This is a genomic window from Kitasatospora saccharophila, assembly GCF_039529925.1.
GTDB classification, from domain to species: Bacteria; Actinomycetota; Actinomycetes; order Streptomycetales; family Streptomycetaceae; genus Kitasatospora; species Kitasatospora saccharophila.
In genome coordinates, this window is sequence record NZ_BAAANS010000008.1 from 57,672 (window position 1) to 115,342 (window position 57,671).

A 57,671-nucleotide genomic window follows, 5' to 3' on the forward strand; every position below is an offset into this window, starting at 1 on the left:
CGCACGTGGTCGGCGTCCACGACATGGTGGTCGACGGCAGCGACCTCGCCCTGGTGATGGACCTGGTCCGGGGCAGCGACCTGCGCACCCGGCTGGAGCACGACGGCGTGCTCAGCCCCGCCGTCGCCGCCTCGGTGATCGCCGACGTCGCCGACGGCCTGGCCGCCGCGCACGCCGCCGGCATCGTGCACCGCGACGTCAAGCCGGAGAACGTCCTGCTCGACCTCGCCGCCCCGCCCGGCCCGGCCGGCGCCCCGCGGGCCAGGCTCACCGACTTCGGCATCGCCCGCCTGGTCGACGCCCCCCGCCGCACCCGCGCCACCCGGATCATCGGCACCCCCGACTACCTCGCCCCCGAGATCATCGAGGGCCTGGAGCCGCGCGCCGCCGTCGACATCTACGCCACCGCCACCGTGCTCTACGAACTGCTCACCGGCACCACCCCGTTCGGCGGCGGCCACACCGGCGCGGTGCTGCGCCGGCACGTCACCGAGAACGTCCCCCCGGTCGAGGGCATGCCGGACGGCCTGTGGCGGATCATCTCCGAGTGCCTGGCCAAGGCCCCCGCCTCCCGGCTGCGCGCCGCCGAACTCGCCGTCCGGCTGCGCGAACTGCTCCCCGAACTGGCCGGGGTCGGCCCGCTCGCGGTGCCCGCCCAGCGCGGCGCCCCCGAGGAGGCGCCCACCCCCGGCGAGGCCGTCTACGCCGAGGCCGACGCCGCCACCGGCGGCACCCACCGCCGCCGCCGCGGCCCCGCCGTCCCGCTGGTGCCCGGCCCGCAGCCCGACTCCACCCGGGACACCCACACCAGCCTGCGCCGCCCCTCGGCCCGGGAGCTCGCCTCCTACGCCGAGGAGTCCCGGGCCCAGCGCGACCGGCCCGCGGCCCACCGCCGCACCCGGGCCCAGATGATCCGCCGCCGCCGCACCCTGGCCGTGCTGATCGCCGTCGTCCTGCTGCTCGCCGGGGCCGCCGCCGCGTGGACGGCGTTCGCCGCCGAGCCCCCCGCGGGGGCCGCCGCGGCCGTGCACGCCCCCTGGTACCCGAGGTTGTAGCCGAGCCCCCCCGCGGAACCATTACCCTTGAGGCGTGGCAGCCGTCGATCCTTCCGAAGAGCTCAAGAACCTCGACTCGACCATGTCGTCGATCGAGGCAGTCCTCGACCTGGACAAGATCCGGGCAGACATCGCGACCCTGGAGGAGGAGGCAGCCGCCCCCACCCTGTGGGACGACGTCGCGAACGCGCAGAAGGTCACCAGCCGGCTCTCCTTCCTCCAGGGCGAGCTGCGCAAGGTCGAGACCCTGCGCGGCCGGGTCGAGGACCTGGGCGTCCTGTTCGAACTCGCCGAGGCCGAGGACGACGCGGACACCCGCGTCGAGGCCGAGGCCGAGCTGGTCTCCGTGCAGAAGGCCGTCGAGGAGCTGGAGGTGCGCACCCTGCTCTCCGGCGAGTACGACGCCCGCGAGGCCCTGGTCAACATCCGGGCCGAGGCGGGCGGCGTCGACGCCGCCGACTTCGCCGAGCAGCTGATGCGCATGTACCTGCGCTGGGCCGAGCGGCACGGCTACCCGACCGAGGTCTACGACACCTCGTACGCCGAAGAGGCCGGCATCAAGTCCGCGACCTTCAGCGTCAAGGTCCCCTACGCCTACGGCACCCTCTCCGTCGAGCAGGGCACCCACCGCCTGGTGCGGATCTCCCCGTTCGACAACCAGGGCCGCCGGCAGACCTCCTTCGCGGGCGTCGAGGTGCTCCCCGTCGTCGAGACCTCCGACCACGTCGACATCGACGAGGGCGACCTGCGGATCGACGTCTACCGCGCCTCCGGCCCCGGCGGCCAGGGCGTCAACACCACCGACTCCGCGGTCCGCATCACCCACCTGCCGACCGGCATCGTGGTCTCCTGCCAGAACGAGCGCTCCCAGATCCAGAACAAGGCCTCGGCGATGAACGTCCTCCAGGCCAAGCTGCTGGAGCGCCGCCGCCAGGAGGAGCGCGCCGCGATGGACGCCCTCAAGGACGGCGGCTCGTCCTGGGGCAACCAGATGCGCTCCTACGTCCTGCACCCGTACCAGATGGTCAAGGACCTGCGCACCGAGCACGAGGTCGGCAACCCGCAGGGCGTGCTGGACGGGGACATCGACGGCTTCATCGAGGCCGGCATCCGGTGGCGCAAGCAGCGCGAGAGCTGATCCGCCCCGCGAACACGCACGGTGAAGGGCCCCTCCGCCAAGGCGGAGGGGCCCTTCGTGGTCTTTCGAGTCAGTGCAGCAGCAGGGCGAGCATCAGCACCGCGGCGAACAGCAGGGCCAGCAGCACCGCTGGGTTGAGCGTCGCGAACGGCCCGTGCTGCTCCTGCTGGAGCCGGGCGCGGTTGGCGCGGCAGACCGGGCAGCGGCCGTCGCTCACGCGGCCGTTGCAGTTGGCGCACACCAGTTGGTCGCAGGTCATGCGATCTCCTCCTTGCTGCATAGCCAACGCGCCGGAGGCGGATTCGGTTCCGACTTGCTACCACTCTGCCAGGTTCCGCACCCCGCGGCCCCCGGAGGGGAAGGGTTACCGATCTGTGACGTACCTCGCAATTTCCGGTCCGAACCGGAACAACACCTGACGAAACCACGGTCGGTAGGCGTCCGGCGACTGCGGGTGCCGTGGGGCATCGCGTAAGGTCACTGGCTCCGATCCACCTAGGATGGCCCCCGTGATGCAGCCGTGATCAGATTCGACAACGTCTCCAAGACCTATCCCAAGCAGAACCGTCCGGCCCTGGACAACGTCTCGCTGGAGATCGAGAAGGGCGAGTTCGTCTTCCTGGTCGGTTCGTCCGGTTCGGGCAAGTCGACGTTCCTGCGCCTGTGCCTGCGCGAGGAGCGCCCGTCCGTCGGTGCGGTGCACGTGCTGGGCAAGGACCTGGGCAAGCTCTCGAACTGGAAGGTGCCGCACATGCGGCGCCAACTGGGTACCGTCTTCCAGGACTTCCGCCTGCTGCCGAACAAGACCGTCGGGCAGAACGTGGCGTTCGCCCTGGAGGTGATCGGCAAGCCGAAGAGCACCATCAACAAGGTGGTGCCCGAGGTGCTCGACCTGGTCGGCCTCGGCGGCAAGGAGGGCCGGATGCCCGGCGAGCTGTCGGGCGGTGAGCAGCAGCGCGTGGCGATCGCCCGGGCGTTCGTGAACCGGCCGATGCTGCTGATCGCCGACGAGCCCACCGGCAACCTCGACCCGCAGAACTCGGTCGGCATCATGAAGCTGCTCGACCGCATCAACCGGACCGGCACCACCGTGCTGATGGCGACCCACGACCAGGCCATCGTCGACCAGATGCGCAAGCGCGTCATCGAACTCGACAAGGGCCTGCTGGTCCGCGACCAGGCCCGCGGCGTCTACGGATACCAGAGCTAGAAGAGAGAAGCATGCGCGCCCAGTTCGTTCTGTCGGAGATCGGCGTCGGTCTCCGCCGCAACCTGACCATGACCATCGCCGTCGTGGTCAGTGTCGCGCTGTCGCTCGCCCTCGCCGGTGCCTCGCTGTTGGTCCGCGACCAGGTCAACTCCATGAAGGACTACTGGTACGACAAGGTCGAAGTCAGCATCTACTTCTGCATCAAGGCGGACCACAACGTGCCGCAGTGCGCGGCGGGTGCGGCCACCGACGACCAGGTCGCCCAGGTGAAGGCCGACCTGGACAAGATGACGCCGCTGGTGCAGAGCTCGACGTACGAGTCCTCCCAGGAGGCGTACAAGCACTTCAAGGACAGCAACCCGGACAACCCGCTGCTGGCGGCGGTCGGCCCGGACGCGATGCCGCAGTCCTGGCGGGTCAAGCTGAACGACCCGACCAAGTTCGACGTGATCCAGAGCGCCTTCGCGGGCAAGCCCGGCGTCAAGTCGGTCGACGACCAGCGCAAGATCCTGGAGAACCTGTTCGGCCTGCTGCGCGGCCTGCAGACCGCGGCGTTCGTGATCATGGTGATGATGCTGTTCGTCGCGCTGCTGCTGATCGTCAACACCGTCCGGGTGTCCGCGTTCAGCCGCCGCCGCGAGACCGGCATCATGCGCCTGGTCGGCGCCTCCAACTTCTACGTGCAGATGCCGTTCATCGCGGAGGCCGCGTTCGCCGCGCTGCTCGGCTCGGCACTGGCCTCGGCGCTGCTGCTGGGCGGGCACTTCTTCGTCCAGCACTGGCTCGCCAAGAAGGTGCAGTTCATCACCTTCATCGGCCTGTCCTCGGTGCTGTCGGTCATCCCGTTGCTGGTGGTGGTCGGCATGGGGATGGCGGCGGTGGCCGCGTTCTTCACCCTCCGCAAGTACTTGAAGGTCTGACGCACCGTCGGTGCTACCGGACGGCGCGCCCGCCCGCCTAGACTCGCAGGCATGCCGACAGCACCGCGGGTACGCCAGGGGATGACGCTCGGCCTGGTGTTCGGCGCGGTGCTGTTCGCCGGAGCGGCCTCGGGGGCCTGGGGAGAGCCGGACGGCTCGACCCGGGCCCCTTCGTCGTCCGAGGCCCTCCCGCCCACCGCCGACCTCGCCGGAGCCGACCTGACCCCGCAGCAGGCCCGGCAGCTGGTCGGCGACAGCGGCGACCGGTGGGCCGCCTACCTGAGCCCGCAGCAGTACGCCGACCTCACCGGCGGCCGGTACGCGGGCGTCGGACTGAGCGTGGACCGGGAGGCCGGCGGGCCCACCCTGGTGGCCGAGGTGCTGCCCGGCTCGCCCGCCGCCCGGGCCGGGATCGAGGCCGGCGACCGGCTGGTCACCGTCGACGGGACGCCCGCCGAACAGCTCCCGGTCACCGAACTGGTCTCCCGGCTGCGCGGCGGACCGGCCGGCAGCGCGGTCGCCGTGGGCGTCCTGGACGGGACCGGCCCGGTGCGCCAACTCACCCTCACCCGGGCCGAACTGGCCGCCCGCGAGGTCGAGGCCGACCACCCGGCGCCCGGCGTGGCCCGGATCGCCGTGCACGCCTTCACCGAGGGCGTCGGCGACCAGGTGCGGGCCGCCGCGGCCGGCGCCGGGGGCGTGGTGCTCGACCTGCGCGGCAACTCCGGCGGCCTGGTCGAGGAGGCCGTCGACACCGCCTCGGTGTTCCTCGACGGCGGGCCGGTGGCCAGCTACCAGGCGAACGGCGAGCACCGCGAACTGACCGCCGCCGCGGGCCGCAGCACCGCCGTCCCGCTGGTGGTGCTGGTCGACGGCGGCACCATGAGCGCCGCCGAACTGCTGGCCGGCGCGCTCCAGGACCGCGGCCGGGCCGTCCTGGTCGGCAGCCGCACCTTCGGCAAGGGCACCGTCCAGCAGCCCAGCCGGCTCGCCGACGGCTCGGTGCTGGAACTCACCGTCGGCCACTACCGGACCCCGGCCGGCCGCTCCCCGGACGGCACCGGCTTCCAGCCCGACGTGCCCGCCGCCGGGGAGGACCCGGAGGCGCTCGCCCTCAGGGTGCTGGACGGGCTGAGCGGCTCCGGACCGACCGCGCCCGCCGCCGCCCCGACGCCCGCCACCGCGTCCACCGCCGCCCCCGGGGCCCCCGCCGGGCCCGCCGACCCGGCCGCGCCCGCCGCGTCCCCCGGCCCGGGGGCCTCCGCCGGGCCCGCCACGGCGCCCGCCGACCCCGCCGCGCCGTAAAGGGGCTGCCGAGCGCGCCGCCGAGGTGCGAGAATGGCCGGGCTATGGCAAAGGAAACGGGCAAGAAGCTGGTCGCGCAGAACAAGAAGGCGCGGCACGAGTACACCATTCTCGACACCTACGAGTGCGGCATGGTGCTCACCGGCACCGAGGTCAAGTCGCTGCGCGAGGGGCGGGCCAACCTGGTCGACGGCTACGCGTACGTCCAGGGCGGCGAGGCCTGGATCGACAACGTGTTCATCCCCGAGTACGCCCAGGGCACCTGGACCAACCACTCGGCGCGGCGCAAGCGCAAGCTGCTGCTGCACAAGATGGAGATCCGCAAGATCGAGTCCAAGGTGAAGGAGACCGGCCACACGCTGGTCCCGCTGTCCCTGTACTTCAAGGACGGCCGCGCCAAGCTCGAACTCGCCCTCGCCGTCGGCAAGAAGCTGTACGACAAGCGGCAGACCCTGCGCGAGCGCCAGGACCGCCGCGAGACCGACCGCGCGGTGGCGGCCGTCCGCCGCCGCACCGGCCAGGGCTGAACCGCCGCCCGCGGTTAATGCGCTGGACCCTTGACGGGCCGGTTGAGTACTATGGGCAGCGCATCACCCGGAGGGCGGTCCGCCTCCCGCCGGAGCTGTTTGTCAAAAAAACATGGGGATGATCGGTTTCGACAGTGACAGTCGAAACAGGAGAAGCGAGCCGAGGAACGCGGCAATGATCTCGTTAACCATCTGTCGCAAAAAAATAATCGCCAACTCTAAGCGCGATTCCCAGCAGTTCGCTCTCGCAGCCTGATCTGCGAAAGTGAATGGGTGTCAGCCCGGGGCGTTCCCGACCCGGATCCTGGCATAATCTAGGGAACTCAACCTTCCACCCCGGTCGCGGGGGTGGCGGGGAAACCAAACAGTGACTGGGCCTGTTGGCGGCTTGTCCGCGTGACCGCCAGGGCCGAGAAAATCACAGCGGACTGCGCTCGGAGAAGTCCTGAATCCACTTCACTGGACCCGGGTTCGATTCCCGGCATCTCCACCACCCCATGTGCATCGCAGAGCCGCCCTCCGCTCCGGAGGGCGGCTCTCGTGCGTTCCCGGACCCTCACACGGCGGGCCGGCGGCGGGTGAGAGGACGGTTCCGCACCCTTCACACCGCACAACGAACCCGAAATCGTGGGCTCCTAGCGTCAGAGGCACAGGGTCCAGAACACCCGCACTCGAAGGAGCGAGCCCATGGACGGCACCACCACGGACGGCAGGACCGGCGGCCGCTGGATCCAGCAGTGGGACCCGGAGGACACCGCTTTCTGGGAGTCCACCGGGCGCCGCACGGCCCGGCGCAACCTCGCCTTCTCGGTGCTCTCCGAACACATCGGCTTCTCGATCTGGAGCCTGTGGTCGGTGATGGTGCTCTTCATGGGCAAGGAGTACGGGATCGACCCGGCCGGCAAGTTCTTCCTGGTCGCCATGCCCACCCTGGTCGGCTCCTTCGTCCGGATCCCCTACACCGTCGCGGTCGCCCGCTTCGGCGGCCGGAACTGGACGGTCTTCTCCGCGCTGCTGCTGCTCCTGCCGACCCTCACCGCCGCGTACGTCATGCACCCCGGCACCTCGTACACCACCTTCATGCTGGTCGCGGCGCTCACCGGCTTCGGCGGCGGCAACTTCGCCTCCTCGATGACCAACATCAACGCCTTCTACCCGGCCCGGCACAAGGGCTGGGCGCTCGGCCTCAACGCGGGCGGCGGCAACATCGGGGTGCCGGTGATCCAGCTGGTCTCGCTCGCCGTGATCTCCTGGGCCGGCGCCGGGCACCCCCGCCTGGTGCTGGGCATCTACCTGCCGCTGATCGTGGTCGCCGCGCTGTGCGCCGCCCTGTTCATGGACAACCTCGCCCCGATGAAGGCCGACACCGGTTCGCTCGCCGCGATCGTCCGGGAGAAGCACACCTGGCTGATGTCGGTGCTGTACGTCGGCACCTTCGGCTCCTTCATCGGCTTCTCCTTCGCCTTCGGCCTGGTGCTGCAGAACCAGTTCGGCCGCACCCCGCTGCAGGCCGCCCAGCTCACCTTCCTCGGCCCGCTGCTGGGCTCGGTGATCCGCCCGCTCGGCGGGAAGCTCGCCGACCGGTTCGGCGGCGCCCGGATCACCCTGTGGAACTTCGCCGCGATGGCCGCCGCCGCGAGCGTCGTCACCTACGCCTCGTCGATCCGCTCGCTGCCGGTCTTCCTCACCGGCTTCGTCGCCCTGTTCGCGCTGGCCGGCCTCGGCAACGGCTCCACCTACAAGATGATCCCCGGCATCTTCGACGCCAAGGCCCAGGACCGGATCGCGGCCGGCGCCGCCCCGGAGGACGCCGCCGCCTGGTCCCGCAAGATGTCCGGCGCCGCGATCGGCGTGATCGGCGCCGTCGGCGCCCTCGGCGGGCTCTTCATCAACCTGGCCTTCCGCGAGTCCTTCCTGATCGCCAAGTCCGGCACCCCCGCCTTCGTCTCCTTCCTCGCCGCCTACGCCGTCTGCTCCGTCCTCACCTGGGCGGTCTACCTCCGCCGCCCGGCCGCCACCGCCGCCACCGCCGACGCCCCCGCCCTCGCACAGGTCTGAACCACCGTCACACCCCCGGGGCCGCCCTGACCGGCAGTGAAACACGCCGGTAATCGGTGCGACCCGGGGGTGACACCGCGACCGGCCACGATTGATCAACCACCCACCCGACCGACCGCCGCCCCTCCGTCCCCAGCCAGGACACCCGGGGGGTGGCGCACCCCAGAGGACGACACCGCATGGCCGACCCGACCCGACGCCTGCAGGACGAACCCGAGCCCGCCGACAGCGGCCCGCTCGCCGGCTGGACCATCGGCATCACCGCCGCCCGCCGCGCCGACGAACTCACCGCCCTGCTCCAGCGCCGCGGCGCGAACGTGCTGCGCGCCCCCGCCCTGCGGATCGTCCCGCTCGCCGACGACACCGAACTGCACACCGCCACCCGCGCCCTGATCGCCGACCCGCCCGACCTGGCCGTCGCCACCACCGGCATCGGCTTCCGCGGCTGGATGGAGGCCGCCGACGGCTGGGACCTCGGCGAGGACCTGCGCACCGCCCTCGGCCACGGCTCCGTGCTCGCCCGCGGCCCCAAGGCCAAGGGCGCGATCCGCGCCGCCGGACTGCGCGAGTCCTTCTCCGCCGCCACCGAGTCCTCCGCGGAGGTGCTCTCCCACCTCCTCGACCGGGGCGTCGACGGCAGCCGGATCGCCGTCCAGCTGCACGGCGCCCCGCTGCCCGGCTTCGTCGAGTCGCTGCGCGCCGCCGGGGCGGACGTCGTCGAGGTCCCGGTCTACCGCTGGCTCCCGCCCGCCGACCTCGGCCCGCTCGACCGCCTCCTCGACGCGACCTGCGCCGGCGCGCTGGACGCCGTCACCTTCACCTCCGCGCCCGCCGCGATCAGCCTGCTCGACCGGGCCGCGCAGCGCGGCCGCACCGAGGAGCTGCTGCACGCCCTGCGCCGCGACGTCCTCGCGGTCTGCGTCGGCCCGGTCACCTCCGCCCCGTTCGACGAGCTCGACGTGCCCACCGTCTGGCCGGAACGGATGCGGCTGGGCGCCATGGTCCAGACCCTCACCGCCGCCCTCCCCGAACGCGCCCGCCGGCTGCCCGTCGCCGGGCACACCCTCGAACTGCGCGGCCAGGCCGCCCTCGTCGACGGCCACCTGCGCCCCGTCCCGCCGGCCGGGATGGCCCTGCTGCGCACCCTCGCCCGCCACCCCGGCTGGGTCGTCCCGCGCGCCGACCTGCTCCGCGCCCTGCCCGGCAGCGGCGACGACGAGCACGCCGTCGAGACGGCGATGGCCCGCCTGCGCCAGGCGCTCGGCGCGCCGCGGCTGATCACCACCGTGGTCAAGCGCGGCTACCGGCTGACGCTGGACCACTAGACGGTCGATGAGGGAGCCCCGCCAGGGGCTCGGGGAACGGCGAGGCCCAGGCTGCTGGCGGTGCACTGCCGGTGCGTGCCGCCGCTTCTGGTTCTGTTCACTACACGCAGCAGCCCCGACCTTCGACGGGCTCCGGCCGTCAGCAGCACGGGCTCGCCGTTCCCCGAGCCCCTGATTTCGCTCCCGCCTGTCGGAGAGGTGTCCGGTTCCCTGTAAGATCTTCCGTCCGCCTTTTTCTCCGCACCTTTGGGGGCTCCTTGGGCGCGCACGGTTCCGCCGAGCACCGATCCGACACTGTCCGCGACCGCGAGATCGCGGGTGAGCAGCGCCACCTCGACACCGTCTACCAGCGGTTGGAGGAGAAGCTGGCCGAGGCGGAGTACATCCTGGAGGACGCCGCCAAGCGGGTGCAGGTCGGCACGCCCGGCGCGCTCGCCGAGCGGGACGCGCAGGTGTACCGGGCCGGGGCCCACCTGCAGCGGTTGAACAACGAGTTCGAGGACTTCCTCTTCGGGCGGATCGACCTCCAGCAGGCCGACGCGCCGGAGGAGCACGGGATCCCGTCCCAGACGCCGCTGGACCCGGCGGACCCGGCCGTCGCCGAGAGCCTGCACATCGGGCGCCTGGGCGTGCTGGACGCCGAGTTCGGCCCGCTGGTGATCGACTGGCGGGCCCCGGCGGCGGCGCCGTTCTACCGGGCGACGCCGCTGGAGCCGGGCCGGGTGATCCGGCGCCGGGTGATCCGGTCGAAGGGCCGGAAGGTGATGGGCGTCGAGGACGACCTGCTCCGTCCCGACCTGGCGCCGACGCTGGGCGGCGAGGAGCTGGCGGTGGTCGGCGACGGCGCGCTGATGGCGACGCTGGGCCGGGCCCGCGGCCACTCGATGCGCGACATCGTCTCGTCCATCCAGAAGGAGCAGGACGAGGTGATCAGGGCCGCCGCCGCGGGCGCGACCCTGGTGACCGGCGGCCCCGGCACCGGGAAGACCGCGGTGGCGCTGCACCGGGCCGCGTTCCTGCTGTACCAGGACCGCCGCCGGTACGCGGGCGGCATCCTGGTGGTCAGCCCGACCGCGCTGCTGGTGTCGTACACCGAGGGCGTGCTGCCGTCGCTGGGCGAGGAGGGCCAGGTGGCGATCCGCGCGGTCGGCAGCCTGGTGGACGGGATCGAGGCGTCCCGGTACGACAGCCCGGAGACCGCCCGGATCAAGGGCTCGGCGCGGATGGTGCAGCTGCTGCGCCGGGCCGCCCGGGCGGCCCTGGAGCTGGGCGCGCCGACCGAGCTGAAGGTGTTCGCCCGGGGCCGGGCGCTGCGGCTGGACGCGGGCCGGCTGAAGGCGGTGCGCGGCAACGTGGTGGGCGGCGGCGGCACGCCGCTGAACCTGCTGCGCCCGCGGGCCCGCCGCCTGCTGCTGGACGCGCTGTGGTCGGAGGCGGTGCGCGACCTGCCGAAGCCGGCCACGTACGCGGAGCGCGAGCAGCGCCAGGAGGAGCGCGAGTCCTTCGACGAGTACGTGTCCGACGAGGCCCCGTTCCTGGACTTCCTGGACGCCTGGTGGCCCGCGGTGACCCCGCGCCGGGTGCTGGCCACCCTGAAGCAGCACCGGCACACCAACCGGATCGCCCGCCGCGCGGTCACCCCGGAGGAGTCCCGGCTGCTCGCCGCGTCCTGGCGGCACCTGGACGAGCGCGGCGCGGGCGGCCTGTCCGCGCACGACGTGGCGCTGGTGGACGAGCTGCAGGTGCTGCTCGGCGAACCGGCCCGCCCGAAGGTGCGCGAGGTGGACGCGGTGGACCTGCTGACCGGCCTGGACGAGGTCACCACGTACGGCGAGCGGGCGTACCGCCAGCGCGAGCGCGACCGCGTCCCGGAGGAGCGGCGCGAGTACGCGCACGTGATCGTGGACGAGGCGCAGGACCTCACCCCGATGCAGTGGCGGATGATCGGGCGCCGCTCCCGGATGGCGACCTGGACGATCGTCGGCGACCCGGCGCAGTCCTCCTGGCCGTTCCCGCAGGAGGCGCAGGCGGCGATGGACGAGGTGCTGGCGGGCAAGCCGCGCCGCCGGCACACGCTGACCGTGAACTACCGCAACCCGGCGGAGATCGCCGAGGTGGCGGCGAAGGTGCTGGAGCTGGCCGCCCCGGGCACCCCCTCGCCGACCGCGGTGCGGGCCACCGGCGCGCACCCGCGGTTCGCGGCGGTCCGCGAGCCGTCGGCGGCGGCGTTCGGCGCGGCCGCCCGGGCGGAGCTGGAGCGGCTGCTGGGCGAGGTGGACGGCACCGTCGCGGTGGTGGTCCCGATGGACCGCCGGGCCGAGGCGGCGGGCTGGACCGCCGGGCTGGGCGACCGGGTGGTGGCGCTGGGCAGCCTGGAGGCGAAGGGCCTGGAGTACGACGCCACCGTGGTGGCCGACCCGACCGGCATCGCGGGGGAGTCGGAGGCGGGCCTGCGGGTGCTGTACGTGGCGCTGACCCGGGCCACCCAGCGGCTGACGGTGCTCTCCGGCCCGGACGACCTGCCGGACGCCGCGGGCGTCCCCGCGCTGCTGAAGTAGCGGCGGGAAGCACGGAGGCCCCCCACCCGCGGGTGGGGGGCCTCCGTCACGTTGAACACCGACCCGCCATGCTCGCCTCGCGGCAAGTGGTCCCTCGAAGGGACGAAGGTTGGGCCCGGGGGCTTGGATCGAGCCGGTGCCGTTCCAATGTAACGCATCTGCGCGGACGGGCAAGGAGAACGAGGTCCGGGCCGGTCGGTTTGTCGGATCCGCACACTCAACGCACGTTATTTCTGGCGGGCCCTTGGTCGGTGCGACCATCGAGGTCTAGCATGCCGAGCGGCATGAACTTCAACAATTTGTTGATTCAGGAAGAAGGAACGTCGATGGCGACGGTGCCCAGTGTCTCGAACTCGATCACTGTCCGGTTGGAGGTCCCGGCCACCGGCAACGCGGTGAGCTCGATCACCACCGCGGTGGAGTCCTCCGGCGGTTCGGTCACCGGTCTCGACGTCACGGCCTCCGGCCTCGAAGCGCTGCGGATCGACGTCACCGTGGCGGCGTCCTCGGTCGGGCACGGCCAGGAGATCGTCGAGAAGCTGCGCACCATCGACGGCGTGAGCATCGGCAAGGTCTCCGACCGCACCTTCCTGATGCACCTCGGCGGCAAGATCGAGATGTCCTCGAAGCTGCCGATCCGCAACCGCGACGACCTGAGCATGATCTACACCCCCGGCGTGGCCCGGGTCTGCATGGCGATCGCCGAGAACCCGGAGGACGCCCGCCGGCTGACCATCAAGCGCAACAGCGTCGCGGTGGTCACCGACGGCTCCGCGGTGCTGGGCCTGGGCAACATCGGCCCGAAGGCCGCGCTGCCGGTGATGGAGGGCAAGGCGGCGCTGTTCAAGCGGTTCGCGGGCATCGACGCCTGGCCGCTGTGCCTGGACACCCAGGACGCCGACGAGATCGTGGCGATCGTCAAGGCGATCGCCCCGGGCTTCGCGGGCATCAACCTGGAGGACATCTCGGCGCCGCGCTGCTTCGAGATCGAGGCCCGGCTGCGCGAGGCGCTGGACATCCCGGTCTTCCACGACGACCAGCACGGCACCGCGATCGTGGTGCTGGCCGCGCTGACCAACGCGCTGAAGGTGGTCGGCAAGGAGATCGGCGAGATCCGGGTGGTGATGAGCGGCGCCGGCGCCGCGGGCACCGCGATCCTCAAGCTGCTGATGGCGGCCGGCGTCGCGCACGCCACCGTGGCGGACGTCCGCGGCGTGGTCCACGAGGGCCGCGACGACCTGGACGGCAGCCTGCGCTGGATCGCCGAGAACACCAACCGCTCCGGCCGCACCGGCACCCTCAAGGACGCGGTGGCCGACGCCGACGTGTTCATCGGCGTCTCCGCCCCGAACGTGCTGGACGGCGACGACCTGGCCACCATGGCCAAGGACGCGGTCGTCTTCGCGCTGGCCAACCCCGACCCGGAGGTCGACCCGGCGGTGGCCCGGCAGACCGCCGCGGTGGTCGCCACCGGCCGCAGCGACTTCCCCAACCAGATCAACAACGTGCTGGTCTTCCCGGGCGTCTTCCGCGGCCTGCTGGACGCGCAGAGCGCCAGCGTGGACACCGAGATGATGCTGGCCGCCGCCCGGGCGCTGGCCACCACCGTCACCGACGACGAGCTGAACCCGAACTACATCATCCCCAGCGTCTTCCACCCCGGCGTGGCCAAGACCGTCGCCGCCGCCGTCCGGGACGCCGCGCTGGCGGCCCGCGGCGACGCCGAGGCGGCCCCGGAGCGGCCCACCCCGGGCATCGTCGGGACGCTCGACACCGGTGCTTTCCCGGCCGTTCGGCTCTGAGCTCGGCGGCTCCGGCGCCCCCGCCGCGCGCGGGGGCGCCGGAGCCCTTGCGACACAAGGGCAAGGGGCGTGTTTGGGCTTGTCGGTGCCAGGGCGTACGGTAGCCCTGCGGCGGGGAGGCGTGTCCGACAAGTACGGTACGTCCCCGGTCGCGACACGGCGTGTCACCCCGACCGCCGCCCGCTCCGGCCGCTGCCGGAGCCGACGGAGCGTCACACCTCCGTCCGGCGGGCGCTGTTCGGGTCAACCACGCCGGTTCCCGATTGGCTTTCTCAGTGCCGGTCGGGGCAGGATTCGTACCCAGGCGGGCAGTTTGCGGCGCTTCGCGGTGCGAGCCCGGCCCCTGACCACCCCTCGCCTGAACGAGCACCGTCGCGCGGACCGGCCATGCCTCCGCGCACGGCAGAGCAACAGACCACAGGAGTACACATGAACCGCAGTGAGCTGGTGGCCGCGCTGGCCGAGCGTGCCGAGGTGACCCGCAAGGACGCCGACGCCGTGCTGGCCGCCTTCGCCGAGATCACCGGCGAGGTCGTCGCCAAGGGCGACGAGAAGGTCACCATCCCCGGTTTCCTGACCTTCGAGCGCACCCTGCGCGCCGCCCGCACCGCCCGCAACCCGCAGACCGGCGAGCCCATCCAGATCGCCGAGGGCTTCAGCGTCAAGGTGAGCGCCGGCTCGAAGCTGAAGGAAGCCGCGAAGGGCAAGTGACCCCCCGCAGCTGAACGCACCGGTGGCCCGGACCCCCTCGGGGGTCCGGGCCCCCGGCTTCTCCCGGGCCGCTCAGGCGGTCAGCTGGACCCCGGCCAGCTCGGCCAGCTCGGCCGCCGAGGGCAGCTCGATGTGCGCGCCCAGGTCGCGCAGCTTGTCCATGAAGTTCTCGTAGCCGCGGTTGATCAGGTCGATGCCGTGCACCGTGGAGGTGCCCTCGGCCGCCAGCGCCGCGATCAGGTACGAGAAGCCGCCGCGCAGGTCGGGGATGACCAGCTCGCCGCCCATCAGCTTGGACGGGCCGGAGACCACCGCGGAGTGCTTGAAGTTGCGCGCCCCGAACCGGCACGGGGTGCCGCCCAGGCACTCGCTGTAGAGCTGGATGTGCGCGCCCATCTGGTTCAGCGCCCCGGTGAAGCCCAGACGCGACTCGTACACCGTCTCGTGCACGATGGACAGGCCGGTGGCCTGGGTCAGCGCCACCACCAGCGGCTGCTGCCAGTCGGTCTGGAAGCCCGGGTGCACGTCGGTCTCCAGGGCGATCGCCTTGAGCTCGCCGCCCGGGTGCCAGAACCGGATGCCCGCGTCGTCGATCTCGTAGGCGCCGCCGACCTTCCGGAAGGTGTTCAGGAAGGTCATCATCGGGATCTGCTCGGCGCCCCGGACGTAGATGTCGCCCTTGGTGGCCAGCGCCGCGCACGCCCAGGAGGCCGCCTCCAGGCGGTCCGGCAGGGCCCGGTGGGTGTAGCCGTCGAGCTCGTCCACGCCGGTGACCAGGATGGTCCGGTCGGTGCCCAGCGAGATGATCGCGCCCATCTTCTGCAGCACGCAGATCAGGTCGACGATCTCCGGCTCGATCGCGGCGTTGCGCAGCTCGGTGACGCCCTCGGCGAGCACCGCGGTCAGCAGCACCTGCTCGGTCGCGCCGACCGACGGGTAGGGCAGCTCGATCTTGGTGCCGCGCAGCCGCTGGGCGGCGACCAGGTAGGTGCCCTGCGGGTGCTTCTCGATGGTCGCGCCGAACTGGCGCAGCACCTCGAAGTGGAAGTCGACCGGCCGGCCGCCGATGTCGCAGCCGCCCAGGCCCGGGATGAAGGCGTGGCCGAGGCGGTGCAGCAGCGGGCCGCAGAACAGGATCGGGATCCGCGAGGAGCCGGCGTGCGCGTCGATGTCCGCGACGTTGGCGGCCTCCACGTGCGAGGGGTCGAGGATCAGCTCGCCGTCCTCGTCGCCGGTGCGGACGGTGACCCCGTGCAGCTGCAGCAGGCCGCGGACGACCTTGACGTCCCGGATGTCCGGCACGTTGCGCAGTCTGCTGGGGCCCTGGCCGAGCAGCGCGGCGACCATGGCCTTGGGGACCAGGTTCTTGGCGCCGCGGATCTGGATCTCGCCTTCGAGCGGGTTACCGCCGTGGACCAGCAGGACGTCGTCGGTCATCGTTCTCGCAATCCGGGTGCGCAGGAGGTTTTCGGCTGCGGAGTTGGGGGAAGGGCCCTTCACCACCACTAGATGGTAGGGGGTGGGCGATTGGTTCCGGTGTGCCCTAATGGTGATCATGCTGTAGGGGAGGCTCCACGGCACCGCCACTGGGCCGTACGGGTGGCTCCCGGCCGCAGCCGCCGGGTGTCCCGGGACGGCCGGTACGGGGCATGATGTCAGACATGGAAGCGGCCCCCTCGCTCACCGGGCGACTGCTCGTGGCGACGCCCGTGCTGACCGACCCGAACTTCTCCCGGTCGGTGGTCCTGCTGCTCGACCACGACGCCCAGGGGGCGCTCGGGGTGGTGCTCAACCGCCCCACGCCGGTGGACGTCGCGGCCGTGCTCGACGGCTGGGCGCCGCTGGCCGGGGCCCCGGCGGTGCTCTTCCAGGGCGGGCCGGTGGCGCTGGACTCCGCGCTGGCCGTCGCCGTCGTCCCCGGCGAGGACCACAGCGCCGCGCCGCTCGGCTGGCGCCGGGTGCACGGCGCGATCGGCCTGGTCGACCTGGAGGCGCCGCCCGAGGTGCTGGCCGGGGTGCTCGGCGGGATGCGGGTGTTCGCCGGCTACTCGGGCTGGTCCCCCGGCCAGCTGGAGGAGGAGATCGCCGAGGGCGCCTGGCACCTGGTCGACTGCGAGGCGGGGGACGTCTCCTGCGCCCAGCCGGACCGGCTCTGGCGCGAGGTGCTGCGCCGCCAGCGCGGGCCGCTGGCGATGCTCGCCACCTACCCCGACGACCCGCTGCTGAACTGAGACCGCTCGCTCCTCCCGTGGTGGCCCGGTTCCGGGCGGCCCCCATAGACTTGGCACCCATGAGCACTCTTGAGCCCGAGCGCGGTCTCGGCACCGGCACCCTGGTCGAGCCCGTCCCGCAGACTTCGCACGGGGACGGCGACCACGAGCGCTTCGCCCACTACGTCCAGAAGGACAAGATCATGGAGAGCGCGCTCTCCGGGTCCCCCGTGGTGGCGCTGTGCGGCAAGGTCTGGGTGCCCGGGCGGGACCCGAAGAAGTACCCGGTCTGCCCGATGTGCAAGGAGATCTTCGACGGGCTGAACAACCCCGGCGGGGACGACAAGAAGGACTGACCTCCGGTCACCTGCGCAAACACCCCCCAACTGGTCTATGCCAATCGGGGCGGTCCGGGGCAGGATGGGGCACATGGACCTCATCCCCGCCCCGTCGCACGTCCAGACCCGCACCGACGCGCCGCCCTTCGTCCTGCACGCCGGCTCCCGGATCGCCGCCGCCCCCGGCACCGCGGCCGTCGCCCGTCGGCTGCGCGCCGAACTCTCCGCCGCCACCGGCTTCGACCTGGACCCGGCCCCGGCCGGCGAGGCCGGCGACCTGGTGCTGGAACTCGACGCCGCGCTCGGTGCCGAGGAGTACCGGCTGGAGGCCGACGCCACCGCCGTCCGACTCACCGGCGGCAGCACCGCGGGCCTCGCGCACGCCGCGCAGACCCTGCGCCAGCTGCTCGGCCCCGACGCGTACCGCAGCGCCCCGCTGCCCGGCGCCGACTGGACGGTGCCCGCGGTGGAGGTCCGCGACGCGCCCCGGTTCGGCTGGCGCGGCGCCATGCTCGACGTCGCCCGGCACTTCATGCCCAAGGCCGGGGTGCTGCGCTTCATCGACCAGCTCGCCGCGCACAAGCTCAACGTCCTGCACTTCCACCTGACCGACGACCAGGGCTGGCGGATCGAGGTCAAGCGCTACCCGAAGCTCACCGAGGTCGGCGGCTGGCGCGAGCGCTCGATGGTCGGCTACCGGGCCGGCGGGCGGCGCGACGACCAGCCGCACGGCGGCTACTACACCCAGGACGACCTGCGCGAGATCGTCGCGTACGCGGCCGCCCGGCACATCACCGTCGTCCCCGAGATCGACCTGCCCGGCCACAACCAGGCCGCCATCGCCGCCTACCCCGAGCTCGGCAACACCGACGTGGTCGACACCGCCGCGCTCGGCACCTGGACCGACTGGGGCGTCAGCGAGAACATCCTGAACCCCTCCGAGGCCACCCTGCGCTTCTACGAGGGCGTGCTGGAGGAGCTGCTGGAGATCTTCCCCTCCACCTTCGTCCACCTCGGCGGCGACGAGTGCCCCAAGGACCAGTGGAAGGCCAGCCCCGCCGCGCAGGCCCGGATCGCCGAACTCGGCCTGAAGGACGAGTTCGAGCTGCAGAGCCACGTCATCCGGCACTTCGACCGCTGGCTGGCCGAGCGCGGCCGCCGACTGATCGGCTGGGACGAGATCCTGGAGGGCGGGCTCGCCCCCGGCGCGGCGGTGTCGTCCTGGCGCGGCTACGACGGCGGGATCGCCGCCGCCAACGCCGGGCACGACGTGGTGATGTGCCCCGAGCAGCACGTCTACCTCGACCACCGGCAGGCCGACGGCGAGGACGAGCCGGTCCCGGTCGGCTGGGTGCGCACCCTGGAGGACGTCTACCGCTTCGAGCCCGTCCCGCCGCAGCTCGACGAGGCCGCCGCCGCGCACGTCATCGGCACCCAGGCGAACCTGTGGACCGAGTTCATGTACAGCGGCCGGGACGTCGACTACAAGGCGTTCCCCCGGCTGGCCGCGTTCGCCGAGGTCGCCTGGTCCGACCTGCCGCGCGACCCGGACGCGCGCGACTGGGCCGGCTTCGAGCGCCGGATGGCCGGCCACTACCCGCGGCTGGACGCCCTCGGCATCGAGTACCGCCGCCCGGAGGGCCCGCGCCCCTGGCAGCGCAAGCCCGGCGTCGTCGGCCGCCCGCTGGCCGGGAAGCCCGGACCGTCCGGCGAGAACACCGCCCCGTGAGCCGGCGGCGCCCGTGACGCAGAGTCAGTGGCGGGGAACTCCGGGCGAGGCCCGAACGTCCTGACCAGGTGAACAACCGATCACCCGGGACACGACCTGATCGCGGCCGCGTCCGGAGTTGTCCCGAGTTGTTCGGACCTGTCCGCGACCCGGGAAATGATCAGCGGTCTTTGTGTGCCAGAGTTGCCCAACCCGCACCGATCGCCCGTACCCTACGGGCGGCAGGCCGCACTGCAAATGGAGCACGGTGGGAACCTGGTGAACCGGACGATCATGTTGCCGGCCTCGGTCGACGAGGCGGTCGAAGCGCTGGCCGTCACCCCCGGGGCGGTGCCGGTGGCGGGCGCCACCGACCTGATGGAGGCGGTCAACGCCGGGCGGCTGCGCCCCGGCGCGCTGATCGGACTCGGCCGGATCACCGAACTGCGCGGCTGGCGCTACGAGGACGGCGGCACCGCCGTCCTCGGCGCCGGACTCACCCACGCCCGGATGGACCGCCCCGACTTCGCCGCGCTCATCCCCGCCCTCGCCGACGCCGCCCGCACCGCCGGACCCCCGCAGGTGCGCAACGTCGGCACCCTCGGCGGCAACATCGCCACCGGCGCCCCGGCCGGCGACACCCTCCCGGTGCTCGCCGCCCTGGAGGCCACCGCCACCCTCGCCCGGCCCGGCGCCGTCCGCGACGTGCCGATCAGCCACCTGCTCACCGGACTCGACCCGCTGCGCCCCGGCGAACTCCTCACCTGGGTGCGGGTCCCGCTGCTGCACGCCCCCCAGGTCTTCCTGAAGTCCACCGGCCGCAGCGGCCCGGCCCGCGCCGCCGCCTCCGTCGCCCTCGTCCTCGACCCCGCCCGGCGCGGCGTGCGCTGCGCCGTCGGCGCCGTCGCCCCCGTCCCGCTGCGGCCGCTGGAGGCCGAGAACTGGGTGGCCGGCTGCATCGACTGGGACGCCCGCGGCGCCGACGGAGCGGTCCTGATCGACCCCGCCGCGCTCGCCGCCTTCGGCGAGTACGTGGCCGGGGCGTGCGTCCCCGAGGGCGGGGCGCACGGAGAGGGGGCGGGCGCGGACGCCGCCCGCCTGCGGCGTACCGTGGCGGTGCTGGCCCGCCGGGCACTGGGAAGGGCGCTCAAGTGACGGACGAACTGCTGAACCACCCCGGGGCGCTCATCGGCGACGTGCGCCCCACCGCCTCCTACACGCTGCGGGTCAACGGCGTCGACCGGCCCGTCACCGACGCCTGGATCGGCGAGAGCCTGCTGTACGTGCTGCGCGAGCGGCTCGGCCTGGCCGGCGCCAAGGACGGCTGCGAACAGGGCGAGTGCGGGGCCTGCACCGTCCAGGTCGACGGCCAGCTGGTCAACGGCTGCCTGGTGCCCGCCGCGCTCGCCGCCGACAGCGAGATCGGCACCGTCGAGGGCCTCTCCGGCGCGGGCGGCGCCAGCGACGTCCAGCAGGCGCTCGCCGACTCCGGCGCCGTCCAGTGCGGCTACTGCACCCCCGGCCTCGCCATGGCCGTGCACGACCTGCTGCAGCGCAACCACCGGCCCGGCGAGGTCGAGGCCCGGCAGGCGCTCTGCGGCAACCTGTGCCGCTGCACCGGCTACCGCGGCGCGCTCGCCGCCGTCCAGGCCGTCGCCGACGCCCGCGAAGCCGCCCTGGAAGCCGAACTCACCGCCGCCGAACGGGCCGCCGCCGCGGGCCCGGCCGCCGAACCCGCCCCCCGGGCCGCCGCCGAACCCCCGCACCCCGACCAGGGCGGCGAACTCCCGCTGTACGCCGACTCCGAACTCTGGCACGAGGCCGACCAGCTGATCCCCGCCCAGCCCCAGGGCGAGACCCCGCGCACCGGCGGCTACGCCTACCCGCCCACCCCGCCGCACGGCACCCCCGTCCCGGCCGACTGGCAGCACGCACCCGCCGCCGCCGACCCGTTCGGCACCGCCCCCGCGGAGCCCGCGCCCGCCGGCCCCGACCCGTTCGGCACCGCCTACCAGGACGCGGGCGCCTACGACGACACCGTCTACGCCACCGACGGCTACGGCACCCAGTACCCCGGCTACGACGCCACCCCCGCCCACGGCATCCGCCTCCCCGAGGACGAGAACGCATGACCTCCGCCACCGAGCTCCCGGCGGCCGCCCCCGCGGACCCCGAGACCGGCACCACCGGCCTCGGCACCTCCCCGCTGCGCACCGACGCCCTGCCCAAGGCACTGGGCATCTACCCGTACGCCGCCGACCTGTGGGCCGAAGGACTGCTCTGGGGCGCCGTGCTGCGCTCCCCGCACCCGCACGCCCGGATCCTCTCGGTGGACACCGCCCCCGCCCTCGCCATCCCCGGCGTGCACGCCGTGGTCACCGCCGCCGACCTGCCCGCGGGCCCCGACGGCACCCCCGACGGCGCCCCCCGCGGACCGGTCACCGCCGACCGCCCGGTGCTCGCCGCCGACGTCGTGCGCCACCACGGCGAACCCGTCGCCGCCGTCGCCGCCGACCACCCCGACACCGCCCGGCTGGCCGCCGCCGCGATCCTGGTCGAGTACGAGCCGCTGGAACCCGTCACCGACCCCGAGGCCGCCTTCCACGCCCCCCCGCTGCACCCCGACGGCAACCTGCTGCGCCACCTGCCGCTGCGCACCGGCGACCCCGACGCGACCGGCGAGGTCGTCATCGAGGGCCTCTACCAGGTCGGCCGGCAGGACCCGGCCCCGATCGGCGCCGAAGCCGGCCTCGCCGTGCCCCGCCCCGACGGCGGCGTCGAACTGCACCTGTCCTCCACCGACCCGCACGGCGACCGCGACCGCACCGCCGCCTGCCTCGGCATCGACCCCGACCGGGTCCGGCTCGTCGTCACCGGCGTCCCCGGCGCCACCACCGACCGCGAGGACCTCTCCTTCCTGGTCACCATGGCCTTGCTCGCGCTGCGCACCGGCCGGCCGGTCAAGATGGCCCTCACCCGCGCCGAGTCCTTCCAGGCCCACACCACCCGGCACCCCGCCCTGCTCCGCTACCGCCACCACGCCGACGCCGACGGCCGGCTGGTCAAGGTCGAGGCGCAGATCCTGCTCGACGGCGGCGCCTACGCCGACGTCTCCGCCGAGGCGCTGGCCTCCGCCGTCGCCTTCTCGGTCGGCCCCTACACCTGCCCCAACGTCTTCGTCGACGCCTGGGCGGTGCGCACCAACAACCCGCCGGCCGGCCGGATGCGCGGCGAGGGCGCCCTGCAGACCTGCTTCGCGTACGAGTCCCAGCTCGACCAGCTCGCCAAGCAGCTCGGCCTCGACCCGCTGGAGGTCCGCCGCCGCAACGCCATGACCACCGGCGACCCGCTGCCCACCGGCCAGGCCGTCACCTGCCCCGCCCCCGTCGAGGCCCTGCTCGACGCGCTCGACACCACTCCGCTGCCCGCCCTCCCGCTCGACGACCCCCAGGCCGACTGGCTGCTGCCCGGCGGCCCCGGCGGCGCGGGCGACCCCGCCGCGGTGCGGCGCGGCATCGGCTACGCGGTGGGCATGGTGCACATGCTCGGCGCCGAGGGCGAGGACGAGGTCGCCACCGCGACCGTCCGGGTCTCCGGCGACCACGCCACCGTGATCTGCGCGGCCGTCGACTCCGGCCAGGGCTTCGCCACCCTGGCCCGGCAGATCGTCCAGTCGGTGCTCGGCGTCAGCGAGGTCTACATCGCGCCCGTCGACTCCGACCAGTCCGCGGCCGGCCCGTCCGCCCGCGGCCGGCACACCTGGGTCTCCGGCGGCGCCGTCGAACGGGCCGCGCTGATGGTCCGCCACCAGATGCTGCAGCCGATCGCCGCCGACTTCGGCATGTCCGTCGAACTGCTCACCATCAACGACGGGAAGATCACCTCGTACGACGGCGTGCTCGGCATGCCGGTCGGCGAGGCGCTGGAGGGCCGCGAGCTCTGGGCCACCGCCCAGTGCCGCCCGCACCCCACCGAACCGCTCGACCCCGAGACCGGGCAGGGCGACGCCTTCGTCTCCATCGCGTTCTGCGCGATGCGCGCCGTCGTCGACGTCGACATCGAACTCGGCGCGGTCCGGGTCGTCGACGTCACCGTCGCCCAGGACGTCGGCCGGGCCCTCAACCCCCGGCAGATCGAGGACCGGATCGAGGGCGCCGTCGCCCAGGGCGTCGGACTCGCCCTGCTGGAGAACCTGCGCACCGAGGGCGGCGTCCCGGTCAACGCCTCGCTCACCGGCTACCGGCTGCCCACCGCGCTCGACACCCCCGACGTCCGGATCGCCGCCCTGCTGGAGGAGCGCGACGTGGTCGCCCCCTTCGGCGCCAAGGCCGTCAGCGCGGTGCCCGCCGTGGTCGCCCCCGCCGCGGTCGCGGCCGCGGTCCGGGCCGCCACCGGACTGCCGGTCGGCCGGCTGCCGATCCCGCCGGAGGACGCCACCGTCCTGGCCTGACGGTCGGCCGAGCGTCAACCCGGCCTCCCCGCAGGCAGATCGGGCCCCGGGCGGCACCCGTCAGCGCAGGCCCTGCACGGTCGAGCGGACGTGCGCCGCCCAGGCCGACTGGAACTCCTCCACGGGCTGCCCGGTCGCCGCGGTGATCTGCTGCTCGTACTCCTCCGGCCGGGTGTACTGCCCCGCCACGAACCCGCAGACCTTGGCGTCGCCGTACTTCGACGCCATGTAGCGCAGCGCGTCGGCGGCCAGCGTGTAGTTCGCGGAGCGCCGGGCGGCGTCGTAGGAGTAGAAGGAGCTCCGCTCGCCGGGCGGCAGCTTCCCGTCGAAGGGGACCTGCTTCAGGACGGCCAGGTCCTGGCGGGCCCGGTCCTCCTTGCCGCGCAGCGCCATGTACTCGGCGAAGCCCTCGGAGACCCAGGCCTTCCGGGTGTCCGTCGTGCTGCTCTCGCTCCAGGAGGTCAGGGTGGCGACGATCGCGTGCGCCATCTCGTGCCGGCCGATGTTCGTCACGCCCTCCTGCCACTGCTTGCCCGTGAAGCGGCCGTCGGTGGTGTCCATCACGATCCGGCTGCCGCCGATCACCGTCAGATCCGGGTCGGACTCCGGTGGGGAATCGGCCCAGAACCCCATGTTGACGCCGGCCTCCAGGCTGTCGTTCGGCCGCCCGTCACCGTGGTACAGCTTGTTGTAGACGTCCCGGCTCCTCTCCAGCACCACGAAGAAGCCCGCCGCCGCCGCGGTCTTGCCGGTCGGCGCCGGCGCGCACTTCCGCCAGGCCGCGAGGTCGTCCGCCGCCGCCCGGGCCATGACGTCCACGTCCCGGTTCAGCTCGGCTTCCTGGGCCTTGTCGGACATCGCCACCAGGTGGTCCCGGACCTGCACGGACAGTTCGTCGTACAGGTCCCACGGAGCCGGGTAGTAACCGTCGTCCATGGTCTTGCCCTCGCCGTTCGTGGTGCCGCCGACCTCGGTGATCACCTCCGCGCCGTCGGCGATCGCCGCCTCCGTGGGAGCCTTCCCGCTCGACGTCGAGTCGGGGCCCAGCACCTTCCACTCGTAGCGCTCCGCGATCGGATAGCTGTCCACCCCCTTCACCTGGTGCACGAACTTCACCGACAGCCGCCCGTCCCGCACCAGGCCGCTCTCCCAACTGGCCTTCTCCCACGGGATCTTGACCAGGTTGCGGAACACCTTCCGCTGCTTCTCCTTGGTCGGCCCCGCCGCGAACTGCTTGACGAACGCCTCCTCGTCCTTCGCCGCCAGCGCCTGCGTCAGCCCCTCCGTCACCTTCACCCACGGCTCGGCACCCGACTTCAACGCCTCCATCCGCGGCTGCCGCCCGATCGTGCGCAGCAGCACCACACCACCCACCCCGGCCCCCAGCAGCAGGACCACCACCACCCCCAGGCAGGCCAGCTTCCGCCCCGCCCCACCCCGCCGGGGCGGCGGCCGCAGACCCGGCTGCTCCCCGTAGGGCGGGAACTGCTGCGCCGGATACGGCTGTTGGACGTACGGCTGTTGGGCGTACGGCTGCTGCGGATACCCCGGCTGCGGGAAGGGCGGCTGCGGAAAAGGCGGCGCCGGATGCCCCGGATCGGGCACGCCGGGCGGCGGCGGGTACGTCACAAGATCCCCCCTGGATGGATGACGCGCCATTCATAGCACAGCGCCCCACCAGCCCCACCGGCCGCTTTCCGCACCACGGCCGGGCCGTGTGTGAGCGATACGATCCTTCCGCCGGGCGTCCCTGGGGAGAGGACGGCCGCACCGGGACGAAACGGGGGACACACCCCGATGAAGACCGACCCGCCCACTAACGCACCCGGCCCGAGAACCCTGGCGGCAACCCTGCTCTCGGCCCTGCTGCTGACCCTCGCAGAACCAGAAGGTCTGGTCGAAGTCGAACCACGGCCCCGAACTCCTGCTGACGGCACCGGGCGGGGACATCGTGACGGCCGCGCCCACGAGCACGGGTCCCTGCAGCAACTCGTACTGCATCGCCAGCGGCACTTCGGACGCCACCGCGTACGTTTCCGCCGCGGCGGCGCTGGTGTTCGCCAAGTACCCGGAACTGACGCCGGGCCAGGTCGCGGAGCGGTTGGTGAAGACGGCCGCCGCTCCTGCCGGAGCGTCCCAACTCCCGTGCCTCCGCTACGGATACGGTGTCGTGCGACCGTACGAGGCCCTGACCGCGAACGTTCCGGCAGGGTCGCCCCAGGGGCCGCCGGCCGCCGGCGCCGGGACGGGAGCGACTCCGTCCGTGACCGTCGGGACGCCGGGGGATTCGGGCAGCGGCGCCGGTACCGGCTCGGGCGGGTTGTCCTCCCCGGGAGCGGTGTCGGGCATCAAGCAGCCCTTGTCGGGGTCGTCCTCGCCGCTGATCGTGGGTGCCACCGGCGCCCTGGCGGTGCTGCTCGTCGTGGTCGTCGCGCTCACGGTGGCGAACGGCCGGAAGCGGCGCCGACCGCGCAGCAACAGCAGCCGTACAGGCCGCCGCAGCAGACGCCTCCTCTGCCTCCCTATCAGGGCGGCGGTAGGCAGTAGGCCGTGCTCCGGTGAAATGTAGTGGCCCCGTCACAGGGTGCCGTGGTGGAACGGAAGGCGAACGATACGATCGGACCGTCCCGCGTTCCGGGGGCGTTGCTAGGGCGAACGGGCTGTCGACTGACGGGGTGTTTGATGAGGCTGACCAGACTGGCGGGCGCGCTCGGCGCGACCGCGCTGACGGCGGGCACGCTGTTCGCGGGGGCGCCCACGGCGTCGGCGGACCAGGTGCGGGACGCGGAGTGGCAGAACGCCTACTTCGGCATGGACAAGGCATGGTCGGTCAGCAAGGGCGACGGCGTGATCGTCGCGTTGATCGACTCCGGTGTCGATGCCACGCACCCGGATCTCGCAGGGTCGGTGCTGCCCGGGTACGACCAGAGCGGCAGGGGCGCGAACACCAACCCCACCGAGTTTCACGGGACCGTGATGGCGAGCCTCATCGCCGGACACGGTCACGGGACGGGGGAAGGAATCATGGGTATCGCGCCGGAGGCGAAGATCCTCCCGATCTACAAGGGCACGGCGAGCGGGGCCGATATGGTTCCGGCCGGCATCAAGTGGGCGGTCGACCAAGGTGCCAAGGTCATCAACCTCTCGCTGGCCGGCGCGGGCAGGCCGGGAAGCGATGCGAAGCTGACCGACGCGGTGGCGTACGCGGCGCAGCACGACGTGCTGCTCATCGCGGGTACGGGGAACGACGGAATCGCGGTCGCCAGTCCGGCGAACGAGCCGGGTGTGCTCGCGGTCGGGGCCGTCGACAAGGCGGAGACGGTCTGGGAGAGGTCGAACTACGGCTCCCAGGTGTTGATCACAGCACCGGGTACGGACATCGTCGGGGCCGGTACGTGCTCCGGTAGCCATTACTGCGTTGCTGATGGTACGTCGAACTCGACGGCGCTGGTCTCCGGTGCGGCGGCGTTGGTGCGGGCGAAGTTCCCGAACCTGACGGCGGGTCAGGTGGCGGAGCGGTTGGTCAAGTCGGCGAAGGTGCCAGGCGCTTTGCAGGGGGCGAAGCTGCCCGATCAGCACTACGGGTACGGGATCCTGTCGCCGTACGACGCGCTGACCAAGAACATCCCCACCGGCTCCAAGCAGGGGCCGCTGGGTGGCCCTTACGCGAAGGCGTCGGGCGGAGGCGGTGAGGCCACTTCCGCCGCCACCTCGGGAGCCGGCGCCGGTTCTGGGGACAGCGGGGCCGGAACGGGGAACGGGGATTCCGGGCTGCAGGAGATGGCCAAGGACGACGGGCCCGGAGCCGGACTGCTCATCGCGGCTGGCGGTGCTGTCGTCGTGGTGCTTGCGGTGATCGTGATCGTTGTCCTGGCGGCGAAGAGCCGCCGTCGCTCGGCAGCCGTTCCGATGCAGGGGCAGCCGCCCTACGGAGCACCGCCGAACTGGCCGGGGGGCCAGCAGCAGTACGGTCAACAGCCCGGCTACTCGCAGCAGTACGGGGGGCAGGCTCCGCCGCCGGGTTACCCGCCGCAGCCGAACTCCTACCAGAACCCGTACGGTTCGGACGGTGGCCAGTCCCAGCGTTGACGGCGTATGGGTATGCGCACCACATAAGCGATACGATCGAATGCTGCAACCAGCCTGCCCACACTGCTGGTTGGCGGGGCATTTACACGGGGAACCATCCACACTCCAGGGGGAGGAGAAGGCCGCATGGCCGACGGCTACCGCGTCAATACGGATGAGCTGGAGGCGGTCGTCAGACGACTGCGGGTCATCCAGCAGAACACGGCTCAGACCGCGGAGAAGAGCGCCTATGGGACTGAGGTTGCGGCGTCCGACTTCGGGTCCAACTTCAGTCACGCCACGGAGCTCCACCAGGCTCATGCCAGCATCCAGGGTTGGCTGACCGACACCATCAACGACCTGAACAAGTTGATCAACGACTTCGGGGACAAGGCCCACACGGTCACCAACGCCTACAAGAGCCAGGAAGCGAACAACTCGGCAGAGATGCTCAAGTACAGGCAGGAGCTGAGCTGACATGGGGCAGCGTTTCCCGGAGTACGCGAATCAGGACCTGATCCCGCTCAAGGCGATGCTCTCGCACGCACGGCCGGAGAACCTCAAGAAGGCCGCTGACCACTGGAGCACGACCAGTTCGGACCTGAGGGCCGCGGCCAGCGACCTGCAACAGGCCGTGGAGCACGCGACGGCCAACTGGGAGGGGGCTGCGGCGGACGGCTTCGTCGCCAAGGCCGGACAGATCCAGCAGAGCCTGCAGAACACGGCTGACCACGCGCTCAACACCTCGTACGCCATGGAAACCGCGTCCAGCGCCCTGCAGGAGGCCAAGACGCACATGGACAGCATCGAGGTCCCGAGCCACCTCAGCAGCGGGTGGAAGTACGTCACCGACCTCGGCGACCGCTCCGACGTGCAGTTCAAGGCGGACCTGGCCAGCGGGATGGACCGCATCAGCGCAGTCAACAAGAACCGCCACGAGCTCTCCGCGACCGAGATCCAGCACCAGTACGCCATCGGCACGATGGAGTACCTGGCCCCGCACTACCAGGACGCTATCGACGCGTTGCAGACGCCCGAAAAGGGCGTCGTCAGCGATCCCCTCAAGCCCTTTCCCGAGCCCCCGCAGAACCCCGTGAGCCCCGGCGGCCCGCCTCCCGTGGCGAAGCCGCCGGCCATGCTCCCGCCCTCGCTGCCGACGCAGCCCGGGCAGACCCTGCCCGGGCAGACGCTTCCGGGGATCCCCGGGATCACGCAGCCGGGGCAGCCCGGGCATCCGGGGGTGCCGGTGGCGCCTCCCGTGACGACGATGCCCGCGCCCGGGCCGTTGCCGCCGGTGCATTCGCCGGGGACGGGGATCGACGGGCTCGACCCGTTGCCGCCGGTGACGCCGCCGACGGGGTCCGGGGGCGGGTGGACCGGTGGGGTCGGGACGTTGCCGGGCGGTGGCACCGGGGTCGGTGGTGCCGGTGGTGGCGGTGTCGGTGGTGGTGGCGCGTACCTGCCGGGGATGGGTGGTGGCGGGTACGTGGCCGGTGGCGGCGCTCTCGGCGGTGCCGGCCGGGTGTCGGGTAGCGGGCTGACCGGTGGGACCGGCGGCGCCGGTGCGGGCCGGGCGGTCGGCGGTTCGGGTGCCGCTGGTTCGGTGGGCCGGGGCGGAGCCGGCGCGGCCGGTGGTGCCGCGGGTGCTGGCGGTACCGGTGCGGCCGGGGCCCGCGGGGCCGGCGGGATGGGCGGCGGCATGCACGGCGGCGGCGGTGCCGGTGGTGGCGCGCGCGGTGCCGGCGGCAAGAGCGGCAGCAGCGGTCTGGTGCGCAAGGCCGGCGGCACGGTGGGCGGGGCCAAGGCCGGCGGTGCCGGTGGGCGGGCGTTCAGCGAGGGCGGGTCGGGCATCGGGAAGGGGCGGGCCGGGCAGGCGGGCGCGTCCGGGATGCACGGCGGCAGCGGTGGCGCCGGCGGCAAGAAGAAGAACCAGGGACACCGCCCCGACTACCTGGTCGAGGACGAGGACACCTGGCGCGGTGGCGAGGCGAACCCCGGCGTCATCGAGTGATCGAGTGATCGGGTAGGTGCGCCGACGTGGTGCCGGGCGGGCGCCGGCGGTGGTCCTGGGGACCGCCGCCGGCGCCCGCCGCCGTTCCGGCCCGCGTCTCCGTCAGTCGGGAACGCGGCCGGGAACCCGTGCCGGAAATGCGGACGGAAAAGAAAAGGGCAGCGGAATTCACCGGGCGCCCGTCCTGCAGATAAAGGGCGACCGGTGAATTCCGGGTGGAGACCATGACGGGAATCGAACCCGTGTAAACCGTTTTGCAGACGGTTCCCTGAACCACTCGGGCACATGGTCATGAGTGGGGCCGGATGCGGCGGCGGGCGTCAACGGGCCCGCGGGGAGGGGCGGCTGGGGCTGAGGCTGGGACTCAGGCGCAACAGCGGCAACGACAGGAACACGCGCAGCCGGGACAGGGGGCACAGGTGCGGGGCGCTGCGAGGGCCACCGTCTTCCTGTTCATCGCCATCTCCTGTCGCGGTACGGGCTGCGCCGGTCTGTTCCGGTGAATTCACTATAGCGGGCGGGAGTCGGTCGGCGTCAATATTCTCCGGCGAATCGCCGGAGAATTCCGGTTGCCGGCGCTGTGCTACCTTCGAAGTGCGGCGGCCCTTCGGGGTCGTCCCGGACGAGGTGCGTCGTACCCGGCACGACAAGACGACGCGGTAGGTGGTTCGACTACTGCGGAGGAGTCCGTCATGGCCTGGGTGGTTCTGATCGTCGCCGGAGTGCTGGAGACCGTGTGGGCGGTGGCACTGGAGGCGTCCAAGGGGTTCTCGCGACCGGTGTCGACCGCGGTGTTCGCGGTGGCGCTGGCGCTGTCGATGGGCGGCCTGGCGTACGCGATGCGGACGATCCCGCTGGGGACGGGGTACGCGGTGTGGGTGGGCATCGGCGCGGTGGGCACCGCGGTGTACGGGATGGTGGCGATGGGGGACGCGGTGAGCGTCGCCCGGATCACCTGCCTGGTGCTGATCCTGTCCGGGGTGGTCGGGCTCAAGGTGCTGCACTGAGCCGGCCGCCACTGCTGCCGCTGCTGCGCTCGCGGGGGCCGCGGGCCTGGTCCTAGGGCGGACGGCCGAGGTGCCGTTCCGCCTGCAGGTCAGGATCGAAATGCGCTGACGGCACTTACCATGTCGTGGTGACCAGCACCTCCCCGGCCGAAACGGCGGCACCCACCACCCGTTCCCTCCCCGACGACGACGGCACCGGCGGGGTGCTCAGCGGCCCCTGGCGGGCGCTCACCCTGGGCATCGTGTCGGTGGTGCTGCTGCTGGCCTTCGAGGCGACGGCGGTGAACACCGCGATGCCGACGGCCGCGCAGCAGCTCGACGGCATCGGCCTGTACGCCTTCGCGTTCTCCGCGTACTTCACCACCACGCTGCTGGCGATGGTGGTCTCGGGGCAGTGGTGCGACCGCAGCGGCCCGCTGGCGCCGCTGTTCAGCGGCATCGCGGTGTTCGCCGCCGGGCTGGTGACGGCGGGCACCGCGGTGAACATGTGGATGTTCGTCGCGGGCCGGGCGGTCCAGGGGCTGGGCGGCGGTCTGGTGATCGTCGCGCTGTACGTGGTGGTCGGCCGGGCGTTCCCGGAGCGGCTGCGGCCCGCCGTGTTCGCGGCGTTCTCGGCGGCCTGGGTGCTGCCCTCGATCCTCGGCCCGGTGATCTCCGGCGCGGTCACCCAGCACCTCGGCTGGCGCTGGGTGTTCCTGGCGGTGCCGGTGCTGGTGCTGCTGCCGCTGGCGGTGATGGGGCCGGCGCTGCGTCGTTCGGAGAAGTCCCAGCCGCCGTCGCGGGCCGGGGCGTACGACTGGCGGCGCACCCGGGACGCGGCGATGGTCGCGCTCGGCGCGGCGCTGCTGCAGTACGCGGGGCAGCGGCTCGACCGCTGGGCGCCGCTGCCCGCGGTGGCGGGGCTGGCGCTGCTGGGCCCGGCGGTGCTGCGGCTGCTGCCGCGCGGCACGCTGCGGGCGGTGCGCGGGCTGCCGACGGTGATCCTGCTGCGCGGGATCGCCGCGGGCGCGTTCTTCGCGTCCGAGCTGTTCATCCCGCTGATGATGCAGACCCAGCGCGGGCTGTCGGTGACGATGGCGGGCCTGACGCTGGCGCCGGGCGGGCTGTCCTGGGCGTTCGGGTCCTGGCTGCAGGGGCGGCCGGGGGCGGAGCGGCACCGGGGGGCGCTGATCCGGATCGGGTTCGTGGGGACGGCGGTGGCGGTCGGCGGGGCGGCGCTGGTGCTGTTCCCGGCGGTGCCGGTGTGGGTGACGGCGGCGTTCTGGGCGGTCGGCGGCGCCGGGATGGGCCTGGCGATCGCCAGCATCAGCGTGCTGATGATGAAGCTGTCGAAGCCGGAGGAGACCGGCGGGAACTCGGCGGCCCTGCAGCTCAGCGACGCGCTGGGCAACGTGCTGCTGACCGGCCTGGCCGGGGTGCTGTTCGCGGCCCTGGGCGGCGGCGCGGTGGGTGCGCCGGCCCACGGCGCGGACGGCGGGTCGGCGCTGCCGGCGGGGGCGTTCGCCGCGGTGTTCCTGACCATGCCGGTGGTCGCGCTGGTCGGCGCGGCGCTGTCGGGCCGGGCGACGGCGAAGGCCGGCGCCTGACGGAGCGGTGCCCGACGTACGGCACCCGGCGAACGGCTCCGGCCGGGCCGCGCCCCGGTTACGGGGACCGCGACCCGGCCGGAGCCGTTGGCAGTGAGGGCAGTGGAGGGCTTACTTGCCGCCCGCCACCACCGGGACGGACGGGGAGGCCGCGCCCCCGGCGGGGGTGCCGGCGCCGCCGAGGTAGGCGTTCCAGCCCTCCTTCGGGGCCTGGCCCGGGGGGAGGGCCTGGAGCTTCTTGAGGACCCCCGGGTCCTGCGCCTCCAGCCACTCGACGAGCTGCCGGAAGGAGACCATCCGGACCTCGGGCTTGTCGGCGATCTGCTTGAGGGTCTCCTCGACGGCGTTCATGTAGATGCCGCCGTTCCACTGCTCGAAGTGGTTGCCGATGATGAACGGCGCCCGGTTGCCGTTGTAGGCGCGGTCGAAGCCGGCCAGGTAGGAGTCGCGGGCCTGCGTCTGCCAGAACGCCTGCCGGCCCGGGTCGCCCTTGGTGTTGTCGCCGGACTGGTTGTACATGATGTTGTAGTCCATCGAGAGCACCTGGAAGCTGTGCCCGGGGAACGGGATGGACTGCAGCGGCATGTCCCACAGCGCGCCGCCGGCGAACTTCTGCGGCCACATCTGCAGGCCGCCGGGGCCCGAGCTGTCGTACTTCCAGCCGCGCTTGACGGCGGTGGGGAGCAGGCCGCGCTGGCCCTCCAGGCAGGGGGTGCGGCCGCCGATCAGTTCCTTGCGGTAGTCGAAGGGCAGCGCGGGCAGGTCGGTGTTGCCGGTGTTGGTGCGCCAGTTCATCACGAAGTCCATGGCCTGCTGGATCTCGCTGTCCCAGTCCTCGGGGGACCACTTGCCGCCGCCGTTGGCGCCGCAGAAGTGGCCGTTGAAGTGGGTGCCGATCTCGTGGCCCTCCAGCCAGGCCGCGCTGACCTGCTCGATGGTGGCGCGGATGTGCTGGTCGCTGAGGTAGCCGATGTCGGAGGCGCCGATAGAGTGCTGCGGCGGGTGGTACAGGGTCTTCTTCGACTCGGGCAGCGTGTAGATGCCGCTGAGGAAGAAGGTCATGGTGGCGTCGTGGTCCTTGGCGAGCTTGCGGAACCGGCTGAACAGCTGGTTGTCGAGCTCGCCCGCGCCGTCCCAGGAGAAGACCACGAACTGCGGGGGCCGCTGGCCGGCCTCCAGCGGGACGGCCTGCGGCTGGTTGGGCTGCGGGCCGGTGTCGGAGGTGGAGCCGTCGCCGATCAGGGCGGCGGGGGGCTTGGGGACGGCGCTGGGGCTGCCGCCCGCGGCGAGGCCGTCGGCCTGTGCGGGCGGGGCGGAGCCCCCGTTCCCGGAGGAGCTAGCGCAGCCGGCGGCGAGGGTGGCGGCGGTCGCCGCACCGGCGGCCAGCAGCGTCCTGCGGGAGAGGGCGTCCATGTCTCACATCCGTTCACCAGGGAGTAAGGGGAAGTCACCGGCCGGATGAACGGTCCATCGGATGGAATGGAGAGATGCGTCGTCCGGGGGAGTCGGCCTCAGCATGGCACGCGTCCGCACGCCGCGCCGGTAAGCACGGCCCGGGTACGGATGACCGGGGGACGCCGCGCCGAAACGCTCACCTGTTCGGCCCACCGGGCCGGGGCGGCGGCGCCGGCGGGGAGTTGACTTGACGTCAGCCGCCCCGGCGCCCGGGCCCGCGACCCCCGCGGGGCACGGACCCGCGCCACCCGGACGGCACCGACCCGCGACACCCGGACACGGAGGTCCCACCCGCCGATGTGGCAACCGCTGATCGACGCCTACCGACACCGGATCGTCGACACCGGACGGGAGCCGCTGTTCCTGCTGCTGCTCGGCCTGGTGCTGTCGTTCCTGTTCATCCGGCTCAGCACCCGGATGATCCGGGCCCGGGTCCGCTGGTGGCCCGGCAACGTCTCCCCGGGCGGGCTGCACATCCACCACGTGGTGTTCGGCCAGGCCCTGCTGCTGGTGTGCGGGGTGGCCGCGTTCGCGGTGCGCGGCGACGGCGGCTCCTGGTGGAACCTGCTGGGCTTCGGGTTCGGCGTCGGCGCGGGCCTGGTGCTGGACGAGTTCGCGCTGGTCCTGCACCTCAAGGACGTCTACTGGTCGACCCAGGGCCGCACCTCGGTGGACGCCGTGGTGTTCGCCGTCGCCGTGATCGGGCTGCTGCTGATCGGCGAACTCCCGCTCGGCGGCTTCGTCCGCGACCCCGACGGGCCGACCCTGGCCGGGGCGGCCGTGCTGCTGGTGCTGGTGCTGGTCAGCCTGCTCAAGGGCAAGACCTGGACGGGGCTGCTGGGCATCATGCTCTGGCCGCTCGCCCTGGTCGGCGCCGTCCGGCTGGCCCGCCCGGCCAGCCCGTGGGCCCGCTGGCGCTACCGCTCCCGCCCCCGCCGGCTGGCCCGCGCCGAGCGCCGGGAGGACCGGATCCACCGCCGGCTGGTCACCGCCAAGACCGCCGCGTACGACCTGGTGGCCGGCACCCCCGACGCCGACCCGGAACCCGCCGCGGCCCCCGGGCCCGCACCGGTCGAGGCGCCCCCCGGGCCCGCACCGGCCGGGGCGCCCGCCGGGGCACCCGCCGAGCCGCCGCCCGCGCGCCCGCCCGCGCCCTGGCGGCTGCGCTGCGCCCGGCTGGCCCGCTGGTACCTGCTGGCCGCCACCCTGCTGGACCTGCTCGGCGCCCTGGTCGCCCCGTTCCGGGCCCAGGTCGAACGGGCCGACCGGGGCGAGTACTTCACCCCGGTGCTGGTCACCTCCGGGTTCACCACCGCGCTGCTGGCCGGGCTGCTCGCCGTCATGCTCCGCCGCCGCAAGCGGGCCGCCTGGATCCTCGCGCTGGCGGTCACCGCCGCGCACACCGCCGTCTACGCGCTGGCGCTGGCCTTCCCCGAGTACCGCGCGCACCCGTTCAACTGGGTCTCCGCCGCCCTCACCCTGGCGCTGCTGCTGGCGCTGCTGGCCGCCCGCCCGGTGTTCCGGGTCCGCGGCGGCCGCGGCAACCTGCCGCTGGCCGCCGCCGTGCTGCTGCTCGGCGGGGCGCTGCTGACCGGCCTCGGCGCCCTCGCCGTCCGGCTCTGGCACACCGGCGCGCTGCCCGGCTGGGGCGAGGCCGCCCGGTACGCGGTGCTGCGGCTGGTCACCGTCTCCGGCGTGGTCGAGGTCACCGGCGTGGACGTGCCGGGCTGGCTCGACCTCGGCCTCAACCTGCTGGCCACCGCCCTGCTGCTGCTCACCCTGCGGATCCTGCTGCGCTCCCCGCGCGGCACCGAGTGGCAGGGCCCCGAGGACGAGCGGGCGCTGCGCGCGCTGCTGGAACGGCACGGCGGACGCGACTCGCTGGGCTACTTCGCGCTGCGCCGCGACAAGTCGGTGTGCTTCTCGCCCAGCGGCCGGGCCGCCGTCGCCTACCGGGTGGTCAACGGCGTGGCGCTGGCCTCCGGCGACCCGGTCGGCGACCCGGAGGGCTGGCCGCAGGCGATCGAGGAGTGGCTGCGCCGGGCCCGCGCGCACGCCTGGATCCCCGCCGTCACCGGCGCCGGCGAGCTCGGCGGCACGGTGTACGCCCGGACGGCCGGGCTGCGCGCGCTGCACCTGGGCGACGAGGCGGTGGTCGACGCGGCCGGCTTCACCCTGGAGGGCCGGGAGGCGCGCGGCCTGCGGCAGACCTGCCACCGGGTGGAGCGGGCCGGGTACGCGGTGGTGCTGCGCCGGCACCGGGACGTCCCGCCGGAGGAGTTCGCCGACCTGGCCCGGCTCGCCGACGCCTGGCGGCACGGCCGCACCGAGCGCGGCTTCTCGATGGCGCTGGGCCGGCTCGGCGACCCGGCGGACGGCGACTGCCTGCTCGCCGAGTGCCGCGACGGCGCCGGGCGGACGGCCGCGCTGCTGTCCTTCGTCCCGTGGGGCCCGGACGGGCTGTCGCTCGACCTGGTGCGCCGCGACCGGGAGTCCGACAGCGGGCTGGTCGAGTACGCCGTCAGCGCGCTGCTCGGCCAGGCCGCCGAGTTCGGGGCGGCCCGGGTGTCGCTGAACTTCGCGATGTTCCGCGAGGCGTTCGAGCCCCGGCTGGGCGCCGGGCCGGCCCTGCGGCTGTGGCGCGGGGTGCTGCGCTCGCTGTCCCGGTGGTGGCGGCTGGAGGAGCGGTACCGGGCCAACGCGCGCTACCGGCCGTCCTGGGAACCGCGCTACGTGCTGTACGAGAAGGCGTCCGAGCTGCCCGCGATCGGCCTGGCCAACGTGCTGGCGGAGGGCTTCCTGACCAGGCCCCGGCTGCGCCGCGGCGGGCGGCGGCCCTGACGCCGCGTCACCCGGACAGAACCCACCGGGTGCTGCCGCCCCGGCCGCCGGGTGAACTGGGCGGGTCAGGGCCAGGGCCAGGGACGGCGGAGGGCGGAGGGCACGCGGTGGGCGAGCGGACGTGGCGGGGGTCGGTGGCGGCCGCGGGCGCCGTCGTCGCGGGGGCGTGGCTGCTGCACGGCGGGCTGGTCGGCGGCCTGCCGCCGGCGCCGGCCGCGGCGCAGGCGTACGACGGCACCCCGGTGGGCCCGGCCGTCCCCGCGCTGCCGCCCTCGCCGCCGGTGCGGGTGCGGATCCCGGTGCTCGGGGTGGACGCGCCGGTGGCCCGGCTCGGCCTGGACGACGAGGGGCGGCTGCAGCCGCCCCCGGCCGGGGAGCGCAACCTGGCCGGCTGGTACCGGGACGGCGCCGCGCCCGGCTCCAGCGGGACGGCGGTGCTGGCCGGGCACGTCGACGACGCGCACGGCCCGGCGGTGTTCTACCGGCTGGGCACGCTGCGCAAGGGCGACCAGCTGGAGGTCGCCCGGGCGGACCGGGCCAGCGCCTGGTTCCAGGTCGACGGCGTCGAGGTCTACCCGAAGAGCGAGTTCCCGGACCGCAAGGTGTACGCGCCCACCCCCGACGCCCAGTTGCGGCTGATCACCTGCGGCGGCAGCTTCACCCGGGAGGGCGGCTACGCGGGGAACGTGGTGGTGTACGCGCACCTGGTGCGCACCCAGCGGGCCTGACCGGTCGCCGTCCTGACGGGGTGTGGGGACACCCGGCCGGGACGGCGGCCGGTCAGGCCAGCAGCTCGGCGAGCGCCCGGTCGCAGTCCAGGTGCTGCAGCTCCTGCCCCTCGGGCACCACCAGGTAGCTGTGCCAGAGGAAGCGGCGCAGCTCGGTGCGGTCGAACTGGAGCAGCGCGACGCCCTCGGGGGAGCGCAGCTCGACCACGGTGCGCTGGCCGAGCGCGGGGCGGACGTGCACGTCCCCCTCGCCGCTGGGCAGGTCGAGCCCGGCGGCCAGCAGCTGGCGGGCGAACACCCACTCGACCCCGTCGGCGGGCCGGTCCGCCGGGTCCGCCGGGTCCGCCGACTCGGGGAGGAGGTCCAGCGGGCCGTCGACCGGGTCGGCCGCCTCCGGCGCGTCCAGCGCGTACTCGGCCGGGAAGACCATCCGGACCGCCAGCGGGTCGTCGGCGCGGTAGCGCAGGGTGACCCGCAGCAGCGCGGAGCGGTGGGTGCTGACGATCAGCCGGGCGTGCGCGGTCTGTTCGACCGGCTCGGGCGCTGCGAACACGGCGGTTCCTCCGGAGGGTACGTGCTGGTACGGGTGCGACCGGTGTCGCCTCCTGCTGATGAAGAGTCACGCGGGGCAGGAACGATTACGCCGTTTTTGAGTCCGACTTAAGTGATCTGCGTCACACTGGCGTGGACCAACCCGGTCATTCCGGGCTGGTGGCATGGGCATTCCATGGGCAGCGGCGGGCCGCCCGGGCAGGATCGCGGGAGCCGCACGGGACCCCCACAAATCACCCGTACGGCGACATCAGGGGAGGGCCGACACCATCGAGGAACGAGTGCGGACGGCCGAGCGGAACCCGCTCGCCGCGTACACCGAGCTGTACCGACACCACCATCCCGGCCTGCTGCGATACGCCGGAACCCTGACCGGCGGCGACCGCTGGCGGGCCGAGGACCTGGTCGCCGAGGCGCACCTGCGGGTGTGGCGGCGGCTCGCCGCCGGGCACCGGATCGAGGACCCGCGGGCCTACCTGGCCACCACCGTCCGGCACCTGGCGGCCACGCCGGTCCGGGAGCGGGCCGCCGGGGAACTGCCCGAGCGGGACGGCGGGGAGCAGGCCGCCGACCCGGCGCCCCGGGTGGCCGAAACCGACCGGATGCGCGGTCTGCTCGCCCAGCTGCCCGAGCGCTGGGCGCAGGCGCTGTGGCTCTCCGAGGTCGAGGGGCTGCCGCCCGGCGAGGTCGGCGCCCGGCTCGGGGTGGGCCGCGGCGCCGCCGCCGTCCTGCTGCACCGGGCCCGCGAGGGCCTGCGGCTGGCCTACCTGCGGGCCTACCCCGGCGCCCCGCGCGACCCCGGCTGCGCCGCGCACTGGGCGGCGCTGGCCGCCCAGGCCCGCGGCCGGGCCGGCCGGCGGGTCCAGCACCACCTGGCCGGCTGCGCCGACTGCCGGGGCCGCCTCGACCTGCTGCGCCGGGTCAACCTGCGGCTGGCCGGCCTGGTGGGCAGCGCGGCCGCGCTGCTGGCCGCGCTGGTGCTCGCCCCGTTCGGCGGCCAGCAGCGGACCGAGGCGCAGGAGGGCTGCGAGGTGCGCTACCGGGTCACCAGTGAGAGCGAGGACCGCTTCAACGCCCGGATCTCGCTGCGCAACACCTCCGACCGCCCGGTGAGCGGCTGGATCCTGCGCTGGCCGCTGCCGGTCGGCGAGCACCTGCTGGCGGCCTGGCCGGGCACCGGCCGCGGCTCCGAGGCGGCGGGCGAGGCGGCGATCCGGGACGGCGGCTGGAACGCGCTGCTGCCGCCCGGCGGCTCCGCGGTGACCGGTTTCTCCGGCAGCCGGACCCACGCGGAGCCGGTGCCGGAGGTGATCACGCTGAACGGCCGGCCCTGCCGTGTGAAGGTGTGGTGACAGTCGTACGAATGCGGTGGGACGCACGCCACAGGGGCGTGCCGCGGCGGTCGTCCGGGCCCCGGGAGGGGCTAGGCTGGGCGGGTTCCACGACCGCCCGCCGCCCGCGGGGGAAGGGCCCCGTACCGGCTCTGACCTGCGACGACCCCGTTCGGAGACCGTGACTACCGCCGCCTCCTCCCCGATGGCCCCGCTGTTCTCGCACGCCGACAGCACCCACCCCCGCCCGACCGGCACCTCCGCCGCCGCGCACCTCTCCCCGGCCTTCCCCGGCCGCGCCCCCTGGGGCACCGCGGCCAGCCTGCGGGCCTGGCAGCAGGGCGCGTTGGACCTGTACGTCGAGAAGCAGCCCCGGGACTTCCTGGCGGTCGCCACCCCGGGCGCCGGAAAGACCACCTTCGCCCTGACCCTGGCCTCCTACCTGCTGCACAACCACCTGGTGCAGCAGGTCACCGTGGTCGCGCCCACCGAGCACCTGAAGAAGCAGTGGGCCGAGGCCGCCGCCCGGATAGGGATCCGGCTCGACCCGGCGTACTCCTCCGGCCCGCTGTCCAAGGACTACCAGGGCATCGTGGTCACGTACGCGGGCGTCGGGGTCAACCCGATGCTGCACCGCAACCGGACCGAGGCCCGCAAGACGCTGGTGATCATGGACGAGATCCACCACGCCGGCGACTCCAAGTCCTGGGGCGAGGCCTGCTTCGAGGCGTTCGAGCCGGCCACCCGCCGGCTCGCCCTCACCGGCACCCCGTTCCGCTCGGACACCAACCCGATCCCGTTCGTCCAGTACGAGGCCGGCGGCGACGGCATCCGCAAGTCGGTCGCCGACTACACCTACGGCTACGGGCACGCGCTGGCCGACCACGTGGTCCGCCCGGTGATCTTCCTCAGCTACTCCGGCAACATGCGCTGGCGCACCAAGGCCGGCGACGAGCTGGAGGCCCGGCTCGGCGAGCCGATGACCAAGGACCTGATCGCCCAGGCCTGGCGCACCGCGCTCTCCCCGCAGGGCGAGTGGATCCCCGCGGTGCTGCAGGCCGCCGACCGGCGGCTGACCGAGGTCCGCAAGGGCATCCCGGACGCCGGCGGCCTGGTGATCGCCACCGACCAGACGGTGGCCCGCGCGTACGCCAAGATGCTGCGCGAGATCACCGGCGAGAAGGTCACCCTGGTGCTCTCCGACGAGAGCGAGGCGTCCCAGCGGATCTCCGACTACGCCGAGGGCACCTCGCGCTGGATGGTGGCCGTCCGGATGGTCTCCGAGGGCGTCGACGTGCCCCGGCTGTGCGTGGGCGTCTACGCCACCTCGATCTCCACCCCGCTGTTCTTCGCCCAGGCCGTCGGCCGCTTCGTGCGCGCCCGCAAGCGCGGCGAGACCGCCTCGGTGTTCCTGCCGACCATCCCGATGCTGCTCGGCTTCGCCAACGAGATGGAGCTGCAGCGCGACCACGTCCTGGACCGGCCCAAGAAGGAGGGCGAGGGCCTGTTCGACGAGGAGGACCGGCTGCTCGCCGAGGCCGAGAAGGCCAACGACGGGGCGGACACCGGCACCGAGGAGTTCTCCTACGAGGCGCTGGGCAGCGACGCGGTCTTCGACCGGGTGCTGTACAACGCCATGGAGTTCGGCATGCAGGCGCACCCCGGCAGCGAGGAGGAGGAGGACTACCTCGGCATCCCCGGCCTGCTCGAACCCGACCAGGTGCAGATGCTGCTGCAGAAGCGCCAGCACCGGCAGATCCAGCGCTCCAAGGCGAAGCCCGCCGAGGAGGCCGACCTGCTCGAACTCCCCGCCGACGAACGCCCGGTGGTCACCCACCAGGAACTGCGCGAACTGCGCAAGGAGCTGAACGCGCTGGTCGCCGCCTGGCACCACCGCACCGACCAGCCGCACGGCGGCATCCACAACGAGCTGCGCCGCCAGTGCGGCGGCCCGCTCACCGCGCAGGCCACCGCCAACCAGCTCCGGGCCCGGATCAGCCGGATCCGCGAGTGGGCCGCCCAGGGCTGAGCGCCGCGCGACCCCTGCGGCGGGGCCGCCCGGACCGGGTGCCGACCGGTCCGGGCGGCGCCCACATACCGGACGCTTGAGCACTTGCGGCGCGAGTTATGCGCGCCTTATCCGATTTTTCATCACGACTCTCCATCGAAGCCGCCCGAATTCTGGACAACCACTTCCACCGGGCCGCACCGTTCACTAGCGTCTCCCCACACTCGCCCGGTCCCCACCCACCGGCCCGGCCGGGTGCCGCGGAGCTCTGCGCCCTGCCGATGTCGCCTCGGCCGGAACTCCCGCGCTGGACACCCTTCCCGCGCGCGACCAATTCCGGTGCGGCCCACGGTAGTTGTGCCGTAGGGTCGGACTTGCCGCGGAAAGGACCTAGCGCCTCGTGACTGCTGAGACTTCCCAAACCCTGGACAGGGGTGTCCGGGTACTGAAACTGCTCGCCGATTCCGAGCGCGGGCTGACGGTGACCGAACTGGCCGCCAGGCTGGCCGTCAACCGCACGGTGGTCTACCGCCTGCTCGCCACCCTGGAACAGCACGGCCTGGTCCGCCGGGACATCGGCGGCCGCGCCCGGGTCGGCCTCGGCGTGCTCCGGCTCGCCCACCGCGTCCACCCGCTGCTGCGCGAGGCCGCGCTGCCCGCGCTGCGCTCGCTCGCCGAGGACCTGGGCGCCACCGCCCACCTCACCCTGGTCGACGGCAACGAGGCGCTGGCCGTCGCCGTGGTCGAACCGACCTGGACGGACTTCCACGTCGCCTACCGCACCGGCCTGCGCCACCCGCTCTCCGAGAGCGCGGCCGGCCGGGCCATCCTGGAGGCCCGCAGCTTCCCCGGCCAGCGCCGCCCCGAGCAGGGCTGCGTGATCACCCGGGCCGAGGAGCAGTCCGGCGCCAGCGGTGCGGCCGCCGCGCTGATCGGCCTCAGCGGCATCGAGGGCAGTGTCGGCGTGGTGATGCTCAACGGCCTCGTCCCGGAGCGGGTCGGCCCGCGGGTGATCGAGGCCGCCACCGAGGTCGCCGACGCGCTGCGCTGACCCCGGGCGCCCGGGCCGCCGTCGGGCCGGGCCGGGCGGGAACCGCGCGGGCGTCCGTGGCGGGTGCCGCGGTGTGTTTGGATGCGGGGGTGGCTTCCCAGAACCTGCCCCCGGCCCTGACCTCCCCGCGCACCCGGGCCCTCGGCCTGTGCGCGCTGCCGGTGCTCGCGCTGTTCGCGGTGGCGGCCTTCGTGCCGCTGCCCTTCACCCTGGAGTCGCCCGGCCGGACCGCCGACACCCTGGGCACGTACGACGGCGCCCGGGTGCTCACGATCACCGGGACGCCGCTGCGGGAGACCTCCGGGCAGCTGCGGGTGGTCACCGTCGACGCGACGCCGCCGCAGCAGCGCAACAGCCTGTGGGACGCGCTGGCGGCCTGGGCCGACCCGGAGCGCGCGGTGGTGCCGACCGAGGAGGTCTTCCCGCAGAGCGACCCGGCGAAGGCCAACCAGGTGACGCTGCAGCAGATGACCCAGTCCCAGGACAGCGCGACGCTGGCCGCGCTGAACTACCTGCACCTGTCGCCGGAGCAGGTCCGGGTGCAGGTCGACCTCGGTGACATCGGCGGCCCCAGCGGCGGCCAGATGCTGGCGCTGGGCATCATCGACAAGATCTCCGGGGACGGCGGGGGCGGCGAGCTGACCGGCGGGCGCGACGTGGCGGGCACCGGCACGATCGACGCGGACGGGCGGGTCGGTCAGGTCGGCGGGATCCCGCTCAAGACCCAGGCGGCGAAGCAGGACGGCGCCACGGTGTTCCTGCTGCCGCGCAGCGAGTGCGCGCAGGGCAAGGTCAACACCCCCGACGGGCTGCAGCTGATCCCGGTGGACACCCTCGCCGACTCGGTCGCCGCGCTCCAGGCCCTGAACAGCGGCGGCGCGGTCCCGCACTGCTGACGCTCCGTCCGGCCGGAGGCCCTCGGGCGGCGGCGCGGCGGTGCGGCGGCGCGGCGGCGCGGTGGGGCGGTGGCGCGGCGGGGCAGTGGGGCAGTGGGGACCGGGCGTGGCACCCCCGTGCGCCCGGCCCTCGTACGCGTCCGTCCCCCGGGGCCGCGGTCGTGCCTACAGCCCGAACGCGGCCGTCACCAGGTCGTCGCCGACCCGGTTGCGCAACTGTGCGGCGATCTCCGGTAACCGGTGGGCCTGGGTCATCGGCAACGACACCGCGACCGCGGCGAGACCGCTGCCCAGCACGATCGGCACCGCCGCCCCGGCGGTGCCCAGCGCGTACTCCTGGTACTGGGTGATCGGCGCGGCCCGCTGCGGCCCGTGCCGGGGGAGCAGCGGCAGGTGGGCGGGCTCGCGCAGGGTGTACGGGGTGAACGGGACCATCGGGTAGCGGGCCAGGTGGTTGCGGCGCTCCTCGGCGGACATCAGGGCCAGCAACGTCTTGCCGGCCGCGTGGGCGTGCGCCCCGGCCCGGAAGCGCCGCGGGTCGGCGGTGGGGGCGCCGGGGGCGGCCGCCGCGGCGACCAGGTCGACCTCGCCGTCCTTGTACCAGGCGAAGTGGACGGCCGCGGACAGCTGGTGGGCGATCCGGCCGAGCAGCCGGTCCAGCCGGGAGCGGCCGGCCGCCGGGCTGTCCTCCCTGGTCAGGCCGGAGACCGCGGGGCCGGTGCGGTACAGGCCCTCGCGGCGTTCCAGGTAGCCGTCGTGCACCAGGGTGCGCAGCAGGTGGTAGGTGGTGCCGAGGGCCAGCCCGGTGTCCCGGGCGAGCTGCTTGGCGGTGGCGCCGGACGGGTGCCGGGCGGCGGCCTCCAGCAGCCGCAGGGCCCGCTGCGCGGACGCGATCAGGGTGGTCTGCGGCTCGGCGCTCCGGCTCATCGCTGGGCCGCCCGTGGACGAACGGCCCGCCGGGGGGCGGCCGCTGACGGTGGGGCGGCTGCCGGCGCCGGGTCGGCTGATGGGCACTCAGGGAGTGCGGTCCATATGCTCATGGCTGCGATCTTTGCGTGCACAGGCAGAAGGCATATGCCAAAAAACCCCCGGTTGAGGGAGGCGCGCCAGAGCGGACCGGCACCGGCGCGGGGTCAGCCCCCGCCCCCCGCCCCGGCCGCCTGCTCCACCAGCGGCAGCACCCGGTACGGCACCGGGTTCTCCAGCGCGATCGCGGTGGACGCCCGGACGATCCCGTCGAACCCCACCACCCGGTCGATCACCCGCTGCAGGTCCGCGTTCGACCGGGCCACGATCCGCACCAGCATGTCCCCGTGGCCGGTGATGGTGTGCAGTTCCAGCACCTCCGGCACCGCCGCCAGGTGCGCCCGGACGTCCGCGCCCTGCCCCTGCGAGATCTCCAGCGTCGCGAACGCCGTCACCGGGTAGCCCAGCGCCGCCGGGTCCACCTGCGGGCCGAACCCGCCGATCACCCCGCGCGCCTGCAGCCGGTCCAGCCGGGCCTGCACCGTGCCGCGGGCCACCTGCAGGCGGCGCGAGCACTCCAGCACCCCGATCCGCGGCTCCTCGGCGAGCAGCCGGATCAGCTTGCCGTCCAGCGCGTCGATGGCGTCGGGCTGCGGGGGCACGGGGCGGCTCCAGGGGCGGGACGGGCGGTCGGGCGTCGACCGTCATTGTGCGGCCGCCCCGGTCCGCGGGTCAGCCCGGGCGCCCGGCGGGACGGGTCAGTTGCCCACCACGAAGGTCTGCACGGTGGGCGGGTGGTCGTTCCAGGACACCATGACGACGGAGGCCCGGTCGTCCTTGGAGAAGTTGATCTGCATCCACTGGTCACCGTGCCAGACCTGCACCGACCAGCCCGCTTCCGGCACCGCCGACACCAGCTTGGCCTCGGTGGGGCGCTGATCGAGCGCCACCCGGCCGCCCAGCACCGGGTAGCTGTGCACCGTGCTGGGCGGGCTGCTGGTCTTCCGGGCCGGGGTGGTGGGCCGCGAGGCCGCGGTCGTCCCCGGCGTCGGGTCCGGGTCCGGGTCCGGCGAGGGGTCCGGCGCCGGGTCCGGGGCCACCGCCGAGGGGGGTGGCGCAGCGCTCGGGGAAGCCGGCGGACTCGTCCCCGTCGGCTCGGTAGAGGGCACCGAGGGCAGTTGGACCGCCGCCGGCTGCTCGAACACCGTGTCGACGAGCACCGCGTGCACGCCTAGCCAGGACAACGCCACCGCTGCTCCGGTGGCCGTCGTCCAGGCGCCCAGTTGAACCAGTCCGCTCCGCATCGCGGGCCCATCCTGCCGTACGAAGGTCACGACCGGGTCAGCGGGCCGGACCATCCGCGGAAACCTTGTGGAAAAAGAGCGGTGAAGCTTCAGGGAAGCTGAAGTCCATGCCCGTTCCCGGTCCGGGCGAACCCCCCGAGGTACAGACCAGTCGGCCGCCATGCCGTACCGTGCAGCCCCATGGCAACAGTGCTTGTGGTCGAGGACGACCCCTTTGTGCGTTCCGCCCTGATCCGCCATCTGGCCGACACCGGCCACGCCGTGCGCTCCGTCGGCACCGCCCTGGAGGCCCTGCGCGAAGTCGCCCAGGTCGGGTGCGACCTGGTGGTCCTCGACCTGGGCCTGCCGGACCTGGACGGCAGCGAGGCGCTCAAGATGATCCGCGGCCTGACCAACGTCCCGGTGATCATCTCCACCGCGCGGGACGACGAGGCGGAGATCGTCCGGCTGCTGAACGACGGGGCCGACGACTACCTGGTGAAACCTTTCTCCGGAGAACACCTGACCGCCCGGATGGCCGCCGTCCTGCGCAGACTGGGCGGCGGCGCCCTGGTGGCACCCCAGATCCTCCGGGTCGGCGGCCTCGCCATCGACCCCCAGCGCCGCGAGGCCCTGCTCGACGGACAGCGGCTCGACCTCACCCGCCGCGAGTTCGACCTGCTGGCCTTCCTGGCGGCCCGCCCCGGCGTGGTCGTCCCGCGCAAGGAGATCCTGGCCGAGGTGTGGCGGCAGACCTACGGCGGCGACCAGACCATCGACGTCCACCTGTCCTGGCTGCGCCGCAAGCTCGGCGAGACCGCCTCCAGCCCGCGCTACCTGCACACCGTGCGCGGCGTCGGCGTCCGCCTGGAGGCGCCCTCCGGACCGGCCGGGGGCGCGACGTGAAACGCGTCCTCCGCTCGCTGCGCTGGGCGATGGTCAAGGCCGCCATCGCCGGCACCGTCATGGTCGCGCTGGCCTTCCTCATCCCGCTCGGCCTGATGGTCCAGCAGACCGCCCGGGACCGGGCGTTCACCGCCGCCGAACGGCAGGCCGCCGCGCTCGGCCCGGCCCTCGCCATCACCATCGACCAGCAGGCCGTCGCCAAGGCGATGGCCTCCACCGACGCCGGCACCCAGGACCGGCTCGCCGTCCACCTGCCCGGCGGCATCACGGTCGGCGACGCCCGCACCGACAACGACCAGCCGCCCGGCAACGGCAACCAGGGCACCACCCCCACCGTCCGGGCCGGCACCGCCCGGGTCGACGGCGGCTACGTACTGCTGCAGCCCGTCGCCGTCGACGGCGGCGGGATCGCCATGGTCGAGGTGTACGTCCCCGACAGCGACCTGTCGCGCGGCGTCGGCACCGCCTGGCTGGTGCTCTCCGGCGTCGCGCTCGCCCTGGTAGCGGTGTCCGTCGCGGTCGCCGACCGGATGGGCACCCGGATCATCCGCTCCGCCCGCCGCCTGGCCACCGCCGCCCGCTCGCTCGGCGCCGGCAACCTCACCGTCCGGGTCCCGGTCGAGGGACGCGAGGCGGCGGGCGCACCCGAAGAACTCCGGGAGGCCGCCTACGCGTTCAACGCGATGGCCGACCGGGTGGTCCACCTGCTCGCCGCCGAACGGGAACTCGCCGCCGACCTCTCCCACCGGCTGCGCACCCCGCTCACCGTGCTCCGGCTCAACGCCGCCGCACTCGGCGGGGGCGACGCCGCCGACGCCACCCGGCACGCGGTCTCCCAACTGGAGCGCGAGGTCGACCAGATCATCCGCACCGCCCGCCGCGACCCGGAGGACGCCCCGCCGGTCGCCCTCGGCTGCGACGCCGTCGAGGTGCTCCGGGAGCGGGTCGGGTTCTGGTCCGCGCTCGCCGAGGACGAGGGACGGCCCTGGCGGCTGACCGGCGACGACGCGCCCATGCCCGTCCCGGTGCAGCGCGGCGACCTGGCCGCCGCCGTCGACGCGCTGCTCGGCAACGTCTTCCGGCACACCGCCGTCGGCACCCCCTTCGCCGTCGACGTGGCCGCCACCGGGGACGCGGTCACCGTCCTGGTCGGGGACGGCGGACCGGGCTTCGCCGACCCGGACACCGCCATCCGGCGCGGCGCCGGACACGGCGGCGAGGGCTCCACCGGCCTCGGCCTGGACATCGTCCGCAAACTCGCCGAGGGCACCGGCGGCGAAGTCCGGCTCGGCCGCTCGGCGGCCCTCGACGGCGCCGAGATCTCGGTCCGGATCAACGTCCGCACCGAGGTCGAACTGCCCCGGCAGCAACGCCGCCGGAGCGGCCGGCTGATGACCCGCAAGGACTAGGACCGAGGACGACCGGTGCCGACACAGGAGCTGTTACCGCGGGGGCGACAGCTCGGGCGTCGCTCCGCTCCCTTAAATACGTCCTAAGCGGCGGCCAATGCTGCCTCAAGCCGTCCCGGCCCGGACGACCGGGCCCGCCGGCCCGGCTAACGTCAGCCGGCAGCGGGGTCCGCGACCCCGGAACCGTACGAGGACCGGGGCCCGCTCCGCCCCGGAACCCGTACCCGCGCGCCGGGTCCGGCGCGGCCCCGGACCGCAGCGGTACGGCCGCCGCGCGTGACCGTCACCACAGCGCGCACACCGGCACCGCGCGCACCGCCGCCGCCGGGAGACGCACCGCGGACCACCGGCCGACCGGCCGCGGTCCGCGCCGCTCCCGCCGGCCGCCCGGGAACCGCGGTCGCCCCGGGCCGGGCCCGACCGTCCGGCCGCTCTCCCCGGCGGCCGGACGGCAGCCCCAGGAGGGGAGCCCGGGGCGACCGCGACCGGTGGCGCCCGCCGACCGTTCGGGTAGTGTCGGCTGCTGGCCCAGCAGAGGTCGACGGCGGACGGAGCAACACAGTGACCACGGTGCACCCGGATCGGAGCACGCCCGCGGGCGGCCCCGCCCAGCCGCCCGTCCCGGCCCGGCCGCGCCTCCTCACCGCCCCGGCCCGCCGGGCCGCCGCCGTCGCCGAGGCCCTGCGCACCGCCCCCCGGCGCCCGCTGCTGGCCGCCGCCGCGGTCGCCCTGCTCTCGCTGCTCGGCTACGCGGTGGTGCGGCACCTCGCCGGCACCTCGATGGTCGACATGGTGGTCTACCGGGCCGAGGGCGCCGCCGTCGCCGACGGCCACGACCTGTACGCGCTGCGGGTCACCGAGTGGAGCCTGCCCGCGACCTACCCGCCGTTCGCCGCGATGCTGTTCGTGCCGACCACCTGGATCGGCGTCCCGCTGCTGCGCGTCGTCATCACCGGCGGCAACCTGCTGCTGCTCGCCACCCTGGCCCACCTGTCCTTCAAACTGGCCGACTGGCCGCGCCGCGACCTGCGTCCGGTCGGCGTCCTGCTGGTCACCGGACTGGGCGTCTGGCTGGAACCGGTCTTCACCACCCTGCGCTACGGCCAGATCAACCTCGCGCTGGCCTGCCTGATCCTCTGGGACCTCACCCGCCCCGACGCCGCCCGCAGCAAGGGCGTCGCCATCGGCATCGCCGCCGGCATCAAGCTCACCCCCGGCCTGTTCGCCGTCTACCTGCTGATCACCGGCCGGGTCCGGGCCGCGTTCACGGCCGGCGCCGCCTTCGCCGGCACCTTCCTGATCGGCGCGCTGGTCCTCCCCGACGCCACCCGCGGCTACTGGACGAAGTACATGTTCGACTCCAGCCGGGTCGGCAAGACCGTCATCGTCGACAACCAGTCGCTGCGCGGCCTGGTCGCCCGGATCCTGCACGTCGAAACCCCCGGCGCCGTCGCCACCCTGCTCGGCGCCCTGGTCGCCGCCGCCGGACTCTCCATCGCCGTCTGGGCGCACCGCAGCGCCCGCTGGTCGCCGCGCGCCGACGCCTGGAGCGTGTGCGTCGCCCTGGTCACCGCCGTCCTGGTCTCACCGATCAGCTGGACCCACCACTGGGTGTGGTGCGTGCCGGTGCTCGTGCTGCTCGCCGCCGAGGCCGCGCACGAGCGCTCCCGCCCCGCCGCGGTCCGGCGCCTGCGCTGGCGGCCGATCTTCGGACTGACCCTGCTCGGCTTCCTGTCCTTCTCGATGTGGATCGTCCCGCACAAGGGCGACCTGGACCTGCACCTGTCGCCGCTCGAACAGCTCCCGGCCGGCGTCTACCCGCTGATCGGCCTGGGCTTCCTCGCCGTCGCCGCGCTCCGGGTCCGCTCCCGGCGGCTCGCGGCCGGCGCCCCGCTGGTCCGCGTCCCCGCCCCGCGCACCGAATCGGACGGGCTCGGCAGCGCCGGCGCGCAGAAGGCCCCCGCGGCCCGCTGAACCCCGGCCGTCCGCTCGGTCCGCTCGATCTGTTCCGTCCGCTCGATCCGCTCGATCCGCTCGGTCCGCTCCGGCCGTCCCGGGCGTCCCGAGGGCGGGCGCTCCGGCGGACGGCCGGGCGGGCGGGTCGGACCGGACTGTGCCCGGCCCCGCGTCCGCCCTCGCGTCCCCGTTCGGGCCTCTGTTCGCGCCCGGGTTCGCGCCCGCACCCGCGCCCGGGGCGGCCGTGCGCGCCCCCTCACGCCAGCAGCTCCGCCAGCGAACCGTCCAGGTCCATCGCCTCCAGCTCCGCCCCCGGCGGCACCAGCCGGTGCGCCCGCTCCAGCCAGGCCGCCACCGTCGGCAGCGGCGCCTCCAGCAGCGCGTCCCCCGCCGGCGAGCTCAGCGCCATGCACAGCACGCTGCGCCGCCCCGACCGGGTCGGCCAGATCCGCACGTCGCCCTGACCGCACGGCCGGAACGTCCCCTCCACCAGCAGCTCCCGGGCGAACACCCAGGTCACCGGCGTCCCGCTGTCCAGGTGGAAGGTCACGTACACCGCGAACGGGTCGTGGCTCCCGTACGACAGCCGCGCCGCCACCGGGACGCTGCGCTCCGGCGACAGCACCAGGTTCAGTTCCAGCTCCTGCTCCACCACTCCGGTCGACTGTCCGGCCATCGCCCTCACCCTCTCCGCCTCGCGGGGCCGCCGTTCGACCCCCGCACCATTCGAGAGCGCGGGCGGTACGGACTCTTACACGGGTTCCGCGAGTTCCTCCGGAACTTTTTTCCGGCCGCGCCCCGCAGAACCTTTTCCGCCCCGCCCCGGTTGTTCCGGACGGGAACACCGCAAGCACCGGAACGCCGCGGCCGCCGGCACCGCCGACCGCCGCACCACCCGCCCCGGAACGGCCCCCGCCGCCCCGGGCGCACCTGCAGTACCACGTGTTCCCGCTCGTTACACGAGTTCCGGTGAACCAGGGGGACGAGGTCGTTCGAGGTACTACCCTTTGTGACTGCCCGGCGACTCTCCGCCCGCGGCTCCCCCACGCACGTCCGCACACCCGCACGCCGCGGTGCCGGTACGAAGGAAGACGCAATGACGGACCGGCCCCCCACCACAGGCTCGACCCTCGGCGCGACCCTGGCCGGGGACGCCGGAGCACCCGGCTACTACCCCGACCCCTCGGTGCCCGGCTTCCTCCGCTACTGGGCCGGCCACGCCTGGGTCCCCGGCACCAGCCGCCCGGCCCCCGGACCCGGCGAACCGCTCGACCCGCCGCGCTTCGTCGCCCGCTACCTCACCGCACCCCCCTACGGCCTCCCGCCCGGCCCCACCCCCGCCGCCCCCGCCGACCCGTCCGCACCGCTGGTCGAGACCGGCCCGATCTACTTCGACGAGACCGCTGCCCAGGCCGTCTTCGCCGTGCCCCTCCACCCGGAGCCCGGAGCGGGGCTCGCGGGCGGGGCCGGGGACGAGCCGGAGTCCGGTGCCGGGCCCGGCGAGCTGGAGGTGCGCCCCCGCAACGAGATGGAGCCGCTGCGCCCGGCCGAGGTGACCCCCTGGGCGGTCGCCGGGAACGGCCTGCAGCCGGTCGCGGCCGAGTCCTGGGCCACCGCCGCGGCGCTGCGCCTCGGCAGCGGGGGAGGGGCGGGCCTGCCCGCCAGCGCGGTCGTCGCGCCGCGGAAGGGACGCGAGGGGCGCGAGGTTCGGGAGGCTCGCGAGGTTCGGGAGGCTCGCGAGGTGGAGGCCGCGGTCCGGCCGCTGGCACTGCCCGGGCCGGTGACGGAGTTGGGGTCGGAACCGGAACCGGAGTCGGAGCTGGAAGTAGGGCCGGGGCCCGTGGCGGACGGCCCGCCCGCGCCGCGGGCCGCGCGGCCGCTCGGCGGCACGCCCTGGCACGGCGGCGGCAACGGCGGCGCGGCGGGGGACGGTTCGGTGGGGCTGACGGCTTCGCCCGGCGCGCTGTTCGAACCGGTGCCGTCGCGGTCGGAGCCCGTCGAACCGGCGCGTGCCCAGGGGCGGGGCGGGGAGCCGTTGCCGCAGCCGGGGCCGACCGGTTCCGACCCCGGTACCGGGTGGCGGGCCGATCCGCGGGCGCAGCGCGGGCTGATGGAGACCGGCGGGGCCCCGCGCTGGGTGTCCTGGGGCACCGAGTCGGAGGCCGAGCCCGGCGGTGGGGCGGAGCAGGCTCCGGAGGCGGTGGAGCCCGCGCCCGCATCCGTACCCGCGCCCGCTGTCGCGCCCGCACCCGCTGGCGCGCCGGAGGCCGAGCGGTCCGAGCGGTCCGGACGGGCGCCGCGGACGGCGCACGTCACCAGCGAGCGGATCCGTCCGCCGCGCCGGGCCGAGGAGCCCCGTGCCGACGGGTCGCCGGCCGCGCCCGCCGACCGTCGTTCCGGCGCGGCCGCAACCACCGCACCCACCGCGACCGCCCCAGCCGCCGCGTCCACCGGCGCCCGCAAGCGCCGTCCGGCGGCTGCCGCGGCCGTGCCCGCCGGGGTGGGGGCGCGGACGTTCGCCTGGCTGGTGGACGGGGTGGTCACGGCGGTGGTCGGCGCGGCCGTCGCGGTGCCGTTGGCCGGGACGGTGCGGGCCCACGTCCAGGAGAAGATCGACCAGGCGGAGCTGGCCGCCAGCCTGACGGGCCGCCAGCACCGGGTGTGGCTGCTGGACGGAACGGTGCTGGGCCGGGTGGGCGTGCTGCTCGGGGTGCTGCTGCTGTTCGGGCTGCTCTACCAGGTGGTGCCGATCGCCCGGACCGGCCAGACCTTCGGCAAGCGGATGGCCCGGGTCCGGGTGGTCGCCGCGGGCGGTACCGGCGCACCGGGGTTCGGCCGGTCGCTGGCGCGCTGGCTGGTGCGCGGACTGGGCACCGCAGTCCTGCTCGGCCCGGTCGCCGCGCTGCTGGACCGTTCGGCCCGGCGCGGCTGGCACGACCGGGCGGCGCGGACCCGGGTGGTGCGGGCGGAGCGGGGCTGACGTCCGGTCGAACCGTCCCGGCAGGGCGGGGGCGGCTGGTTCCGAAGGATGGCAAAACGGGCGGAAACCCCCTAGATATCCCAACTTTGTAGTATTTGCGGTGTTCTACTCGTGCCATGAGCACCAGCGACCCCTCGGGAACCGAGCCGGAGGAGGGCGGGCGGCCTTCCTTCGACAAGCAGCCCCCGTCGTCGGGCAGCCCCTACGACACCCCGTCCGGCTACGGCGGCCAGTACGGTGCGCCGGCCGACTCGGGCTCCCCCTACGGCGACCCGCCCCCCGGCTACGTCCCCCCGCCCGGCAGCCCCGGCGACCCGTACGGCTCGCCCTACGGCGCCCCCGGGTCCGGCCCGGGCCCCGGCCCCGTCCCCGGGATGCCCCCGCTGGGCGGCTGGGGCGCCCGCATCCTGGCCCGGCTGGTCGACTACCTCCTGGTGCAGGTGATCGCCATCGTGGTGCTGCTCCCGTTCATGCACTTCGACGAGCAGAGCGGCTGGGTCGGCTCGTTCTGGCTCAGCGGCGTCCTCTACCTGGTGTACGAGGGCCTGATGCTCAGCCGGGACGGCCAGACCCTCGGCAAGAAGCTGATGAAGGTCCGGGTCGCCATGCTCGCCGACGGCACCTCCCCGACCTCCTCCGCCGCCTGGACCAGGGCCGCCGTCTTCGTCGTTCCCGCGCTGATCTGCTGCGGCGGCCTCTGGTGGATCGTCGACGGCCTGTTCGGCGTCTTCGACAAGCCCTACCGCCAGTGCATCCACGACAAGGCGGCCAAGACCGTGGTGGTCTCGACCGCCTGACCCGCCTCCCGCGCCCGGTCGGGCGCACGTTTGGGCCCCGGGCGCGCGGCAGCCGTTGACCTGCCGCGGGCCCGGGAGTCTTTGCGCGGCGGCCTCCGCGCCGGGGCCCGTCAGCGCGACTGGTGCGCGTACACCGGCTGTCGGACGGCGGTCGGCTCGGCCGGCCGGACGGGGGGCAGCGCGACCGCCTGCGGCGGGCGGCGGCGGGCGGCGGGGGACAGCAGCACGGCGGACAGCGTGCCGAGCGCGACGGCGAAGCCGACCAGCACCGTGATCCGCCACACCCCCGACTCCCCGGACACGGCCAGCAGCGCCACCGCGGCGACCACCGCGACCAGCGTGCCGACACCCAACTGCACGGCACTGAAACGACTTCCGGACACCAGCGCGGAAGCCCGGGACGCGGCGACGGCACGGGACGGAACGGCGGGGCGCGGCATGGCGGTCGACCCTTCGCGCGGAACGGGGGGAGCCCAGCGGGGGGAGCTGTGCGGGGAACGAGGCGGTGCGGGGCGGAACCGGGGAGCGGTAAGTACAGCCTAACCGCCAGGAGTTGACCTACTCCGGGGCACGGGGGGCGCACGGGCTCACACCCCGGCAGCGCACCGCCGCATCCACCACCCCGGGCGCCCGCTAACGTGCCTACGGACCACCGCGCACCAGCCCGCAGGCCCGCCCCAGCCCGTCCCCGACCTTCGGGAGCCGCCATGACCGTCCCCGCCGACTGGCCCACCACGGCCGAGGCCGCCCGCGCCGAACAGGAACGCCTGCGCCCCCTGGTCGTCCCCGAAGGACCCGAACCCCCGCGCCGGCCGGGCACGTTGATCGCCGGCGTCGACGTCGCCTACGACGACGAACGCGACGTCGTCGCCGCCGCGGCCGTCCTCCTCGACTACGCCACCCTCGACGTCGTCGAACAGGCCACCGCCGTGGGCCGGGTCGCCTTCCCCTACCTCCCCGGGCTCCTCGCCTTCCGCGAACTCCCCGCCGTCCTCGACGCCCTGGCCCGACTCACCCGCACCCCCGACCTCGTCGTCTGCGACGGCTACGGCCTCGCCCACCCCCGACGCCTCGGCCTCGCCAGCCACCTCGGCGTCCACACCGGCCTCCCCACCCTCGGCATCGCCAAGAACCCCTTCACCTTCACCCACCAACCCCCCGGCGACCACCGCGGCGCCTGGACCCCCCTGCTCGACGGCCCCGACCCCGTGGGCCGCGCCCTGCGCACCCGCCAGGGCGTCAAGCCCGTCTTCCTCTCCGTCGGCCACCGCATCGGCCTCGACGAAGCCACCGCCGTCACCCTCGCCCTCACCCCCGCCTACCGCCTCCCCGAAACCACCCGCCAAGCCGACTCCCTCTGCCGCCGGGCCCTCGCCACCACCACCCCCGCCCCCTGATCCCACCCGCACCCGCCAGGGGGCATGTTGACAGCCCGTTGTATGTGTTAGACATAGAGGTTGGAGCCAACTTTCTTTCAGGCCCCGGACGGTCGAGCGGGCAGTCGCGCGGGGCAGCAGGTACGGGGGAGGTACGAAACACATGACTACGAGCGGCAACGGCTTCCAGGTCGAGGTCGACAACCTGCGGGCGTTCGCGGCCCAAGTGCGCGGCTTGCTGAGCGAGTTCGAGAGCGGTGCGAGCAAGTCTGCGGTGTTCGGGGCGAGCGGGGTCGCTTCGGGCGCTTTCGGAAGCTTCGACGAGGCGCGCGAGTTGGGTCGGACCTACAACTACGCACGTGTCCAGTTGAGCGCCCTTCTGGACAGCATCCAGGAAACCATCGATGTGGCACAGCAGAACGCCGACCACACCGCGGCGAACTACGAGGAACACGAGCAGGACACCAGCAAGCGCCTGACGATGGCCCAGGACGGGTGGGACACCACCTGGAGCCAGGCCGAGTTGGACGCGCAGAAGACGTCTGCTTCCGCACCGCAGAGTCGGCCGGCGAACACGGCGAGGCCGCAGTGGTGACGGCAGCGAAGATCGAGGCCACTGACGGAGGGCGGGGGATCGTATGGTGAACATGCTGGACCAGGGCGGTGGCGGTGACAATCCGATCACCGACTTCTCCGCCCACAGCCACGCCGATTTGATCTCGATGGTGCATGCGCTGGACTCCGGTTCGGTCATGGCGGCCGCTGACCCCTGGCGGCGGGCGCACGAGACCCTGACCCGTATTCAGGCGGCGCTGACGACTGCTACCAGTGATGCCACCAGTACGTGGCAGGGGAGCACCAGCGATGCTTTCCACCAGCACATGACTGAGCTGGCAGGCAGGGTTGGTGAGGTGGCTGAAACCACGCACTACACCGCCACCGTGCTGCAGGAACTGTCGTCGTCGATCGACCAGGCCAAGGCCGCCATGCCCGAGGAGCCGGGGTTCTGGGACAAGCTCGGTGACGGCGTCAGTGATGCTGCCAAGGAATCGGTTGGAGTCGACAACGAGGACACCCGGAACAGCATTGCCGACTCGCGCAAGAACCAGGCGGTTAGCGTGATGCAAGTGTTGGCCGCCAAGTACAATGTCGCCAGTACTTCTTTGGGGCGGGTTACTGGCAGAGACGATGACCCGAACGCGGCGAAGCAACTGACGCCGCCGAGCGATGGTGCTGCGGGGTTCATCGCGGCTATCGCTGGTATCAGTGCGGCTTCCTTTCAGGGGAGCAGCCAATCGACCGGTTCCTCAAGCTCACAGACCTCGCTCAAGAGCACGTCCACCAGTCGGACGCCGCAGGCTCCGAAGCTCCAGCCGACCGTGGTCCGTCCGACCGATGCGGGCATTTCCGGGGGGACGGCCAATCCCGTTGCTCAGCCGAAGGGGCCGGGCACGGGCATCGACGGAATTCCGGGCGGTAACCAGGGCGGCGCTCGTGGCGGCACTGCGACGGCTGGCCTTCCGGGGGGCGTGCACGGACCTTCCGGTAGCGGCGGAGGCGGCCTGAGCGGTGGAGGTACCCTCGGCGGGCCGCTGGGCCATGGCGCGGAGACTCTGGCTGGTGGTACCGGCCTCGGCGGTAGCCGGGCCGGGTTCAGCGGCAACAGCGTTTCGAAGGTTGGGACGTTCGGTTCCAGCGGCCTGGGCGGTGGTGGCGTTGGCGCGGGCGGTACTGCGGCCGGTGGTGCCGGTGGCGCGGGTGCTCGTGCCGGCGGCATGGGCGGTGGCGGCATGGGCGGCGGTGCCGGTGCGGGCGGTGCTGGTGGTGGCGGCCTCAGGGGTCGTACCGGCAGCGGCCTGACCGGCAAGGCCGGCGGTGTCGTCGGTGAGGCCGCGCAGGGCGGCGCCGGTGGACGGGCGTTCTCCCAGGGCGGTTCCGGTATCGGCCGGAGCCGCTTCGGGCAGGGTGCGGGCGCGGCCGGCGGTGCCGGTCAGGCCGGTGCCGCGGGTCAGGGCGGCGCTGCCGGGCAGGGTGCTGGCATGGCCGGCCACGGTCAGAGCAGCAAGCGGGCCAAGAAGGGCACGTCGGACCGTCCGGACTACCTGGTGGAGGACGAGGAGACCTGGGCCTCCGGCGGGAACGCCAACCCGAACGTCGTGGAATGACGCTCGATCAGTAGAACAGTCGGACATGACCTGGCCGCCCTGCAGATCCGAGGGTCTGCGGGGCGGCCGCTCAACGAGGGGTGACGAGGCTTGACGACCAGCCGATCCGCGCGCGGTCTGGCCGCGCTTGCTGCCGGAGCCCTGCTGTGGGGCGTGAGTGCCGGGCCTGCTGCCGCGGACCAGGACCGTGATCAGCAGTGGGTGTTGAAGAACTACGGCATGGCCGACAGGGTCTGGCCCATCAGCCAGGGCGAGGGGGTGATCGTTGCGGTCATCGATAGTGGTGTCGATGCCAGTCACCCGGACCTGTCAGGGCAGGTGCTCCCTGGTCTTGATCTCACCAGCGCAGGTGGCGATGGACGAACTGACGGCCAAGGTCATGGAACGGCTATGGCTTCCGACATTGCTGCGCACGGTCACGGCGGTGACGGTGGCGTGATGGGATTGGCGCCCAAGGCGAAAATCCTGCCAATAAAGGTCGACATCAGCGTGGGGCAAGAGAAGATTAAATCGGGAGCGACAGGAAGTGATCTTGCCGCTGCGATCCGGTATGCGGTTGAACATAATGCAAAAGTCATCAACATGTCCATTGGTGGCAGCGAGGGGGTTCGGGGAGAGTATAGGGCTGCGATCGATTATGCAATCGAAAAAGATGTTGTCATTGTCGCCAGTGCCGGAAACGATCCTCATTTCCCGGTTGAATATCCTGCGGGATTTCCCGGTGTAGTGGCAGTTTCAGGGGTCGTGGAGAGTGGCGATATGTGGCCGAAGTCAACCACAGGCCCCCAGGTCACGTTGGCTGCCCCGGCTGATCAGATCCACCGCGCTGCCCTCAAGCAGGGATATGGAGATGCCTCCGGAACCTCCGAGGCGACAGCTTTCGTATCAGGTGTCGCAGCACTCGTGCGCTCGAAGTACCCGAACCTCTCGGCAGGCCAGGTCATCAACCGCATGACCAGCAGCGCCTACCACCAGCCGGGTCAG

46 protein-coding genes, 1 tRNA gene, 1 other RNA gene, 2 pseudogenes and 1 riboswitch (2 of these 51 cut by a window edge) are annotated in these 57,671 nt (G+C 73.6%); of the genes and pseudogenes, 39 read left to right on the plus strand and 11 right to left on the minus strand.

What is annotated here, in order from left to right; genetic code table 11:
- Positions 1–1,055, plus strand: partial view of a serine/threonine-protein kinase gene (locus ABD345_RS07985; protein ID WP_344551184.1) — the 3' portion only. It extends 193 nt beyond the left edge of the window; 1,055 of the gene's 1,248 nt are visible here — the last part of the coding sequence; its start codon lies off the left edge, out of view; it ends in the stop codon at positions 1,053–1,055.
- Positions 1,056–1,089: 34 nt separating this feature from the next.
- Positions 1,090–2,193 carry a peptide chain release factor 2 gene (prfB, locus tag ABD345_RS07990; RefSeq protein ID WP_344551185.1) on the plus strand — a complete coding sequence of 368 codons (1,104 nt, stop codon included), beginning with the start codon at positions 1,090–1,092 and terminating at the stop codon, positions 2,191–2,193.
- Between the two features lie 70 nt (positions 2,194–2,263).
- On the opposite strand, the gene ABD345_RS07995 is transcribed toward prfB, so the two are convergent.
- Entirely contained in the window at positions 2,264–2,452 is a 189-nt protein-coding gene (locus tag ABD345_RS07995; protein WP_344551186.1) for a hypothetical protein, read from the minus strand.
- A gap of 261 nt (positions 2,453–2,713) precedes the next feature.
- On the opposite strand from ABD345_RS07995, the gene ftsE reads away from it, so the two are divergent.
- The 10 genes from ftsE (at position 2,714) to ABD345_RS08045 (ending at position 14,609) form a co-directional block, all read left to right on the plus strand.
- Positions 2,714–3,403 carry a cell division ATP-binding protein FtsE gene (gene ftsE, locus ABD345_RS08000; protein ID WP_344551187.1) on the plus strand — a complete coding sequence of 230 codons (690 nt, stop codon included), beginning with the start codon at positions 2,714–2,716 and terminating at the stop codon, positions 3,401–3,403.
- An 11-nt stretch (positions 3,404–3,414) separates the two neighbouring features.
- On the plus strand, positions 3,415–4,323 hold the full coding sequence (gene ftsX / locus ABD345_RS08005; RefSeq protein WP_344551188.1) for a permease-like cell division protein FtsX: 909 nt from the start codon (positions 3,415–3,417) through the stop codon (positions 4,321–4,323).
- A 51-nt stretch (positions 4,324–4,374) separates the two neighbouring features.
- On the plus strand, positions 4,375–5,628 hold the full coding sequence (locus ABD345_RS08010) for a S41 family peptidase (protein ID WP_344551189.1): 1,254 nt from the start codon (positions 4,375–4,377) through the stop codon (positions 5,626–5,628).
- 44 nt (positions 5,629–5,672) lie between these two features.
- Positions 5,673–6,155, plus strand: coding sequence for an SsrA-binding protein SmpB (smpB, locus tag ABD345_RS08015; RefSeq protein ID WP_344551190.1), 483 nt, complete (start codon positions 5,673–5,675; stop codon positions 6,153–6,155).
- Positions 6,156–6,269: 114 nt separating this feature from the next.
- Positions 6,270–6,648: a transfer-messenger RNA gene (gene ssrA, locus ABD345_RS08020) on the plus strand.
- Between the two features lie 194 nt (positions 6,649–6,842).
- Positions 6,843–8,213 (plus strand): nitrate/nitrite transporter, encoded by a 1,371-nt coding sequence (locus ABD345_RS08025; RefSeq protein WP_344551191.1) that lies wholly within the window; start codon positions 6,843–6,845, stop codon positions 8,211–8,213.
- 179 nt (positions 8,214–8,392) lie between these two features.
- Entirely contained in the window at positions 8,393–9,538 is a 1,146-nt protein-coding gene (locus ABD345_RS08030; RefSeq protein WP_344551193.1) for a uroporphyrinogen-III synthase, read from the plus strand.
- A 257-nt stretch (positions 9,539–9,795) separates the two neighbouring features.
- Complete coding sequence (locus tag ABD345_RS08035; protein WP_344551194.1) at positions 9,796–12,096, plus strand: HelD family protein; 2,301 nt, start codon at positions 9,796–9,798, stop codon at positions 12,094–12,096.
- A 326-nt stretch (positions 12,097–12,422) separates the two neighbouring features.
- Complete coding sequence (locus ABD345_RS08040) at positions 12,423–13,898, plus strand: NAD-dependent malic enzyme (protein ID WP_344551195.1); 1,476 nt, start codon at positions 12,423–12,425, stop codon at positions 13,896–13,898.
- A 429-nt stretch (positions 13,899–14,327) separates the two neighbouring features.
- Positions 14,328–14,609, plus strand: coding sequence for an HU family DNA-binding protein (locus tag ABD345_RS08045; RefSeq protein ID WP_014136004.1), 282 nt, complete (start codon positions 14,328–14,330; stop codon positions 14,607–14,609).
- A gap of 72 nt (positions 14,610–14,681) precedes the next feature.
- Here ABD345_RS08045 and murA read toward each other — a convergent pair whose 3' ends face one another.
- The gene (gene murA, locus ABD345_RS08050) at positions 14,682–16,046 is read right to left on the minus strand and encodes a UDP-N-acetylglucosamine 1-carboxyvinyltransferase (protein WP_344551196.1); all 1,365 of its coding nucleotides are present in this window, start codon (positions 16,044–16,046) and stop codon (positions 14,682–14,684) included.
- A 215-nt stretch (positions 16,047–16,261) separates the two neighbouring features.
- On the opposite strand from murA, the gene ABD345_RS08055 reads away from it, so the two are divergent.
- The 6 genes and pseudogenes from ABD345_RS08055 (at position 16,262) to ABD345_RS08080 (ending at position 23,315) form a co-directional block, all read left to right on the plus strand.
- Positions 16,262–16,840, plus strand: a complete 579-nt coding sequence (locus ABD345_RS08055) for a YqgE/AlgH family protein (RefSeq protein ID WP_380276338.1) — start codon at positions 16,262–16,264, stop codon at positions 16,838–16,840.
- Positions 16,841–16,899: 59 nt separating this feature from the next.
- Positions 16,900–17,175, plus strand: coding sequence for a DUF3039 domain-containing protein (locus tag ABD345_RS08060; RefSeq protein WP_030459614.1), 276 nt, complete (start codon positions 16,900–16,902; stop codon positions 17,173–17,175).
- A gap of 73 nt (positions 17,176–17,248) precedes the next feature.
- The gene (locus tag ABD345_RS08065) at positions 17,249–18,886 is read left to right on the plus strand and encodes a beta-N-acetylhexosaminidase (protein WP_344551200.1); all 1,638 of its coding nucleotides are present in this window, start codon (positions 17,249–17,251) and stop codon (positions 18,884–18,886) included.
- Between the two features lie 237 nt (positions 18,887–19,123).
- Positions 19,124–20,020, plus strand: coding sequence for an FAD binding domain-containing protein (locus ABD345_RS08070; protein ID WP_344551202.1), 897 nt, complete (start codon positions 19,124–19,126; stop codon positions 20,018–20,020).
- A gap of 47 nt (positions 20,021–20,067) precedes the next feature.
- Positions 20,068–20,640, plus strand: a pseudogene (locus ABD345_RS08075) ((2Fe-2S)-binding protein); the annotation flags it as partial.
- 353 nt (positions 20,641–20,993) lie between these two features.
- The gene (locus tag ABD345_RS08080; protein WP_344551204.1) at positions 20,994–23,315 is read left to right on the plus strand and encodes a xanthine dehydrogenase family protein molybdopterin-binding subunit; all 2,322 of its coding nucleotides are present in this window, start codon (positions 20,994–20,996) and stop codon (positions 23,313–23,315) included.
- 60 nt (positions 23,316–23,375) lie between these two features.
- Here ABD345_RS08080 and ABD345_RS08085 read toward each other — a convergent pair whose 3' ends face one another.
- Complete coding sequence (locus ABD345_RS08085) at positions 23,376–24,719, minus strand: hypothetical protein (RefSeq protein ID WP_344551206.1); 1,344 nt, start codon at positions 24,717–24,719, stop codon at positions 23,376–23,378.
- A 487-nt stretch (positions 24,720–25,206) separates the two neighbouring features.
- On the opposite strand from ABD345_RS08085, the pseudogene ABD345_RS08090 reads away from it, so the two are divergent.
- The 4 genes and pseudogenes from ABD345_RS08090 to ABD345_RS08105 form a co-directional block, all read left to right on the plus strand.
- Positions 25,207–25,884: pseudogene (locus ABD345_RS08090) on the plus strand (S8 family serine peptidase); the annotation flags it as partial.
- Between the two features lie 113 nt (positions 25,885–25,997).
- Positions 25,998–27,404, plus strand: coding sequence for a S8 family serine peptidase (locus ABD345_RS08095; RefSeq protein WP_344551207.1), 1,407 nt, complete (start codon positions 25,998–26,000; stop codon positions 27,402–27,404).
- A gap of 126 nt (positions 27,405–27,530) precedes the next feature.
- Complete coding sequence (locus ABD345_RS08100; protein ID WP_344551208.1) at positions 27,531–27,860, plus strand: hypothetical protein; 330 nt, start codon at positions 27,531–27,533, stop codon at positions 27,858–27,860.
- 1 nt (position 27,861) lies between these two features.
- Complete coding sequence (locus tag ABD345_RS08105; protein WP_344551210.1) at positions 27,862–29,394, plus strand: WXG100 family type VII secretion target; 1,533 nt, start codon at positions 27,862–27,864, stop codon at positions 29,392–29,394.
- A gap of 216 nt (positions 29,395–29,610) precedes the next feature.
- On the opposite strand, the gene ABD345_RS08110 is transcribed toward ABD345_RS08105, so the two are convergent.
- Positions 29,611–29,685 (minus strand) — tRNA-Cys (locus ABD345_RS08110).
- A 305-nt stretch (positions 29,686–29,990) separates the two neighbouring features.
- A riboswitch (guanidine-III (ykkC-III) riboswitch) is annotated at positions 29,991–30,055 on the plus strand.
- Between the two features lie 31 nt (positions 30,056–30,086).
- On the opposite strand from ABD345_RS08110, the gene ABD345_RS08115 reads away from it, so the two are divergent.
- Positions 30,087–30,401, plus strand: coding sequence for a DMT family transporter (locus ABD345_RS08115; RefSeq protein WP_344551212.1), 315 nt, complete (start codon positions 30,087–30,089; stop codon positions 30,399–30,401).
- A 128-nt stretch (positions 30,402–30,529) separates the two neighbouring features.
- Positions 30,530–31,987 carry an MFS transporter gene (locus ABD345_RS08120; protein ID WP_344551214.1) on the plus strand — a complete coding sequence of 486 codons (1,458 nt, stop codon included), beginning with the start codon at positions 30,530–30,532 and terminating at the stop codon, positions 31,985–31,987.
- Positions 31,988–32,098: 111 nt separating this feature from the next.
- On the opposite strand, the gene ABD345_RS08125 is transcribed toward ABD345_RS08120, so the two are convergent.
- Positions 32,099–33,400: a polysaccharide deacetylase family protein gene (locus tag ABD345_RS08125; protein ID WP_344551216.1), complete on the minus strand. Its 1,302-nt coding sequence runs from the start codon at positions 33,398–33,400 to the stop codon at positions 32,099–32,101.
- A 339-nt stretch (positions 33,401–33,739) separates the two neighbouring features.
- Here ABD345_RS08125 and ABD345_RS08130 point away from each other — a divergent pair, with 339 nt between their 5' ends.
- Together ABD345_RS08130 and ABD345_RS08135 are read left to right on the plus strand one after the other, a co-directional pair.
- Positions 33,740–36,283 (plus strand): phosphatidylglycerol lysyltransferase domain-containing protein, encoded by a 2,544-nt coding sequence (locus tag ABD345_RS08130; RefSeq protein WP_344551217.1) that lies wholly within the window; start codon positions 33,740–33,742, stop codon positions 36,281–36,283.
- A gap of 107 nt (positions 36,284–36,390) precedes the next feature.
- The gene (locus tag ABD345_RS08135; protein ID WP_344551218.1) at positions 36,391–37,011 is read left to right on the plus strand and encodes a class F sortase; all 621 of its coding nucleotides are present in this window, start codon (positions 36,391–36,393) and stop codon (positions 37,009–37,011) included.
- 52 nt (positions 37,012–37,063) lie between these two features.
- Here the strand turns inward: ABD345_RS08135 and ABD345_RS08140 are convergent, their stop codons facing one another.
- The gene (locus ABD345_RS08140) at positions 37,064–37,564 is read right to left on the minus strand and encodes an SsgA family sporulation/cell division regulator (protein WP_344551219.1); all 501 of its coding nucleotides are present in this window, start codon (positions 37,562–37,564) and stop codon (positions 37,064–37,066) included.
- Positions 37,565–37,844: 280 nt separating this feature from the next.
- On the opposite strand from ABD345_RS08140, the gene ABD345_RS08145 reads away from it, so the two are divergent.
- The 4 genes from ABD345_RS08145 (at position 37,845) to ABD345_RS08160 (ending at position 42,849) form a co-directional block, all read left to right on the plus strand.
- Entirely contained in the window at positions 37,845–38,915 is a 1,071-nt protein-coding gene (locus ABD345_RS08145; RefSeq protein ID WP_344551220.1) for a sigma-70 family RNA polymerase sigma factor, read from the plus strand.
- A 184-nt stretch (positions 38,916–39,099) separates the two neighbouring features.
- On the plus strand, positions 39,100–40,923 hold the full coding sequence (locus ABD345_RS08150) for a DEAD/DEAH box helicase (RefSeq protein ID WP_344551329.1): 1,824 nt from the start codon (positions 39,100–39,102) through the stop codon (positions 40,921–40,923).
- Between the two features lie 379 nt (positions 40,924–41,302).
- Positions 41,303–41,953, plus strand: coding sequence for an IclR family transcriptional regulator (locus ABD345_RS08155; protein WP_014135981.1), 651 nt, complete (start codon positions 41,303–41,305; stop codon positions 41,951–41,953).
- An 89-nt stretch (positions 41,954–42,042) separates the two neighbouring features.
- Positions 42,043–42,849 (plus strand): S16 family serine protease, encoded by an 807-nt coding sequence (locus ABD345_RS08160; protein ID WP_344551221.1) that lies wholly within the window; start codon positions 42,043–42,045, stop codon positions 42,847–42,849.
- Between the two features lie 165 nt (positions 42,850–43,014).
- On the opposite strand, the gene ABD345_RS08165 is transcribed toward ABD345_RS08160, so the two are convergent.
- The 3 genes from ABD345_RS08165 to ABD345_RS08175 form a co-directional block, all read right to left on the minus strand.
- Positions 43,015–43,776 (minus strand): helix-turn-helix domain-containing protein, encoded by a 762-nt coding sequence (locus ABD345_RS08165; protein ID WP_344551222.1) that lies wholly within the window; start codon positions 43,774–43,776, stop codon positions 43,015–43,017.
- 206 nt (positions 43,777–43,982) lie between these two features.
- Entirely contained in the window at positions 43,983–44,477 is a 495-nt protein-coding gene (locus ABD345_RS08170) for an Lrp/AsnC family transcriptional regulator (protein WP_033219895.1), read from the minus strand.
- Between the two features lie 96 nt (positions 44,478–44,573).
- Positions 44,574–45,119 carry a hypothetical protein gene (locus tag ABD345_RS08175; protein ID WP_344551223.1) on the minus strand — a complete coding sequence of 182 codons (546 nt, stop codon included), beginning with the start codon at positions 45,117–45,119 and terminating at the stop codon, positions 44,574–44,576.
- Positions 45,120–45,299: 180 nt separating this feature from the next.
- Between ABD345_RS08175 and ABD345_RS08180 the strand changes: the two genes are divergently transcribed.
- From ABD345_RS08180 to ABD345_RS08190, 3 genes are all read left to right on the plus strand, one after another.
- Complete coding sequence (locus ABD345_RS08180) at positions 45,300–46,004, plus strand: response regulator transcription factor (RefSeq protein WP_344551224.1); 705 nt, start codon at positions 45,300–45,302, stop codon at positions 46,002–46,004.
- Positions 46,005–46,021: 17 nt separating this feature from the next.
- Complete coding sequence (locus ABD345_RS08185; protein ID WP_344551330.1) at positions 46,022–47,413, plus strand: sensor histidine kinase; 1,392 nt, start codon at positions 46,022–46,024, stop codon at positions 47,411–47,413.
- A gap of 570 nt (positions 47,414–47,983) precedes the next feature.
- Positions 47,984–49,387: a glycosyltransferase 87 family protein gene (locus ABD345_RS08190; protein ID WP_344551226.1), complete on the plus strand. Its 1,404-nt coding sequence runs from the start codon at positions 47,984–47,986 to the stop codon at positions 49,385–49,387.
- A gap of 238 nt (positions 49,388–49,625) precedes the next feature.
- Here ABD345_RS08190 and ABD345_RS08195 read toward each other — a convergent pair whose 3' ends face one another.
- On the minus strand, positions 49,626–50,045 hold the full coding sequence (locus ABD345_RS08195) for an SsgA family sporulation/cell division regulator (protein WP_014135973.1): 420 nt from the start codon (positions 50,043–50,045) through the stop codon (positions 49,626–49,628).
- Positions 50,046–50,465: 420 nt separating this feature from the next.
- Between ABD345_RS08195 and ABD345_RS08200 the strand changes: the two genes are divergently transcribed.
- Complete coding sequence (locus ABD345_RS08200; protein WP_344551227.1) at positions 50,466–52,349, plus strand: RDD family protein; 1,884 nt, start codon at positions 50,466–50,468, stop codon at positions 52,347–52,349.
- A 116-nt stretch (positions 52,350–52,465) separates the two neighbouring features.
- Complete coding sequence (locus tag ABD345_RS08205; RefSeq protein ID WP_344551228.1) at positions 52,466–53,146, plus strand: RDD family protein; 681 nt, start codon at positions 52,466–52,468, stop codon at positions 53,144–53,146.
- Between the two features lie 110 nt (positions 53,147–53,256).
- On the opposite strand, the gene ABD345_RS08210 is transcribed toward ABD345_RS08205, so the two are convergent.
- Positions 53,257–53,505: a hypothetical protein gene (locus tag ABD345_RS08210; RefSeq protein WP_344551230.1), complete on the minus strand. Its 249-nt coding sequence runs from the start codon at positions 53,503–53,505 to the stop codon at positions 53,257–53,259.
- Between the two features lie 348 nt (positions 53,506–53,853).
- Here ABD345_RS08210 and ABD345_RS08215 point away from each other — a divergent pair, with 348 nt between their 5' ends.
- From ABD345_RS08215 to ABD345_RS08230, 4 genes are all read left to right on the plus strand, one after another.
- Positions 53,854–54,543 carry an endonuclease V gene (locus ABD345_RS08215; RefSeq protein WP_344551232.1) on the plus strand — a complete coding sequence of 230 codons (690 nt, stop codon included), beginning with the start codon at positions 53,854–53,856 and terminating at the stop codon, positions 54,541–54,543.
- 142 nt (positions 54,544–54,685) lie between these two features.
- On the plus strand, positions 54,686–55,117 hold the full coding sequence (locus ABD345_RS08220; RefSeq protein ID WP_344551233.1) for a hypothetical protein: 432 nt from the start codon (positions 54,686–54,688) through the stop codon (positions 55,115–55,117).
- Positions 55,118–55,169: 52 nt separating this feature from the next.
- Positions 55,170–56,687 carry a WXG100 family type VII secretion target gene (locus ABD345_RS08225; RefSeq protein WP_425556784.1) on the plus strand — a complete coding sequence of 506 codons (1,518 nt, stop codon included), beginning with the start codon at positions 55,170–55,172 and terminating at the stop codon, positions 56,685–56,687.
- Between the two features lie 90 nt (positions 56,688–56,777).
- Positions 56,778–57,671 carry the 5' portion of a S8 family serine peptidase gene (locus tag ABD345_RS08230; RefSeq protein WP_344551236.1) on the plus strand. It continues 555 nt past the right edge of the window, so the window shows 894 of its 1,449 coding nt (coding positions 1–894); its start codon is at positions 56,778–56,780; the stop codon falls past the right edge of the window.

What these genes read in the sequence shown, in the direction of transcription:
- ABD345_RS07995 (WP_344551186.1), bottom strand. Translation starts at nt 2,452, where the DNA reads ATGACCTGCGACCAACTGGTGTGCGCCAACTGCAACGGCCGCGTGAGC.
- ftsX (WP_344551188.1), top strand. Translation starts at nt 3,415, where the DNA reads ATGCGCGCCCAGTTCGTTCTGTCGGAGATCGGCGTCGGTCTCCGCCGC.
- ABD345_RS08010 (WP_344551189.1), top strand. Translation starts at nt 4,375, where the DNA reads ATGCCGACAGCACCGCGGGTACGCCAGGGGATGACGCTCGGCCTGGTG.
- smpB (WP_344551190.1), top strand. Translation starts at nt 5,673, where the DNA reads ATGGCAAAGGAAACGGGCAAGAAGCTGGTCGCGCAGAACAAGAAGGCG.
- ABD345_RS08025 (WP_344551191.1), top strand. Translation starts at nt 6,843, where the DNA reads ATGGACGGCACCACCACGGACGGCAGGACCGGCGGCCGCTGGATCCAG.
- ABD345_RS08030 (WP_344551193.1), top strand. Translation starts at nt 8,393, where the DNA reads ATGGCCGACCCGACCCGACGCCTGCAGGACGAACCCGAGCCCGCCGAC.
- ABD345_RS08040 (WP_344551195.1), top strand. Translation starts at nt 12,423, where the DNA reads ATGGCGACGGTGCCCAGTGTCTCGAACTCGATCACTGTCCGGTTGGAG.
- ABD345_RS08045 (WP_014136004.1), top strand. Translation starts at nt 14,328, where the DNA reads ATGAACCGCAGTGAGCTGGTGGCCGCGCTGGCCGAGCGTGCCGAGGTG.
- murA (WP_344551196.1), bottom strand. Translation starts at nt 16,046, where the DNA reads ATGACCGACGACGTCCTGCTGGTCCACGGCGGTAACCCGCTCGAAGGC.
- ABD345_RS08055 (WP_380276338.1), top strand. Translation starts at nt 16,262, where the DNA reads ATGTCAGACATGGAAGCGGCCCCCTCGCTCACCGGGCGACTGCTCGTG.
- ABD345_RS08060 (WP_030459614.1), top strand. Translation starts at nt 16,900, where the DNA reads ATGAGCACTCTTGAGCCCGAGCGCGGTCTCGGCACCGGCACCCTGGTC.
- ABD345_RS08065 (WP_344551200.1), top strand. Translation starts at nt 17,249, where the DNA reads ATGGACCTCATCCCCGCCCCGTCGCACGTCCAGACCCGCACCGACGCG.
- ABD345_RS08070 (WP_344551202.1), top strand. Translation starts at nt 19,124, where the DNA reads ATGGAGCACGGTGGGAACCTGGTGAACCGGACGATCATGTTGCCGGCC.
- ABD345_RS08080 (WP_344551204.1), top strand. Translation starts at nt 20,994, where the DNA reads ATGACCTCCGCCACCGAGCTCCCGGCGGCCGCCCCCGCGGACCCCGAG.
- ABD345_RS08095 (WP_344551207.1), top strand. Translation starts at nt 25,998, where the DNA reads ATGAGGCTGACCAGACTGGCGGGCGCGCTCGGCGCGACCGCGCTGACG.
- ABD345_RS08100 (WP_344551208.1), top strand. Translation starts at nt 27,531, where the DNA reads ATGGCCGACGGCTACCGCGTCAATACGGATGAGCTGGAGGCGGTCGTC.
- ABD345_RS08105 (WP_344551210.1), top strand. Translation starts at nt 27,862, where the DNA reads ATGGGGCAGCGTTTCCCGGAGTACGCGAATCAGGACCTGATCCCGCTC.
- ABD345_RS08115 (WP_344551212.1), top strand. Translation starts at nt 30,087, where the DNA reads ATGGCCTGGGTGGTTCTGATCGTCGCCGGAGTGCTGGAGACCGTGTGG.
- ABD345_RS08125 (WP_344551216.1), bottom strand. Translation starts at nt 33,400, where the DNA reads ATGGACGCCCTCTCCCGCAGGACGCTGCTGGCCGCCGGTGCGGCGACC.
- ABD345_RS08130 (WP_344551217.1), top strand. Translation starts at nt 33,740, where the DNA reads ATGTGGCAACCGCTGATCGACGCCTACCGACACCGGATCGTCGACACC.
- ABD345_RS08150 (WP_344551329.1), top strand. Translation starts at nt 39,100, where the DNA reads ATGGCCCCGCTGTTCTCGCACGCCGACAGCACCCACCCCCGCCCGACC.
- ABD345_RS08165 (WP_344551222.1), bottom strand. Translation starts at nt 43,776, where the DNA reads ATGAGCCGGAGCGCCGAGCCGCAGACCACCCTGATCGCGTCCGCGCAG.
- ABD345_RS08175 (WP_344551223.1), bottom strand. Translation starts at nt 45,119, where the DNA reads ATGCGGAGCGGACTGGTTCAACTGGGCGCCTGGACGACGGCCACCGGA.
- ABD345_RS08180 (WP_344551224.1), top strand. Translation starts at nt 45,300, where the DNA reads ATGGCAACAGTGCTTGTGGTCGAGGACGACCCCTTTGTGCGTTCCGCC.
- ABD345_RS08195 (WP_014135973.1), bottom strand. Translation starts at nt 50,045, where the DNA reads ATGGCCGGACAGTCGACCGGAGTGGTGGAGCAGGAGCTGGAACTGAAC.
- ABD345_RS08200 (WP_344551227.1), top strand. Translation starts at nt 50,466, where the DNA reads ATGACGGACCGGCCCCCCACCACAGGCTCGACCCTCGGCGCGACCCTG.
- ABD345_RS08205 (WP_344551228.1), top strand. Translation starts at nt 52,466, where the DNA reads ATGAGCACCAGCGACCCCTCGGGAACCGAGCCGGAGGAGGGCGGGCGG.
- ABD345_RS08215 (WP_344551232.1), top strand. Translation starts at nt 53,854, where the DNA reads ATGACCGTCCCCGCCGACTGGCCCACCACGGCCGAGGCCGCCCGCGCC.
- ABD345_RS08220 (WP_344551233.1), top strand. Translation starts at nt 54,686, where the DNA reads ATGACTACGAGCGGCAACGGCTTCCAGGTCGAGGTCGACAACCTGCGG.
- ABD345_RS08225 (WP_425556784.1), top strand. Translation starts at nt 55,170, where the DNA reads ATGCTGGACCAGGGCGGTGGCGGTGACAATCCGATCACCGACTTCTCC.